Source organism: Actinomyces lilanjuaniae, assembly GCF_003606385.1.
GTDB lineage: Bacteria > Actinomycetota > Actinomycetes > Actinomycetales > Actinomycetaceae > Actinomyces > Actinomyces lilanjuaniae.
Map to the genome: position 1 here is coordinate 342,565 of NZ_CP032514.1, position 57,671 is coordinate 400,235.

The window sequence follows — 57,671 nt, forward strand, 5'->3', positions numbered from 1 at the left end:
TCCCTGGACACCTTCGTGCTGCGTGCGGTGGGGGCGGCCCAGCCTGACCACGAGGTCCCGCGTATCCCCAGCCCGCACGGGACCGAGGCCGCTGACGCCCCCGGTAGCCAGAGCGGTCAGGTGAGCGGGTCCGCAGCAGCCTGCGGAGCCGCCTCCACAGCGCCCCAGGGGACTCAGGCAGGCTGAGGCAGCGGATCGGGCCGTGGTGGTACCGGTGCGCAGCCGCTCTGGCAGACTGTCCCCGTGACCCTGAGCCGGAGTGTGTCCTGGAACAGTCTTGCTGACCGTCTTGTTGACCGTCTTGTCGACCACGCTGTCCCTGACGGCACCCCTGCCATGACCGTCCTGTGGGTGGCGCTGGTGGTGCTGGCTGTCGTCCTGACCTGGCCACCTGCCCGGCGCTGGGGCCGTACCCTGGTGACGATCGTCCACGAGGCAGGGCACGCGGGCGTGGGTGTCCTGGTCGGGCGGCGATTCCTGGGCTTCGTGGTGGACAGGGACCTATCGGGGCACGCGGTGACCAGCGGCCCGGTGCGGGGGCCCGGACGGGTGCTGACCACCTGGGCCGGGTACCCCGCCCCGGCGGTGCTGGGTGCGCTCGTGGCCCTGGCGGCGTTGCGCGGCTGGGCCGGGCCGGTCCTGGTGGCTGCAGTGGTGGTCATGGTGGTCCTGCTGGTGATGTCACGCTCCGTACGCACGGCTGGTCTCGTGATCCTGGTCGGGCTCCTGGCAGCGGCGCTGTGGTGGTGGGGAGGACCGTGGCGTGCGGGCGTCGTGGCGGGCACGGGGATGGCCATGCTCGTGGGGGCCTGGGACTCCCTGCGCGACGTCGCTGGCACCCGTGACCCGGGCCAGGACCACCGCACGCTGGCGCAGCTGACCCCGCTGCCCGCGGGGGCGTGGCTGGCGACGTGGTTCCTGGTGGACGCGGCGGCCACCGCGGCCGTCGTGCTTGCGGTGCGGGACCTGTGGCAGGTTCCGGCGCTGTGAGGCCAGCTGTGAGACCGGGGGAGGCCCTGAGGGTCTTCGCGGAGCCCTGCTGGGCAGTCAGAGGTGACGGCCTGTAGCGCCGAGCGGTCGGCGGCCTCCTGCAAGACCGTGAGGCGGCCCGCAGGGGCGCCGGGGTGTGTACCGAGCAGGTAACCCTGTGGCTCCTGGTGCGCCCGGCGGCGGGCGCTGCGGCTAGGATCACCGGGCTGTGGGACCCTGGCACGCCACCGGGCAGGGGCGGGCCGCCCCTGTCCCACCCGATCCCTGGCCCGACCTGGACGTGCAAAGGACGCACCATGATGATCTCTCGCCGCCGCCTCGGCAGGTACGCCGCGGCCCTCACCATGACCACGGCTGTTACCGCCGTGCTGGCAGCGTGCACGGGGGACGGTGAGGACTCCGGCACCGAGGCGGGCGAGGACGGCCTCACCCTTATGATCTCCTCCTCCGGCGAGGCGGAGACCTCCGCCGTGCGTGACGCCCTGACCTCCTTCACCGAGGACACCGGTGTGGCCGTGAGGCTCCTGCCAGCCACGGACCTGGACCAGGAGCTCTCCCAGAGCCTGGCCTCTGACTCCCCGGTCGACGTGTTCTACCTGGACCCCCACCAGCTGGTCTCCTACGCGGACGCAGGTGCCCTGCACGCCTACGGGGACCAGCTGCCCGCAGCCGGTGACTACTACCCGTCCCTGGTGGCCAACGCGACCTACCGGGGGGAGGTCTACGGCGCCCCGAGGGGCTTGTCCACCCTGGCACTGTTCCTTAACACCGAGCTGTGGGAGGCGGCGGGGCTGACACCGCAGGACTACCCTGCCACCTGGGCCGAGCTCGAGACGACGGCGGCCGCGCTCGCCGCTGGCGGCACGGCTGGCCTGGTCCTGACTCCCGACTACGCCACTGCGGACGCCTTCATGGCTCAGGCAGGCGGCGGGCTGGTGGACAGCTCCGACAGTGCCGAGGGGGTCACGGTGACCGCGGACTCACAGGCCTCCGTGGCGGGGCTGTCCCAGATGAAGGCCCTGGTGGACTCCGGCGCCGCAGTGCTGTCCTCCTCCCTGGACGAGGGCTCGGGTGGTGACGTCTTCGCCCAGGGGCAGGCCGGGATGACCATAGCGGGCTACGGGCTGGTAAGTGTGCTGGAGGCCGACTACCCGGAGCTCGGATTTACTGTCATCGAGCTGCCTGAGGGGAGCGCGGGTCGGGCGACGGTCCAGCAGGCGGCCTTCTACGGCGTGGCCGAGGGCTCGGCCAGGAAGGAGGACGCGCTGCGGCTGGTGGAGCACCTGACCTCGGCCGGTGTCCAGGTGGAGCTTGCCGCGACCCAGGGGCTGGTCCCCTCGGTGAGGTCAGCGGCCGACCAGTGGGCGGGTGAGGACCCGGTGTCCGTCGCCTTCGTTGCTGGTGCGGAGCACGCTGTCTACGCCCCGCTGGGTGACGGCGTGGCGGAGGTCCTGCAGGGCTTCGAGGACCAGCTGGCCTCGCTGGCGGACACTGAGCCCGAGGCCATTCTGGGGCCGCTCCAGGTCAACCTGGAGGCTGCGACCGCCTGAGGCACCCGCCGGGTCTGAGGGCGGCAGGAAGCAAGCGCCTGCCGCCCGGACGGTATGGCGTACAGGAGACAGCCGAAGGGCCTCCACCCACTGGGTGGAGGCCCTTGCCCGAGCGGGTGACGGGAATCGAACCCGCGCTGTCAGCTTGGGAAGCTGAAGTTCTACCATTGAACTACACCCGCGACAACGGTTCCGCCAGCACTGCTGCTGGCACCGTCGGTCATGGTCGACCATATCGGCGATGACGCGGATGCAGCATACCCTGCCAGCAGGTGGCTGCCAAGCTGGCGGGTGGGTGGGGCGTGTGAGGTTCTTGTCAGTGGCGTCCATGACCGCCCCCGGGGGCAGGCTCTTTCTGGCATCATGCGCTCCATGACATCGTCCAGTCCTTACGATATCGCCGGTCCCCAGCCTGACGACGCGGCCTGGTACCCGGGGTACCCAGGTGGCGGTAGTGCCGCTTCGGGGAGCAGTGGCGCTGCCGTCTCCGGCTCGTCTGCTGCCGACCCGGCCTCGGTCGTGGGGCCGGCGGTCTCCAGCGGTCCGGCAGCCGGGACTGGTAACGCCGCGGCCTGGCCAGCGGGCTATACGCAGGCGAGCACCCACCCCTATCCGCAGGATGGCGCGGCCTCTCCCGGTGGCTACCAGCAGCCCGGCTACTCCCAGTCCGGCGCCGCCTACCCGGGCGGTTATCCCCTGGCCGGGTACTACCAAGCCCCCGGCCAGGTTTCCGGGGGCGCCTACCCGGGTGCCTACCCGCAACCTGTCGTCCACGGCCCGCAGTACCTGGCCTACCCGGTGGGCAAGTCGAAGGTCGCCGCGGGTGTCCTCGGCATCCTCTTCGGGTGGCTGGGGGTCCACAACTTCTACCTCGGGTACGGGGGCAAGGGTGCTGGTCAGCTGTGCCTGACGATCTGTGGCCTCCTCACCCTGATCCTCGGCATCGGTTTCTTGATCATCATGGGGACGAGCATCTGGGGACTGATCGAGGGGATCATGATCCTGTCCTCCCCCTCTGGGACGCGGCCCTGGGGCATGGACGCCCAGGGAGTCCCCTGACTGAGTGAGGTGGGTGGCTGGCCAAGCGGGCAGAGGTCAGGCTCGTCGTGCCGTGGAGGTCGGCGCGGCGTGTGCCTGCCGACTGAAGGGGTGCATGAACCTTTCCCTGCAGGGTCCGCTGCTTTGTCGGGTCTGCGGTATTGACTGCCCTTACGGCGTGGTATAGCGTGTAAGAATGCTAGTTGGCTGCGGATTTGGGGATGCCCTGTCCGGGGCTTGAGCTGGCTGGCAGTCGTCGTGATCTTGTTGAGGGAGCATGGAGGTGGTCGGTACGTCGGTTCCAGTGTGTAGCGTGTGAGGCTGGAGTGCGAGTTGGAGGTTTGGAGCGCGGCTTGATGACGCGGTCCTGCTATTGGAGTGCGTCGGCGCAGGCCTGGGTGTGGCTCCTGCGCTCATGTACGAACTGACAACTCGGACTTCTGGAGATATGACATGATAACTTCACGTGGAGTTCCCGCGGCTAATGTGGTGCCTGTCATGGCGACCTTCGTTGCGGCTGCGACCCTGTTTACTGACACGCTTCTTCGGGAACTGGCTGTACCTGCGTTGTTCCTGTATCCCGCAGTGGTTCTATCGGCGGCCGTGCTGGCTCTGCTTGGCGGCGTAGCCCTGACCCGTCTGCCTGCGTTGCAGCCCGCCACCGCTGCCGCAGGTGACTCGGGTGTCGTGGATCCTGTCGTCGCAGGGGGCCGTCATGCGTGACGCAGCAGCTCTGGGGCGCGTAGTCGCCCAGATGGACGGTCAGAGCTACGGCGCATACAAGCGCCTTGCCGGCAGCTACCAGCTGGGTCCGTTCCATCTCGACATCGATCACGTCCAGGTGGACCCGTACGCGCCACCGTCGCGCATGAGGCTGTCCGCGTCCCCGGCGCAGACGCGCTTGCCTGCCCGGCTTGCACGCGACGCGCTGACACGAACTGCCGTGGCCGACTTCCTTCTGCGTCGGCTCGCGCAGGCTGCCCGTCGGCTGGCCCCGAGGCCGACCGGTACCGGAAGCAGCGGTATCGTCACCACGGGGGAGCCCGGTCAGGAGGTTCTGGAACGCACCAGCATCGTGGTCACCCCTGAGGGCGGCGGTGCCCGGGTCGAGGCCCGCCTTGAGGTGGGGCTGCCGGCCTCCGGCCGCAGGATCCGTGGTCGCGAGGCTGCGAGGCTCCTCACCGATGTGCTGCTTCAGCTGGCTGAGGAGACGCTGGTCTATACCAACCTCGGCCACCAGGCTCAGGACGCCATGGACGCTCACGTCGAGCTTGCGCACGATCAGGACTACATCCGCTCCTCGCTGCCCCAGCGAGGCCTGGTCGCGTTCGTCGGGGACGGGGCGGTGCTGCCGCGTCGTTCCGGTGACTCCGATCTTCCCCTGACTGGGGCCACCGTAGTCCCGTTCGCTAGTCCTCCCAGCCTGCGCACTGCCTTTGACCTGCCCAGCGGGCGACGTATCGAGGGTATGGGGATCCCCGAGGGGGTCACCGTCATCATCGGCGGTGGCTACCACGGTAAGTCCACCTTGCTGCGGGCGCTTGAGCGTGGTGTCTACCCCCACGTGGCCGGTGACGGGCGCGAGTGGGTTGTCACCCGTCCCGATGCTGTCACGGTGCGGGCTGAGGACGGACGTGCTGTTACGGGAGTCGATATCTCCCCGTTCATCTCTAACCTGCCCTCTGGCACTGACACGCGGTTCTTTAGCACCACTAACGCCAGCGGCTCCACCTCGCAGGCGGCCAACCTCGTTGAGGCCGTTGACGCCGGAGCCTCGGTGCTACTCATTGATGAGGACACCTCTGCTACGAACTTCATGATCCGTGACGAGCAGATGCGAGCCGTCATCCCGGTGGACCAGGAGCCCATCACACCGTTCGTCGAGCGTGTGCGCCCCCTGCTCACGGAGCGCGGTGTGTCCACCGTCCTTGTCGCTGGAGGGTCGGGAGCCTTTTTTGACGTCGCCGACCACGTGATCGCGGTCAACCACTACAGGCCCAGCGATGTCACACGAGAAGCCCGTGAGGTGGCCGGGGCCGCTTCTGGCTCCTCTCGTGCTGCAGCGGGTGCGGCTCTTCCCGCCCCGGGGGCCCGGCGGTCAGTCACCTTGGGACGCAGTGGTGGAAAGCCAGCCAAGGTCCGTGGCCGAGGCAGCATCCTCTACGGTGGCGACACCATTGACCTTGCTGCGGTTCCACAGCTGGTTGACGCGGCCCAGACCCAGGCTGTGGCCTGGGCGCTGGACCGTCTGCCGGGGCTGCTGGACCGGGCAGCCAGTCTGCCCGGGGGGACAAGCCGTCCAACAACCTTGTCCGAGGCTGTTGACGCCGTGTTGCGTCGTATTGATCGTGACGGGCTCGACTGGCTCTCACCCTACCGGGGACACCCGGGACACCTCACCCGCCCTCGCCGTCACGAGCTCCATGCGGCGGTCAACCGCTACCGCAGGCTAGACGCTAGGCAGTGAGATCTTGGGCAATGAGATCTAGATGAGGGCTACGGGACTACCCCGCTAAGGCGGGCGGTCGCGAGTGGGCCTGCCTGGGCGTTGCGGGGTAGGTCTGCGTAGGACGTGCCGACTCCCCGCCAGTGGCCGCTGTGCGTGCCACTGGCGGGGAGTCGGCGCATCTCAGTAAGGACCGTGGGCGGCTCCTGCCCGCCTGAGCGGTCAGCATGCCCGTCCCGGCACTGACTGGCCCCACCTGGCACAATCAGCCTCGTGCTTCTCTCCGACCGCGACATTCGCTGTGAGCTCGAGGCCGGGCGTGTCGTCCTGGACCCCTACGATCCGCAGATGCTCCAGGCGGCCTCGGTAGACGTGCGTCTGGACAGGTGGTTCCGTCTCTTCGACAACCACCGCTACCCGGTCATCGACCCCTCCCAGCCCCAGGACGACCTCACCCACCTGGTGGACGTCGGCCCTGATGAGCCCTTTGTGCTTCACCCCGGTGAGTTCGTCCTGGGGGCGACCTACGAGCGCCTCACCCTGCCGGACACGGTCGCCGCGCGCCTGGAGGGCAAGTCCAGCCTGGGCCGCCTGGGCCTGCTCACCCACTCCACGGCGGGCTTTATCGACCCCGGCTTCACCGGGCACGTGACCCTGGAGCTGTCCAACACCGCTACTATGCCGATCATGCTGTGGCCGGGAATGAAGGTAGGCCAGCTGTGCTTCTTCCGCCTGTCCAGCCCCGCCCAGGTACCCTACGGTAGCGCGGCCGCAGGATCGCGCTACCAGGGCCAGCGCGGCCCCACCGCCTCGCGGTCCCACCTGTCCTTCCACCGGCTGCGTATCGCCGACGCCGGGACATCTCCGCACGGCACGGCCGCTACCGCTGCGCCGGGTCGTGAGGGTCTCGGGGACAGTGGCGGCGCTCCGTCCCCGCACGCCACCTCCCCACCGAACCGACAACCCCCAGGAGCGCCCATGAGCGACCCCACCGACCTCGCCGTCTCCCTGCCCACCGACACCGGTACCTTCTCCGCCGGGTCCATGCTGCCTGTCGGCCGCCTGGACACCCACCACGTCCTCCTCCTGGCCGACGACGTCACCTCCGACGAGGTCGAGGCCCTGGCACTGTCCCAGGACGTCCAGGCGGGGTGGGTCGGCGTCTCCAGCCTCCAGCTGTTCCCCGGCGTGACGCTCCAGGGCCCCTGGGAGGTGGACGCGCAGATGCGAGGTCTCCTGGAGGCCCCGGAGTGGACCACCCAGCTGATGATCCTGGACTGCCCCCGGACCCGTGCCGGCGCCCAGCCCAGGGAATTGGCGGGGCTGGACCCGCTGTCGGACGCCTTCCCGGTGGCCCAGCCCACCGGGGTGGAGCTGGAGGCTCTGTCCCGCCTGCGCTCTATTGCCCGCCGCCTGGCGGGGGCGCTGCGCCTGGTGCCCGGTGCGCCCAACGGCAACCAGCCCGTCATCGTGGAGCCCAGCCCTGAGGTTTCCGTCTCCCTGACCGTCTACGCCCCGGTGTGGATGGGGCCGGAGGACCTCTCCGCCCTGCTGGGCGAGGTCGCGCCCGGTATGAGCCCCGCCCTGACCGCTCCGCACCCCACCGGCGCCGTCGGCCTGGACGCGGTTGACCCCGACAAGCTGGAGCGCCTCGTGGAGCGCATCGGGGCCGACGTCTTTGAGGAGGCCTGGCGCACCTCTGAGCGCGCCCGGGCGCAGGCCGAGGCGGAGGAGGCGCGTGTGGCCGCCTCTGGAGGCTACATCGAGGAGGTGCGCGACAGGTACGCGGTCGTCGCGCCGGTGGATCCCGAGCGTGAGGGCTGGGGGCGGATCGAGGTGCAGGTCGGTGCCACCGACGGCCTGCCGCTGGCTGTGCGTGGGGAGAGGTGGGCGCGCGGGGCGGTCCTGTCCTACGACCTGAGGTGGAAGCCCGTGGACGAGACGGAGGCCTACCTGGAGGTGGTCTCACGGGCGCGCCGCCGGGAGCGCCAGGCCGCGCGCGACCTGGTCGAGCAGCTGGCCACCGTCCTGGTGGGGGCTGTCTCCGGCGTGGCCGTTGACGACGACGGGTTCCTCGTATCCCTGGGACCGGAGGAGAGCCGCTAGACCCGAGCCAGTCCCGGATGCCTGTTCCTTCCTGGCTACCTCCACCTCCTCTGTCCCGGGAAGCAGGTGGGGGCGTCAGGATGTACGGCGCATAGTTCCGCAGTCATGGAGACCTGGTGGTATGTGGGTCACCGACGGCAGGTGCTGAAGATGCGCAGCGGCTTTGGGGGCTAGCGCAGGGCGCCGGGGCGTTGGCGGGTGACAAGCCGCTCGTCTGCGCCCTGGGCGCGCTCGTCGTCCCAGTGCCACCCGGTAAAGCGCCAGGCGTCCACCAGGGACCTGGTCCAGGCCACCGGCTCCTCACCGCGCGCGCGGCCTACGCTCATGTAGTGGCGCAGCAGACCCGCAGCGGCCCGGGCGTCGTCCAGCGCCGAGTGATGCCTGCCGATCTCCACCCCGGCCACCTCGCAGCAGGTGGTCAGACGGCGTGAGGGGGTCGCCATGAAGTGGCGTGACCACTCCATGGTGCACACGCGTGGGATGGGTGCTCCGGGGTCCAGGAGGCGACGGCGCCCCAGGGCCTGGGTGAGGAAGCCGACGTCGAAGCGAGCGTTGTGGGCAACGACCGCGCGTCCTGCCAGGTCGCGGGCCAGCCGGTCGGCGACCTCGTCGAGGCTGGGGGCGTCCAGGAGGTCCTGCGCTATCAGGCCGTGGATGTGAGTGGGTCCGACGTCCGTGCCACGGCCTGGGTTGATGAGCGTGGACCAGCTGGTCTGTGTACAGCCACTGGGATCAGTGAGGACGACGGCGACCTCCAGGATCGTGTCAGACACGGGGGACAAGCCGGTGGTCTCCAGGTCGATGACGGCGTAGCCGACCTGGGCGGCGGCTCGCAGCTCAGTCTCAGTCAGTGCATCGCTGGGTGCTCTGGACAGGGTGTTGGCTGACGGCGGTACGGGGGAGACCGGGGCGCAGAGGGACGCTGGTACGTGGGAGGCCGAGGTGCTGAGCGAGGGGGACGTGCTGCCCGCGCAAGGACGGTCGCCCCCCTGAGACGGAGGGTTGCCGGGAGAGGGAGCGGGGAGCCGCGGCCGCAGGGGTCCCCGGTCGTGGGGCGGGCGGTGGAAGAAGGGCATCACCGGGAGCCTACCGTCGTGACACCCTGACGTGCTCGTGGCCGGCCCGTCCTACCTCCTCGCTGCCCGGGCTCCGTCGCTGCCGCCGGGGTGCCTGGGTTCATCTAGGATGGCGGCAGTACCGGCAGGAGCGGTGGGACCGGGGCAGGACCGGAGGGAGAGTTCTCATGACTGCGAATGACGTCACTGACACTGTCGAGGGATCGGACGGCCCGGGGGCGGGCCCGCTGCTGCCCCTACGGACGCCCCTCCCCGGCCCTGTCCGCTCCCGAGACCACGCCAGTGTCTAGCGCCACGATCGCCACCCAGATGGCTCACCGCTCGATCCGTGCCTTCAGCGAGGAACCCGTGGGGAGGAGATCATGACCACCCTGCTGGACGTGGCCCGGCACGGTGCCACCTCCTCCTTCCAGCAGCAGACCACCATCATCCGGGTGAAGGATCCCGAGGTGCGTGAGGCGGTCCACGCAGCCTCGGGGCAGCCCTACGTCGGAGGCCATCGCGGTGAGCTCCTGGTCCTTGTGGTGGACCTGCACCGCAACGCCGTCATCCGGCAGCGCGCCGGGGTCTGCCTGGAGCCGCTGGAGCGTATGAGCCTGTTCCTCCAGGGGGTGGAGGACACGGTCATCGCGGCGCAGAACCTGGTAGTCGCCGCGGAGTCACTGGGGCTGGGGACCGTCTACCTGGGATCGCTGCGTGGTGGGCTGCGCGGGCTCATCCGGGCGCTGCACCTGCCTCTGCGGACCTTCCCACTGCTGGGCCTGCTGGTGGGGCACCCTGCACAGGTGCCCCAGTACAAGCCCCGGCTGCCGCGTGAGGTCACCGTGGGTACGGACCGCTACCCGGAGCCGGAAGACCACATGGAGGCGCTGGCCGTCTACGACGAGGTGGTGCGTGAGTACTACGACCTGCGCGACACCAGTGCCCGGGTGGACTCCTTCACCAGCCAGATCGCCCGGAACCTGGGCACGGGGGCGGCCTCGACGGCGCCGGTCCTCCAGGTGCTGCACGAGCAGCGGCTGGCCCTGGGCTGAGCCGTCTGGCCCCGGGCAGGACTCCGGGGAGGGGCCTCCTGCCGCCGACCTGCTCCTCGCTAGGTTCTGCGCTACGGCTGGGGTGACCTCCTGGGAGGAGAAGACGCGTCCCTACGGGGAGGCTGCGCCTTCTGGGAGACTGGCGCCGCGCCTGTAGGCCGTGGGCGTGGTGCCAGTCTCGGTGCGGAAGCGCCGGTTGAAGTTGGCGAGGTTGGTGTACCCGCTCATCGCGCTGACCCGGGACACCGGCAGGTCCGTGGACCGCAGCAGGTGGCAGGCCCGGGCGATCCGGCGCCGTCTCACGAGGTCGGAGAAGGTCAGCCCGGCTGTGGCGCGGAAGAACCGGGAGAAGGCGGAGGAGCTCATGGCGACCATGCGGGCCGCCTGGGTCATGCTCACCTCCCCGTCCAGGTTGTGCTCGATGTAGTCCAGGACCGTGTTGACCCGGTGCGTGGTCTCGTCGTCCAGGCTGGGTACATAGCCCTCGGCCACGATCGGGTGCCACTGGCCGGGCGGTGCCTGGAGGAAGATGTCGACCAGCTCCAGAAGAGAGGCCATCCGCCTCAGTCGGGACTGCTGCTCCATGCCCACCAGGACCCGCGCCGCGTGCTCGGCGCTGGGGCCGCTGAGGATGACACCACGCCGGGCACGGTGCGCCAGCTCCTGCACGCTGATCAGCTCGGGCATGTGGGTGGCCGCCTCGGCCAGCCGCTGCGGGTGGACCTGGCACAGGACGTCGCGGCTGGGCAGGACCTCCTGCGGTCCCAGGTCGGACAGCCAGTTGTGAGGCAGGTTCGGTCCCATGAGCGAGACGTGCCCGGCACGGAAGCTGATGGCCTGGTCCCCGGCCAGCAGCTGGCCGGATCCGCTGCGGATAAGGTGGAACTCGATCTCCGGGTGGTGGTGCCAGCGTGCCAGGGGACTGGGGTAGCCGTGCTGGAACCAGCGTACGGTTGACCCGAGGTCGGGGACGACCACCTCCAGATCCCCTACGCCCGCTCCGGCGTGCGAGGCCGGGGCGGTCAGGGAGGTGATGGCGGGCATGGCCGACTCGGCCCCTGCGCCGGGGTCGGAGCTGTTGCGCGGTGCGTGCGTCGTCGTCATGTGTGGGCCACATCGTGCAGGTTGTCGTGCGTGACGGCTGGTCTGGCGGGCGGGCAGCAGGTCTGGGCAGGGAGCAGCCGGGGTGGACAGGGCTGAGGGCGCCTGCTGGCGCAGGGGTGCCCGGCCTTCTCTGCCTGTGCCTTGGCCTGTCCCTGGCCTGTCCCTGCTCGGTCCTTCCTTCTGCCCTCCCTGCTGCCTTCCCCGCCCTCGTGAGATGTACCGTTTACTGACAGGGTAACCGTTTCCGCATAGGACGACCGGCATGCCGTCCTCTATGAGGATTCGGCGCACGGTGAGGACTGCATCCCCCTGTGAGGATTCGGCACGTCCCGTGAGGACGCCTCTGCCCGCCCGGTGCCAGTTGTCTCAGCCGACGGTGATCTGGAGCTTGACGTCGCCGGGACGTCCCTCGGCCACTCGGTCGAACACCTCCTTGGCGCGCTCCATCGGGAAGGTCTCGGTGATGAAGGGCGTCAGGTTGATCTTCCCGGCAGCGACCAGGTCGATCGCGCGCTGGTAGACGTTGGCGTAGCGGAAGACTGTCTCAATGGTGGTCTCGCGGGCCTGGACCTCGGTGACGTCGACACTGACGGGGTCTACGGGGATGCCCACCAGAACCGTGCGGTTGCCTGGTGCCCCCAGCTGCCACAGGTCCTCGTAGGCGGAGGGGTGCCCGGAGGCCTCGAAGACGACGTCGGCGCCCCAGCCCCCGGTACGCTCCTGGACGACGTCGAGCAGCCGCTGGGAGCGCAGGTCTACGGGAACCACCCCGGGAACCTGTGAGGCCATCTCCAGCTTGACCGGGGAGACGTCGGAGACGATGGCCGTGGAGGCGCCGCCTGCCAGGGCAGCCGCGGCGGTCAGCATGCCGACCGTGCCGCAGCCGGTGACCACGGCGACGTCGCCGGGGTGGATGGAGGCCTTGGTCGCGGCGTGCATCCCCACGGCCAGCGGCTCCAGGAGCGCGCCCTCGCCGAAGGAGACCTGGTCGGGCAGGTGGTAGGTGAAGGCGGCCGGGTGGATGACCTCCTCCACCAGGCAGCCGTCCACCGGGGGCGTGGCCCAGAAGGAGACCGCCGGGTCCACGTTGTACATGCCCGCGCGGGAGGCGCGCGAGCTCATGTCGGGCACACCGGGTTCCATGGCCACGCGGTCGCCGACGGCGAAGTCCGTGACGCCCTCGCCGACTTCGACAACGGTGCCAGAGGCCTCATGGCCCAGGATCATAGGAGCCTCGACCACGTAGCGGCCGATCCGGCCGTGGGTGTAGTAGTGGACGTCGGAGCCGCAGATGCCCACGGTGTGCGGGGCGATACGCAGCTGGCCGGGGCCGCAGACAAGGTTGCCTGGGACCTCGCGGACGCTGATCTCGTGCTGACGCTCCAGGACGACGGCCTTGAGGGCGGCGCGCGGCCCGGTCGTCGCCGAGGGTGCAGGTGTCTGGGTTGTCATCGTGGTCCTCCTCGTTGAGACGGTGATGAGCAGATGATGTGCAGTTGATGAGCCGGTGACGGGCGGGGGTGGCCGCGGCCGGGGCCGCCCCCGTGCGACCGGTACTCGTGGCAGCAGGGGGTTGCTCCCTCCGTCGGCCTGCGGCTGGACCCCCGCAGCCCGGGCGTGCGTGGACGCTCCGTGGCTAGGACAAGAGTGCCCAGACCGGGGGGAGGGTGACCAGGGGCGGCCATGCTGGCTCCTGGTACTTTCTTGCGCGGGTGGGCTCCCGGGCTGGGGGCCGCCGGGCTGGGTGTGCAGGCACTGCGGCCGCAGGGTGCGGAGGTGGTGGGGGCAGGCCTGCTGTGGCAGCCTCCGCGTCGGGAGCGTGCCACAATCCGGTCATGAATCCGGGCATGACCGACTCCTCCAGCCAAGCCCCCGGCCCTGCGCTAGGTCCGTGCTCCCCGGTCCTGACCGGCTCCGGGGCGCGGGCCGCCCTGCCTGCCCTGGACGCCCTCGGCTTTCCCTTCGCGCTGGTCCTCACCCAGGGCGGGCGTATCCTCGTCGAGGCGGGTGAGGTGGACACGGTCTTCCCCTTCGCCTCGGTGACCAAGCCGATCGTGGCGTGGTCGGCCCTGGTGGCGGCCGAGCGGGGCATGCTGGACCTGGACGCAGGCCTGGACCTGGCTGCCCTGGACGCCCTGGTCAGCGACGACCCCGTTGCCGCAGCAGCGGCTGCGGGCGGGCACGAGCCAGGCCAGGCCGGGACCGGTGGGGGAGGTCCCAAGCCCCTCCAGGGCGACTCTGCTCCGGCGAACCCCGCCCGCCTCGCCCCGACAGGCCTCGCCCCCACAGCCCGTCACCTGCTGGCCCACGCCTCGGGAGTCGCCCCGGACAGCGCGGACCTTCTGGCTGCCCCCGGCTCCCGGCGCATCTACTCCAACCGGGGCTACGAGCTCCTGGGGCGGGTGCTGGCGGAGGCCACCGCCATGCCGGTGTCGGCGTGGGTGGAGACCTCGGTGCTGGAGCCGCTGGGGATGGCCAGCGTCATGGTGGAGGGCTCCGCCGCGCACTCCGGTGAGGGAACCGCCCGGGACCTGGCGCTGTTCGCGGCCGAGCTGGCGGCGCCCCGGCTGATCTCTTCCGGGCTCGCGCGTGAGGCCTGCCAGCCGGCCTTCCCCGGGCTCGACGGCGTCCTGCCCGGGTATGGCCGCCAGTCGCCCAACGACTTCGGGCTGGGACTGGAGGTCCGGGGGCGCAAGCACCCGCACTGGACCGGTGCCGCGAACAGTCCGCAGACTTTCGGGCACTTCGGGCAGTCGGGATCCTTCCTCTGGGTGGACCCGGTGGCGGGTCGGCAGGCGGTGTTCCTGGGGAGCAAGCCGTTCGGGGCGGTGCACCAGGAGGTCTGGCCGAGGCTCAGTGACCAGGTGCTGGGGCTGACGGACGTGGCCTCGGTGCGGTTCTGACCGTGTTCCCAGGGGCCGTGTTCCCAAAGGTCGTGTTCTCGGGGACTCGGGGACTCGGGGACTCGGGCCTGGTTGGGGTCGACGCGACCGCTGACCCGTCCTAGGTGCGGTGGCTTGTATCCGGTACTGGGACGAGCCGCTGCCCGATGGTGTCTCATGCTGGTGCTACCTTCTGGTTCTGAGCACTTGACCGAGTAGCGCGCTTCCCGGGCCGCCCGGGCCGTGCGGGTACAGGCATCGCGGAAGCGTGAGGAGGGGAGGCCGTCGTGGTACGGAAGGGTCAGGACCGTCTGGCTGCGGGCCAGCAGGAGCCTGCGCCTACGCAGCCGCAGTCTTTCTCGGTGGCTGAGCTGCGGGGTGACCTCACGGGCGCTGCTGCCCAGGAGGCCCTCGCCCGGATGGGGCTGACCCCGCAGCTGCTGACCGGGGCGTGCGCAGCAGGCCTCCAAGCAGCCGTCAACCAGCACTCCTCCTACGAGCCCAGCACGGCCTTCGGCTACCAGCACTGGGCCAAGACCGTCGCAGCGCTGCGTGAGGCCCTGGCGGAGCAGGGGTGGGACAGCCGCGACATCCTCAACGCGCCGCGTTCGGTCAGCGGCGACGGTCGCTTCAGCATTGCCGCCATCAGGGGGACTGCCGCCACAGGGCAGGTCGGTGCCCGTCCCACCAACGCTCGTGCGCGGGGCCGGGTGTTCGTGGACGGCGTCGCCGTCAACGCCCAGTTTCTCGCGGGCTCTGAGGCAGGGGGCGGCAGCGCAGCAGACGTCTACGGCCAGCACTACCAGCCGGTGCTTGGCACCATGCTGGCCCTGGACGTCTCGGCCCGTTCGGCCGGTGACCTGGCCCGCTTGCCGCATACCTGGCTGCTGCTCTATTTCTGGGACCGCTCGGACAACGTGGTGCGCAGCGAGCTGTCGCTGCCGGTGGCCTGTGAGGACGGTGTCGTCACTCGGTGGCGTACCCGCATCATCTTGCCGCCTGAGGAGCTGGGCGGGCTGGCATCCGGGCAGGTCGGCGCGCTGCCCTCCGACGACGTCGACTTTGTCATCCAGGCGGTCTGAGGGTGGGTGTGCACCCCTGCCGGGTCCGCCTGGCCAGGCAGCGTGCGGGCCTGTCCAAGCAGGAACTGGCCCAGCGCACGGGCGTCAGCACGCGCACCGTCACCACCTGGGAGTCCGAGGGCGCGCCCCCGTCCCGGGCGGAGGGGCTGGCGGCCGCGACCATGGTGCCGGTGTCGTTCCTCCAGCGCCACCCGGTGGAGGAGGTGGCCGAGGAGGCCGTCTTCTTCCGGGCGCGCAGGAGGTCGCCTGCCCGGCTCAGGCACGTCGCCACTGCCCTGGGGGCTCTGGGTACGGACTTCTACGCGGAGGTGACCCAGCACTTCCGCCTGCCGGCGCTGGACCTGCCGGAGGGGGCTGCACTGGCGGCGCAGCCCGGGCCTTCCGCACCACTCTCGCTGACCGAAGCGCAGGAGGCAGCGCGCGAGCTGCGGACCGTCTGGGGCCTGGGGGAGCTACCCGCCCCCAACCTCGTCCAGCTGGCGGAGGCCCACGGTGTGAGGGTGCTGGGGCTCCCGCGCGCCCAGCGTGACGTGGACGCCTTCAGCTTCTGGGGCGCAGACGGGTGCCCCTACATCTTCCTGGCGCGTCACAAGACCGCTGAGCGCTCCCGGTTCGACCTGGCCCACGAGATCGGCCACCTGGTGCTCCACGGCGGGGTGACCCGCACGGACGAGCGCACCGACCGCGTCGTGGAGGCGGAGGCGCACGCCTTCGCCGGTGAGCTCCTCCTGCCTCGCGCTGCTGTGCGCGCCGTCCTGGGGCGCAGCCCGTCGTTGCATGCGGTGCTGGGGCTCAAGGAGAGGTTCGGGACCTCCGCGGTGGCGGCCGCCCGGGCCGCGTGGGACGCGGGCTGCCTGTCGGAGTGGGAGTACCGGCAGATGTCGGCGCAGCTGGCCTCGCGGGGCTTCTCCACCGGGGAGCCCGGGAGTCGGCTCGGCTACGAGCAGTCCCGGGTCTACCGCACCGTGCTTGACTGGCTGCGCCAGCGGGGCCAGTCGGTCCCGCAGTGGGCCAGGTCCATCGGGCAGCACCCTGACGACGTCGCCGCCTTCATGCTGGGCCAGGCCCTGTCCCTCGTCCCCGGCTGAGGCCGCCGGTGGTGCGCATGACCCCGTAGGCGGCACCTCGCCTACCCCTCCAGGTCCACGATGACAGGCACGTGGTCGCTGGCGCCCTTGCCCTTGCGCTCGTCGCGGTCGATGGCGGCACCGCCGACCCGGGAGGCCAGGGCGGGTGAGGCGTAGACGAAGTCGATACGCATCCCCTCGTTGCGGGGGAATCGCAGCTTCTGGTAGTCCCAGTAGGTGTAGTTGGTGACCCGCTCCCGCGTCACCTCGCTCAGGCCGACCGACTCGAAGGCGGCGAAGGCCTCCCGCTCCGGTGCCGACACGTGCGTGGCGCCGTCGAAGGCAGTGACGTCCCAGACGTCCTCGTCGCGCGGGGCGACGTTCCAGTCGCCCACCAGTGCCAGTGCCAGGCCTGGGTCTGCCTCCAGCCAGCCGACAGCGGCCTGGCGCAGCGCGGCCAGCCAGTCCAGCTTGTAGCGGTAGTGGGGGTGGTCCAGTTCACGGCCGTTGGGCACGTACAGGCTCCACAGCCGCAGCGGCGCGGTCCTGGTCGTCGTGCCCGGGCCGTCACCTGGGGAGCCGGTGGTGTCCCCTGCTGGCAGGGCGGCACTGTCCTCCTGCCCGCTGCTGGCTGGTGTCTGCATATCGCTGTTCTCTGCCAGCCCGCCGCCGACCGCCGCCTGCCCGCCGACCGTTACTCCCAGAGCCCGGGCCTCCACCACGGGCTCCTGGCCCTCCTGGCGGACCCAGCCCGGCTGGCCAGGGAACGAGGTCGCGACATCTGACAGCCCGACGCGGGAGGCTACCGCCACCCCGTTCCACTGGTCCAGGCCGTGGACCGCTACCTCGTACCCGGCAGCCTCAAGGGCCTGGTACGGGAACTGGTCAGGTCGGCACTTGATCTCCTGCATGGCCAGCACGTCGATGTCCTCGCGCTCCAGGAAGGCGGTGACTCGCTCGACCCGGGTGCGGACGGAGTTGACGTTCCAGGTAGCAAGACGCATACGGGCAGGGTACCGGTTGCCGACTCGATGCTGCGGTCGTGACTGGCGGCCTGAGCCTTCAGCACCTGATCGGGCACCGGAGCTGCCCGACGGTCGCTGCCCCGAGGCGCGCTAGCCTGGCCCCATGGGAACCGCACTTGTCACCGGCGCCACCAGCGGGCTCGGCCTAGAGTTTGCCTGGCAGCTCGCCCAGGCCCACCACGACCTGGTCCTCATCGCCCGTGACGAGCAGCGGCTGCGCCACCTTGCCGACGAGCTTCACCAGATCGCGGGTGTCGGCGCCCAGGTGCTGGCCGCCGACCTGGCAGTGCCTGAGGACTGCGCCCGGGTGGCGACACGCTTACGCCAAGGAGGACAGTCGGCTCCCAGCGGGCCTGGCGATGCCTCGGCCCCACATACCGCTGAGCAGGTGGCCTCCCGGCCCGTGGACCTGCTGGTCAACAACGCGGGTTTTGGCCTGGGGCAGTCCTTCGTCGGCGGGGACCTGGCCCGCGAGGAGCGGGCGCTGGACGTCATGGTCCGCGCGGTCCTCGTCCTGTCCCACGCGGCTGCCGAGGCCATGGCCGCACGCGGCCACGGAGCGATCCTCAACGTCTCCTCAATGACGGCGCGCACCGCCATGGGGACCTACGCCGCCCACAAGGCCTGGGTCCTCAGCTTTACCGAGGGCCTGGCCAGCGAGCTGGAGGGCACCGGTGTCACCGCCACGGCGCTGTGCCCCGGTCTGGTCCGTACCGGCTTCCACGCTGCCGCCGGGGTGGACGAGTCCACCTGGAGGGGGCCGGTGTGGCTGGACGCCGAGCGTGTGGCGGCTGAGGGCCTGGCGGCGGTGCGTCGAGGCCAGGTGATCTGCACCCCGAGCTTGCGCTACCGCAGTGCCAGCGCCCTGCTGCGCACCGCGCCCCGCTGGTTCGTGCGGCGGGTGGCGGGGACCTCCCGCTCCGCGTCTGCCGGCGCCGCGCCTCCTACGCAGCCAGCGGAATAGGCCGGCCACTCCCTAGCGTGTCTGCCGAGAACCTGGGACCGTTGTCCCATGGCTTCCATTACTCTCCAAGGAGACCCCGTCAGCACCGTCGGTGACCTTCCTGCCGTGGGCACCCAGGCCCCGGACTTTGAGCTGGTCGGTGCGGACCTGGGGCCTGTGTCCAGCCAGTCCCTCGCAGGACGCCGCGTGGTCCTCAACATCTTCCCCTCGGTGGACACGGGTGTGTGCGCTACCTCCGTCCGCCAGTTCAACGCGCTCGCCTCCGGGCTGGACAACACGACCGTCGTCTGCGTCTCGGCCGACCTCCCCTTCGCCGCCGCCCGCTTCTGCGGCGCCGAGGGTCTGGACAACGTGGTCACCGGATCCTCGTTCCGCTCCACCTTTGGCACGGACTACGGCGTGACTATGGCGGACGGCCCCATGGCTGGGCTGCTGTCGCGCTCCGTGGTGGTCCTGGACGCTGATGGCACAGTCCTTCACGCCCAGCAGGTGCCGGAGATCCGCACTGAGCCGGACTACGACGCCGCGGTCGCCGTCCTGGCCTGAACAAGGCTGCCTCGCCCGGGCAGGACCTGCCTGAGCGGGGCGGTACTGCGCGCTGCCTCCTGGTGCCGTTACGAGCCGAGTCGTGGCGGGTGGTAGCGGGCTGCGCCCGGTGCTGCCAGCGTCCTGGGCCGCAGCGGCTAGACTCCGGGGCGTGAGCACCAACGACTCCCACATCACCCGCCTGGCCGGGCTTGTCAACGAGCTGGCTGTGGTCCGAGGAAGGGTCACCCTGGCCTCCGGGCTTGAGTCGGACTTCTACGTGGACATGCGCCGCGCCACCCTCCACCACGAGGCGGCCCCGCTCATCGGGCACGTCATGCTGGACATGCTGGAGGAGGCGGGGCTGGGGCCGGAGGAGGTCGACGCCGTCGGCGGACTGACTATGGGGGCGGACCCGGTGGCAGCCGCCATGCTGCACGCGGCGGCGTCGCGCGGCCTGGACCTGGACGCCTTCGTAGTGCGCAAGGCTGCCAAGGACCACGGTATGCGGCGCCGGATCGAAGGGCCGCAGGTGGCTGGTCGACGCGTAGTGGTCCTGGAGGACACCTCCACCACCGGGGGCTCCCCGCTGGAGGCTGTCGAGGCTCTGCGTGAGGCTGACGCCGACGTTCAGGCCGTGGCCGTGGTGGTGGACCGCTCCACCGGGGCGCGCGAGCGCATCGAGGCTGCGGGCCTGCCCTACCACGCGGCCCTGGGTCTGGAGGACCTGGGGCTCGGATGAACCGGGCGGAGTCTTCATCGCCTACGGTGCCTGGTTGGACTCGTCGCTCGTGACCCGGTAGCCGCTTTGCCGTCCACGGGCAGGTCCGCAGGGCTCCCCGGTGATTCCCCAGTGGTGGTTCCCTCTGACGCGGGTCTTTCGATTATAGCAAGATCCGCGTAGACTGGACCTGTGAGCATGATCGGAACGCGGGTGAGGGAGGCGCTGCGCGGGAGTGGGCTGACGCAGGCCGCTCTGGCGCGGTCCGTCGGTCTCAGTGAGTCCGCTCTGTCGAAGTCTCTTGCAGGTACGCGCACCTTTGCGGCGCTGGAGTTGGCTGAGGTCGCTGAGCGCCTCGGCGTGTCCATGCACTGGCTGGTCACCGGTGAGGAGGATCCCTTCGAGGTGCGCGTGGTTGCCCGGCACAGCTACGACAACATGTCCAGGACCTACTCCTGCGACCCGCAAGATGACCAGAAGGCTCTAGAAGCTGTTGCGCTCCTCTACCGCCAGGCCTACGCTGCATGAGCCATGTCGCCGGTCGCGTGACACCGGACGGGGTGCGCCAGCTCCTGGGTGAGGGGTTTGTGCCGGACTTCGCGAACCGTGTTGAGGAGTGCCTGGGGGTCGACGTCGTCGTCATCCCGCTGTCAAATCCCGGGTACTCGCTCCGGCTGGGGGACTACGACGTCATCGTCCTGCGCGCAACCAACCAGTGGTTCCGCAGCAACTTCACCCTCGCTCACGAGTTGGGCCATATTGTCCTTGGTACCTCGCCTGCCCCGGGTGAGGCCGCTGCCCAGCACGCGGAGAACAGGGCAAACGCCTTCGCCGCTGAGCTGCTGATGCCGGCTGAGCATATGCGTGCTCTCGACTGGGCGGTCACCCCTGCCGTCCTCGCGCAGCGGGTCTGGGGGCTGGGCGTGTCCACCCAGGCCCTGCGCACCCGGTTGCGCTACCTGCGCCTCAATGTGCCAGAGCAAGGGGCGGCGGCCCTCCAGCTCACCACTCAGAAGCTCATCACGGAGCACCTTTCGCCAGCGGTGGCGTCTGCCCAGGACGTGACGGAGCGGATGGCCCTGAGTGCACGACGAAGGTTTCCCCTTAGGCTGCTGACTGACCTGCGCAGCGCGGTTGACTCCGGCCGTGCCTCCCAGGCGTCCCTGGCGTGGGCGCTCGGTACTCCGGTCGAGGAGGAGGATGCCAGCCCCGACGACCAGGCTGACAGCATGGGCGATGAGCTCTGTGCTGACCTTCTTGACGGGCTGGTCTGATCGTGACGGGTATCCCCTTCTTCTTCCCTGACAACACGGTTCTCATCAACATGGCGGTCCTGGGCAGGGTGGACCTGCTGGAGTGCTTCACAGAGGGCGGGGTCGTTGGTGCGCGTCCAGTGAGCACGAGTAGCGTCGCAGTCAGAGGATTCTTGAGCTCGGTGGGGCGGACCGGCAGGTTCGTGGTCACTGTGGACAGCCGATTCATCCTGACGAGGCCGACTATGTTGATATAAAGACGCTGCGGGACCGCATGCTCGGTCCCGACGACGGTCCTACCAGCCACTTCGGTGAGGCAGAGACGATCGTCGTCATCCGCAGGCGCCCGGAGCTCTATGGTTCTATATTTGTTACTGATGATCGAGGTGCCCGGTCCCATGCGGATGCGGAGAATGCTGTGGACCGGTGCCTCGGTACCGCAGAGCTGCTCGCCTACTTCGAGGCGGCGGGCTGGGTGACGCGCTCACAGGTGCACGACTACCTGGACACCTTGCGTGACAATGACAGGCACGTCCGCCCGTCGGATGCTGGGGGCTACGACCGGCTGGTGGAAAGGCTTCTACGCAAGAAGCGAGGGAGCGGGCGCTCGCCGTGAGTGTCCTGCCCGCGGTCAGGTACTTTGTGTGGCAGAACAGGAAAAGTGCCAGCGGCCATGACAGACTGCGGTAGCGTGCTGCCTCCCGCTCCCGAGCCCGACGTCCCAGCTGACACCCGTGAGGTCGGGGTGGGGCCGTGGCCGGGTGGCCCGCAGGCCTGGCCCGATGACCCCCGCTACGACCCTGTCCTGCTCGCCCAGGGGGACCGGCGCAACGTGGTGGACCGCTACCGCTACTGGAGCATGGAGGCGATCCGGGCCGACCTGGCTGGGCGCGCCCACCTGCTGCACGTCGCGATCGAGAACGTCAGCCAGGACCTCAATATCGGCTCCATCGTGCGCAGTGCCAACGCCTTCAACGTGGCCGGGGTCCACATTGTCGGGCGGCGGCGCTGGAACAGGCGCGGGGCCATGGTTACTGACCGCTATCTGGAGGTGCACCACCACGCCCAGCCGGACGACCTCCTGGCCTGGGCACACGAGGAAGGCTACGAGGTGGTCGGTATCGACAACGGCCCCGGGGCGGGGCTGCTGGAGCGGGCCGCCCTGCCCCGGCACTGCCTCATGGTGTTCGGCTCCGAGGGGGAGGGGATCAGCCCCGGGCTGCAGGAGAGCTGCTCCCGGCTGCTGCGCATCGGCCAGTACGGATCCACCCGCTCCATCAACGTGGCCGCGGCTGCGGCAGTTGCTATGCACGCCTGGGTCCTCCAGCACGCCGGGCCCGCACCGGACTAGGGCCACTGCGCGCTTTGCGCTTTGTCGCTACGGGTCGTCAGAGTGAAAGGTGAGCCCCAGGTCACTATCACACGGTGTTCCACCTGCTTCGCGTCAAGCGAATTCAGGTCCCGGGGGAGTGCAGGTCCTGGGGGGTGCAGGTCCCGGGGGCCAGGGCTCCCGTGGTCCTGCGGGGCCGACCTGGTCAGGTCGGCCCCGTCGCCGACTCCCACACGTCTCCCAGGGCCCCGAGGGGCCGGTGCTCACGCCTGGTCGGCCTCAATGACCCGGTGGTCGGGCGAGGCGTGGGTGACCTCGATCTTGCGAGGCTTGGCCTCCTCGGCCACCGGGATCGTCAGGGTCAGGACGCCGTCGGCGTACTCCGCGGAGATCCGGTCCAGGGCCAGCCCGTAGCCCAGCGTGAGCTGGCGGGCGAAGGTCCCGGAGGGACGCTCGTGGGCCAGCCACTGGATGTCCTTGGCCGTGTTGGCGGGACGCTCGGCACGGATGGTCAGGGTGCGCTCCTCGACGTCGACGTCAATCGTGGACGGGTCGACCCCGGGCAGGTCGATGCGGGCAACAAAGTGCTCGCCCTCGCGGTACAGGTCCAGGGGAAGGCCCACGGACGCGGGCGTACGGACCGGGCCGTTGGTCAGCCAGCGGTCCAGGTCACGGAAGGTGTCAAAGGGTGTTGGTGCCATGTCAGCCACCTCCAGTAGTCAGGGGCCCGGACGGTCCGGGCCTGGGGCGGGGCGGGCGGCGGTCGCCCGGGAGGCCCCATGTGGTTGTGCCTTATATTCTCGCGCGGTCGGTACGGTTGCGCTGACAGTTGTCGCCGTCAGCGAAGGTCTCGGTTCAAGGCCGCAGCTCGAGGCCCGGCGCAGGAACCTCAGCCTGCCGGGCAGCACGTAGACGGGTGGGGCGGCTCGGGGCGGCAGACGCCATCCCCGAGCTCACGCGCTGCACCTGGGACCATCATCTGCTACACCTCGACGCCAAGTCGTGGAAGAATCAGTCCTGTACCACTGACACATCACTCACCTCAAGGAGGCACCAGTGGCCATCGCGACCCCGGAGTCCTACGCAGACATGCTTGACCGCGCCAAGGCCGGCAAGTACGCGATCCCCGCGATCAACGTCACCTCGTCCCAGACCCTGTCCGCCGCCCTCAAGGGCTTCGCTGACGCCGAGTCTGACGGCATCGTCCAGATCTCCAACGGTGGTGCGGCCTACTGGTCCGGCTCCTCCCGGGCGGACCGCGTCAAGGGTTCTGTCGCCTTTGCCGCCTACGCCCGTGCGGTGGGTGACCTGTACCCCGTGACCATCGGCCTCCACACCGACCACTGCCCCAAGAAGATGCTGGAGCCCTGGATCCTCCCGCTGCTGGAGATGGAGGCCGAGCAGGTCAAGCGGGGTGAGGTGCCGATGTTCAACTCCCACATGTGGGACGGCTCGGCGGAGTCCCTGGACGACAACATCGAGATCGCCGTGGACATGCTGGCGCGCGCCAAGGCCGCCAACACCGTCCTGGAGATCGAGATCGGCGCCGTCGGCGGCGAGGAGGACGGCATCAAGGGGGAGGAGAACGCCAACCTCTACACCACCGCCGACGACGCCTGGCGCGCCATTGAGGCCCTGGGCCTGGGTGAGAACGGCCGCTACATCACCGCCCTGACCTTCGGCAACGTCCACGGCTCCTACAAGCCGGGCTTCGTCAAGCTCCGCCCCGAGATCCTGGGCGAGATCCAGGACGACGTCGCAGCACGGCTGGGCGAGCGCCTGTCCACCAAGGTGGGTGACACCAGCTCGCCCTTCGACCTGGTCATGCACGGCGGCTCCGGCTCCACCGATGAGGAGATCGCCACCGCGGTGCGCAACGGCGTCATCAAGATGAACGTGGACACCGACACCCAGTACGCCTACACCCGCCCCGTGGCGGACTGGATGCTCAAGAACTACGACGGCGTCCTCAAGATCGACGGCGAGGTCGGCAACAAGAAGACCTACGACCCGCGCGCCTGGGGCAAGGCCGCTGAGGAGGGCATGGCCGCCCGCGTGGTGGAGGCCTGCGAGCGCCTGGGCTCGGTGGGCTCGGCCAGGCGCTGAGCCTGATGACGCTGCTGCGGCGCCGGTGAGGCGCTGAGGCTCGGCCCCGGTACCCCTGTGGTGCCGGGGCCGACGTCGTGGTCTGGGTCCCTTGCCGGACCATTGTCGGCTGGGCGCGGACGGGTCAGGGCTGTCCTCCGGGTCTTCCTTCAGGGACACCTTTTTGATACGGTGAGGGCGCTCACGGTTCCCCGTAGTCGTGAGCGTCCGCGCCGTAGGAGCGCGGGTCCCTGTGCGTCCAAGGAGGGCGAGGCATGTTTGACCCGCAGGTGTTCGGCACCCAGAGGTGGCTGAACGAGACCTACTCCGGCGTCACGGGTGGGTGCCCCTGGAGCAGGACGGGCAGACGGGGTGGGCGACGATCTACGGGCTGCGCCGCGCCCTCCAGCACGAGCTGGGCGTTTCCCCGCTGTCGTCCGGCTTCGGCCCGGCGACGACGGCCGCATTCCAGGAGCGGGTGGGCCGGATCGACTCCCAGGCCACCGTGTCTGAGAACATCCTGCGTGTCCTCAGCGGTGCCCTGTGGTGCAAGGGCCGCACCGGCGTCATCCTGGACGACCTGGTCACGGTCACCTATGGCGCCATGGTCCCTTCCGTGTAGCGGGTGCGTGAGGACCTGGGCCTGGGCGGAGGCAGCTACGTGGACGTCAAGCTCATGGCCTCCCTGCTGTCCATGGACGCCTACGACGTGCTGGAGGACTACGGCGGGGTGCCCCAGGTGCGCCAGGTCCAGCAGTGGCTCAACGGGACCTATGCGGGGCGCCGGGACTTCGCCCTGGTGCCCTGCGACGGTGTCCACTCCCGCCAGGTGCAGACAGCCCTGCTGATGGCGCTCCAGTTCGAGATGGGGATGGCTGACGGGGAGGCCAACGGCAACTTCGGGGAGGGCACGCGCTCCGGCCTGAGGGGCTCGGCGCAGGTGAGGAGCGGCAGCACCGACGGGGCGACGCGGTTCGTCCGGCTCTTCCATGCGGCGATGATCCTCAACGGGTACGACGTGTCCCTGGCCTCCTCCTTCGGTGCGGGCACGGAGGCGGTGGTCCGGGTGTTCCAGTCCTTCATGGAGATCCCGGAGACGGGCGCGGGCGACTACACCACCTGGTGCAGCCTGCTGGTGTCCAGCGGTGACACCAGCGTGGCCACCAAGGGTTTTGACACCAGCGCCCAGCTGCTGGGCGGCCGGGCGCAGGGCGCGGCAGACCGCGGCTACACCCACGCGGGCAGGTATACTGTGGGGTCGGGCAAGTTCATCACCGGGCCCGAGCTGGACGCGCTGCGCAGCGCGGGTCTGAGGCTGGTGCCGATTCACCAGCGCTGGAACAACGACGTCTCCCACATGACCTACGAGGAGGGGCGCACCCAGGGGCAGGAGGCCCTGGAGCGCGGACGCGTGCTGGGGCTGCCCGCAGACAGCATCATCTACTTCACCGTGGACTTCGACCCGGTCGGCGACGCCGTGGTGGGGCCGGTCATGGACTTCTTCCGGGGTGTCAACGAGGTGATGGGGGAGGTGGACTCCTACCGGTTCCGGGTGGGGGTCTACGCCACGCGCAACGTGTGCCGCCTGGTCATGGCCCAGGACTACGCGGTGGCCGCCTACGTCCTGGGGATGTCCACCGGGTTCTCCGGGAACATGGGCTTCCCCATGCCGCAGGGGTGGCACTACAACCAGATCGTGGAGGTCAGTGAGGACCTGGGGGGTAGGGCCACCCCGGTGGACCACGTGGTGGTGTCCCGGCGGGCGGAGGCGGTTGACCTGGCGGGGGTGGTCTCCCCGCCGCTGGAGGTGGACGGTGCTGCGACTGAGACCGGCTTCCACGTCCTGTTCGAGTGGTTCGTGCGGGCCGAGGTGGTCTGCGAGCTGGCGCTGACCCAGGCACGGACCCCGGACCTGACGGACCTGAGGCGGTACCTGCCCATGGTGGGCTCCTTCGTCCTGGGGTGGCTGCGCAAGCCGGACTACTGGTACGCCGCCGCCAGCGGCATGTGGATGGTCTACACCCCTGACACCGACGACGACGCGGGGCTGGCTGCTGCCAGGATCCTGTGCGAGGGGAGGCTGACCTCCGTCATGGGCTCCAGGCCGGCCGTCACCACGGACGTCGCCCACTGGGCGGCTGCGGCCATGGGGTATGTGACCTGGCCTGGCTCCTCCGATCCCACCACCTACGGGCTGGGGGACCTGGGCGGGTGGATGCTTGACCTCTACCAGCTCTTCGGTCAGTGGCAAGACGATGATAACGGAGAGGACCAGGAGACCTGGATGCGGGCCAGGCTCGCGGTGGAGGGGGTGGACTCCGGCTTCGGGGTGGCGGACCTGGTGGCTGACGCCGACGCCTGGCTGACGGTGGTGGGCCTGGCCGAGCCCAGCCCGGCACGGACGTCGGACACCTTGCGCACCCAGCTCGCCATGTCGCAGCAGGAGCGTCTGCGGGCCTTCTACTCCGGGCGCTTCGACAGCTCGCCGCAGAACGTGGTCAGCATGTTCTCCGCCATGGTGGACGGGATAGACGCTGGTGGGGTCAATTTTCCTTTGACAGGCGATCGGTTGAGGGGAGGTGCCGGGGCTGAAACGGTGCCGACTGCGGAGCAGGCTCGGATCTGCGGCGAGCTCTTTGCCCAGGCGCTGGAGAGGCTGACGGCGTGAGCGCCCTGGTGCACCGACCTGGAGGGGTGGTGGCGTGATGCCTGTGGGGCGGTGGCTGGCGCGGTTCCTGGGGAGGGCGGCCCGTGACCTGCTGGTGGTGGCCTCGCTGGTGGTTCCGACCTGCGCCGTGCTCTGGCTGTGGGGTCACTTTGCTGGGTTCGACTATGTTATGGCTATTAGCTCAGAGGAGTGGCGGAGTCGCAGGGACGCGTCGCAGTCCTTGTGGACGCCTGGGTGGCTGTGGTGGACTGTCTTCTTTGGTGCTGGTTTTGGTCTGAGCGCGGGGGCGGTGCGTCACCAGGGGCGTGATGCGTGGGCGATTACGGTGGCCTGCTGGTCGCTGCTGTTCGGGGCTGCGCTGATGCACTTTGGCGAGAATCTTCAGTTTGCGCTGCCGGACCACGATCCGTGCCTGTACGAGGGGTGCTGGCCGCTGTACTGGCAGGCGGTGGTGGTGTCTGCTCCGATGGCTGTGACCCTGGTGGTGGTGATAGTGCTGGGGTGGTGGGCTGGTCGTGTGGGGGTGTGGGTGCGTCGGGTGGTCCCCGGATTGGTGTTCGTGGGTCTGATGTTTCTGCTGGCCCTGGTGTGGGAGCCGTGGGTGCTGCCCTTCCTCCAGGGGCCCCCGCCCTGGCAGGGGGCCGCCCCGTGAGGTCTCCTGCGGCGTGGCGGCTGGCGCAGCTGCTGAGGACGGCGGCCCACGACCTGCTGGTCGTGGCCTCAGCGGTAGCACCATGGTGCGTGGCCTGCTGGGTGGGTCTTGTCAACGCCAGGTTCGGGTACGTGTTCTCTGACTGGCCGGTGGAGACACGGCATCTGATGGGAACTCATAACAGGCTGTGGACGCCTGGGTGGCTGGGCTGGACGGTGCTGTTTGGTGTGGGTCTTGGTCTGAGTGCCGGAGCCGTCCGATATCGTGTCCGCGACTGGTGGGCCATTGTGGTGGCTTGCTCGACTGCCTTCTGGTGGGCGGCGTGCGCCTATGTCTCTCAGGGTATCCAGTTCATGCATCCCGAGAACCGGGACTGTACCTACGAGGGGTGCTGGCCGCTGTACTGGCAGGCGGTGGTGGTGGGGATGCCGATGCTGGTGGCCCTGGTGGTCGTGGTGCTGCTGGGGTGGTGGGCTGGTCGTGTGGGGGTGTGGGTGCGTCGGGTGGTCCCGGGGGTGGTGTTCGTGGGTCTGATGCTTCTGCTGGCCCTGGTGTGGCAGCCGTGGGTGCTGCCCTTCCTCCAGGGTCCCCCGCCCTGGCAAGGGGCTGCCCCGTGAGGTCTTCTGCGGTGCCTTCTACGGCCTCCTTGGTCCAGCAGGCCGGTTGGTCCCTGACACACCGGCCTGGAGGGGCGGTGGTGTGATGCCTGTGGTGGAGCGGCTGACGAGACTCCTGCGGGCGGCGGTCCGTGACCTGGTGGTCGTGGCCTCCGTGGTCGTTCCTGGCTGTGCGGCAGTGTGGATCGCGTTTGCTCAAGCAGATTTTGGGTTCGTGTACTCGGGCTGGAGCGCTGCCTCCCGTTACCGGCTAGGGCTCAGCAACGACTTGTGGGACTGGGACTGGCTGGGGTGGATCGCCCTCTATGGTGCTGGTTTTGGTCTGAGCGCGGGTGTGCTGTGGCGTGGAGGCCGCGACTGGTGGGCCATTGTGGTGGCCTGCTGGACCCTGGTGTCTGGAGGTGCGCTGGTATGGGTTGGCCAGGGGATCCAGTTCGTGGGTCCTGACAGCCAGGACTGCACGTACTCGGGCTGCTGGCCGTTGTACTGGCAGGGACTGATCCTGTCCACTCCGGCGATCGTGGCCCTGGTGGTGGTGATAGTGCTGGGGTGGTGGGCTGGTCGTGTGGGGGTGTGGGTGCGTCGGGTGGTCCCCGCACTGGTGTTCATCACCTTGATGCTTCTGCTGGCCCTGGTGTGGCAGCCGTGGGTGCTGCCCTTCCTCCAGGGTCCCCCGCCCTGGCAGGGGGCTGTCCCGTGAGGTCTTCTGCGGCGTGGCGGCTGGCGCAGCTGCTGAGGACGGCGGCCCACGACCTGCTGGTCGTGGCCTCAGCAGTAGTGCCGATGTGTGCCGTGTTCTGGGTGACAGCCGCGCACGCAGGCTTTGACTACATCGGGTCGTCATGGTCCGAGTCCACCCGGACGGCGGGGGACCCGATGCGGGCGCTGTGGCGCTGGGACTGGCTGGGATGGACTCTCCTCTACGGTGCTGGTTTTGGTCTGAGCGCGGGGGCGGTGCGTCACCAGGGGCGTGATGCGTGGGCGATTGCGGTGGCCTGCTGGACCGGTGTGCTTGGTGCGGGGCTTGTCGTCTTTACTCAGAATTTTCAGTTTGCGCTGCCGGACCATGCTCCGTGCTTGTACGAGGGGTGCTGGCCGCTGTACTGGCAGGCGGTGGTGGTGTCTGCTCCGATGGCTGTGACCCTGGTGGTGGTGATACTTCTGGGGTGGTGGGCTGAGCGCGTGGTGGTGTGGGTGCGTCGGGTAGTTCCCGCACTGGTGTTCATCACCTTGATGCTTCTGCTGGCCCTGGTGTGGCAGCCGTGGGTGCTGCCCTTCCTCCAGGGACCACCGCCCTGGCAGAGCCTGGCGGCAACGACGGGCGCGGTCGTCTGCGGGATGGGGTAGCAGTCGCAGGACCAGGACAGGCAAGACAGGGGCGGGGCGCGACAGGACAGCGAGAGACAGCACGAGGCAGCACAAGACCACCAGGCAGCATCAGACACGACGACCCGGTACCAGGCGATATGACAGGCACAGGAACCAGGACCTTAGAGAGGTCTCGGAGAAGAGGCTCCGGAGAAGAGACCCTGGAGATAAGGACCACAGGACATGACGACATCAGACTACTGTGACAGTGTTCCAACCACCCGCACCACCCGGACGGTGGGGCGCCGCAGCGTCCTGATCGCCGTGGCCGTCACCACCGGTACGGCCTGCCTGGGCCTGCTCCAGGCGGCCCCGGCACGGGCGGCGGACCCGGAGGTCACCATTGAGGCGGGCGGCGATCTCGTCGAGGTGGCCACCGCTAACGGTGCGGTCGTGCAGGTGCCGACTGTCCTCGGCGGCCTCCTAAGCGTCGGGTCGGCGCCGCTGCCCGAGGGTACTGAGGTCCGCGTGACCTGGGACCCCCGGCTGTACGAGGCCAACCCCGCTCCGGTCCTCACCGTGGACGGAGAGGCCCTGGAGTGCTCCTACAGCAACGCTCCCTCCGGCACGGCCCCCTCTACGCCCTCCTCAGCTCCTGCCCAGGCCACGGTCGTCCTCGGGGAGGCGCTGCCCCAGGGCCGCTCCTACCTGCTGTGCCTGGGATCCACGAGGAGCCTCACTTATCCGCAGGACACCGTGGAGGCGCCGGAGGGGACCAGCATCACCGTCTCCCTACCAGCGGGCCCGGCCCAGGCGCAGCAGGAGGCGCACGCCTCTGGCACACAGACCACCGAGCTGTGGGGAGCTAGCGTGGGCGCAGGGTGGCAGATGCTGACCTGGGGGGAGGGCTACCACGTGTGGTACCCCGGCAGCGTTACCCTGCGCTCCGCAGGTCCCGCCCCGGTCCCTGCGGGCAGCCGCCTCACGGTGCAGGCCGACGCCCAGGTCCTGGCCAGCCTGGTCCTGGGGCAGGGCGCTGACGCCGTTACCGCAGTTACCGTGGGCACGGTCCTGTCGGCCACCTACACCACCCCGGAGCTGACCGAGGGGCAGATGCTCACCCTGCCCGTCACCGTGGAGGCCCGCGACCTCGACGGTCCGCTGGACCACCTTGAGCCGACCGTGGTCACTGTCAGCAGTCCTGAGGCGGCCAGGACCCAGCGCTCCACGGGTTGGGAGTCTGTCAGCCGTGCTGACGACGCCTACGATGAGGCCACCCGCCTGCGCTACGGTGTGGGCTGAGCCGAGTGGCCGGGGCGACCGGCGACAGGTACCGCAGGGCGTGGCTCTACATGACCTGGAGCGCGGCCGCTAGGTTTCGGAAGTAGGGCTGTCTGCTCCAGGCAGTGCGGTCACCGATGACGTAGAGGCGACGCTTAGCCCTACTTGCTGCGACGTTGACCAGGTTCACCGACGAAGCCGCCCAGCGCCGTGCCCCCTCCTTGTCTCGTGCGCCGCCAAGGACGAGGAAGACCACGGCGGCCTCACGGCCCTGGGCGGTGTGGATGGTACCTGCACGCATGCCTTGGAACTCCGGGCGCCGGCTGAGGTGACGCAGCTCACCGGCAACTTCCTTAAACGGCGAGATCGCGATCACCTCTGTCGGCGGAACCCTGTTGGCGGCCAAGTATCTCAGCGCCCTTTCGAGGCGTTCGATCTGACTTGGCTGCAGGTGCTGCTTGTCCTCGGTCGCTGGCTCGTCCGCCCACGAGCTGGGCCAGATACGCGGGTGCCCGGCGCTGTCGGTGCCGAACAGGTCCTCGGGATCGGTCACGTCTCGGGTCAGCCCATTGACCATGAGGCCGTTGTAGGCGATCTGGTTGCACAGGGAGAACATCGGCTCGTCGCAACGCCGGTGCACGCGCAGAGGCGTGCTGACCCACACTGGTTCTCCAGCCTGATCAAGGGTCGTCCCCAGACGGCAGACCCGGTCCGCCAGAGTCTGGACTGATGCCCGGGGCGGCAGCCACTCCTGGTCGACCCCATAGGTCCGGGCGAGGGCGGCCGCTGCCTTTGTGGGGATTGTCACCACGGGCTCCAGCTGGAGAGGGTCCCCGACGGCGACGACACGCCTGGCGTGCCAGGCTGCTCCGACGGCGTACTGCGGGCACGCCTGGCCTGCCTCGTCAATCAGCAGCCAGCCGATCCCCTCCCGGCCGACCCCCTCCAGCATGCGCGACGCCGAGGCGAAGGTCGTGGAGACAAGTGGGACGACGAGGAAGAACAGCTGCCAGGAGGCCCGGACTGCCTCGGGGGCCAGGTCCTTGGGAGCAACCCCACCGACTACGTCTATTGCTGCCCGCAGCCCTCTCAGCATCGTCTGGGCCGCGTTGGCTGCAAAGTCCTGGTGCAGGTCCATCGCGGCGAGGAACAGCTCGGAACGGGCGACGTCCAGCTCGACGTCAAGCCATGGTGCCTGTAGTTCGCGCTTCTCCTGGGAGATGCGTGAAGGGTGGGACGAGCCCAGGCTCTCGACATCGTCCCGGCAGACCCGTCTGAGCTGCTCCAGCTCAGCGATGAGCGAGGAGAGCCGGTGCTCGGCATCCGTTCGTTCTCGTTGCCTGAGGTCGCAGGCCTCCCAGGATGATCGGGTCTGCGCCTCAGCCTGTGCCAGGGCATCCTCTGCTGTACGCACCTGCTGGGTGAGCGCAGCGAGCTCCAGGCGCCAGTGCCTGGTCGCCCGGCCCAGGGAGAAGACGGTCTCGACGAGGCCCGGCCTGAGCGCGGCGTGCTGCTCGTAGCGCTGCGTCGCACGGGTCAGGTCCAGCCTGGCATCCCCTTCTGCTGCTCTTCGTGCTGCCAGGGCCTGGGCGGCCTGGTCGGCTCTGGCGCCAGCGGCACTGGCAGCGCGCTCAGCCTGGGGTACGGCTCGTTCCAGGGCTGGTACCCGTGCCAGGCGGGCCTGAGCCTCGACCCGCTGACGTACCAGGATCTCGACTCGCCTGGCCGCGTCATGAAAGCGTCGGCGTGCCTGGGGCCACGGACGGAAAGGCTGCCTGCCCTCCGCCCACGCCGCGAGGCGCGTCCGCATTCCTGGCAGCGGCACCTCGTCGTCTCCGCTATCTCCCGCGGTATGCTGCCTGTCAGCATCAAACCAGAAGGAGGAGCGGAAGCTGTCCCGGTACGAGGCCCGACCCAGGCGGGCGGCAACCAGGCCCCACGCCGCGACACGCTCCCCGGAGGGTCCCTCCTCGGCCTTGGCCCTGGTGAGGACCTCGGAGGCCAGGTCTGCGAAGTAGTCGGCCCGGTCCCGCCACCTCCTACCAATTGCTTCCTGGGCGGGGACCTCAACGGTCACGTTCGCCACGGCGTTGTTGTTCGCCGAGGCCACGACCATCTCAAACCCTGTCAGATCAGCGCGGAGGTGGGGCACCATGCGTGGGTAGGAGTCCCCGGTAGTCCACCGCGATGAGCGCCCGGTGAAAGCGTCTTGCACCCGTTCCAGGCGGGCCAGGCGCCTGGCCCGCTCGACGACATTGCCCGCCACGACGTCACGTAGCAGCGTCGTCTTGCCCGTTCCCGGAGGCCCGTTGATGCCGATGAGGCCCGACGACGGCGCCAGGTCGTCCAGGGCGTGGTTGACAGCGAACTGCTGGCTCAAGGCAAGGTGGTGCTCGGGTGGCGAGGGCCATCGCCCCAGGGGAAGGCGCTGCGGAGCCACGCCCTCGTCAACGGTTTCGGGGCTGCGGACCACGTCCACACGCGCGGAGGTGTCCAGACTGCCTCCCGGGGTCAGGTACTGGTGGAGAGCAGCGCCGACGTCGCCGGAGGCAAAGCGCTGCTGCGCGCGGGCCAGGTCCTCCAGGAAGAAGCTGTTGAGAAAGTCTGTGTCAGCTGGTTCCTGGGCGCGCTTGGGGGAACGGGCCACGGAGTGGACGCGTACCTGCCAGGTCACCAGGGGGCTGTGGCCCGCTAGTCCTGCGGCTGCGTAGGCGGTACGCATGATCCTCACCAGCATGGTCTCGTCAACCTGCGGCTCGCCGGCGTCGGGGCCGCGTTCCTCGTCAACGAGGTCGCCGATTCGTTCCTTGAAGGCCAGGTTGTCCGTCTCAAACCCGTGAAGCTCTGGAGGTGCGCCCTCTGCGATCCCCTGCAGCCGCCCGATAGCCCACAGTGCGGAGGAGAGGACGGCTGACCCGGGAACGAGGCACCCGCTGGCGTCGACAACGATTCCGGCGCAGGCGCTGCGCCCAGACGGGTGCTTGTCGTAGGCCTCGTCGTCCCGGGCGAAGAACCGGTGCAGCGTCTCGTAGGTCTGCTCCTGGTCGTAGGTGCCGAGGTATACGGTGTGGCGCCACTCCAGAGAGGTACCGTGGTACGTCACCGGCTCAAGCGTGTGCCAGGGGAGCCTTTTACCAGACGGCTCCCAGTCGGTGACACGGGAGGTCTGCGTTGTCTTCTTGTCAGGAGTCTGCGTGCTTTTCCTGACAGGGGGCTTGTCAGGGAGCTTCTGCGGGCTGAACAGCTCTATGAGCCGCCAGGTCTTCAGGACCCGTATCTGCTCGTCGGAGGTTCGACGGGTAGTCATGGCTCTTATCCTCCACCCGGAGGACGGTTCTGGTCTCGCGAATGGGAGAAATCGTCTTACGGGCCTCCGCACCCCTCGGGTAGTCTGGTCTGCGGCGTGCGTAGCGTAGCCGTACATGGCGCCGTGCTGTCCCATGCTGTCCGGGCACCGCACGTGTCTGCCCTGTCGCCGCGCCGCACGTCGTCACCGCATCACCACAGCAGGAGAGGCCATGCCAGCCGTTGTCGTCGTCGGGACCCAGTGGGGGGACGAGGGAAAGGGCAAGGCGACTGACCAGCTCGGTCAGGACGTCGACTACGTCGTCAAGTTCAACGGCGGCAACAACGCCGGCCACACGGTGGTCATCGACGGGGAGAGCTTCGCCTTCCACCTCCTGCCCGCAGGTGTCCTCACCCCCGGCGTCACCCCTGTCATCGGTAACGGAGTCGTGGTGGACCTGGAGGTGCTGTTCAACGAGATCGAGGAGATCACCTCCCGGGGCAAGGACGCCTCCAGCCTGCTCGTCAGCGCTGACGCCCACATCATCCCCTCCTACAACCGGGTCCTGGACCGCACCACCGAGCGCTTCCTGGGAGCGCGCCAGCTGGGCACCACCGGGCGGGGCATCGGCCCCACCTACGCCGACAAGATGAACCGGGTGGGCATCCGCGTCCAGGACCTGTTCGACCCCTCGATCCTGCGTCAGAAGGTCCACTCCGCCCTGGACCAGAAGAACAGCCTGCTGCTCAAGGTCTTCAACCGGGCTGCCATCGACCCCGACGCCGTGGCCGACGACTTGCTCTCCTACGCCGAGCGCATCCGCCCCATGGTGGTGGACTGCTCCCTGGTGCTCAACCGGGCTCTTGACGAGGGCAGGACGGTCCTGTTCGAGGCCGGCCAGGCCACCATGCTTGACATCGACCACGGAACCTACCCGTTTGTCACCTCCTCCAGCCCCACGGCCGGGGGCGCGTGCACCGGCACCGGTGTGGGCCCCACCCGGATCGACTCCGTGGTGGGCGTGGTCAAGGCCTACACCACCCGCGTGGGCGAGGGACCCTTCCCCACCGAGCTGCACGACGCCGTGGGCGAGCGCCTGCGCGCCGAGGGCGGGGAGTACGGGGTCACCACGGGCCGCCCGCGCCGCTGCGGCTGGCACGACGCCGTCGTCACCCGCTACGCCGCCCGGGTCAACGGCCTGACCGACCTGGTCATGACCAAACTCGACGTCCTCACCGGCCATGAGACGATCCCCGTGTGCGTGGCCTATGACATCGACGGCCAGGTCACCTCGGAGATGCCGCTGACCCAGACCGGCTTCCACCACGCGGTGCCTGTTTACGAGGAGCTGCCCGGGTGGAGCGAGGACATCACCGGGGTGCGCCGCTTTGCCGACCTGCCCCGCGCCGCCCAGGACTACGTGCTGCGCATTGAGGAGCTGGCCGGGTGCCGGGTCTCCGCCGTCGGCGTGGGGCCGGGGCGGGAGGCCACGATCTCCCGCCACCGCCTCATTGGCTGAGCTGGGCGGCGTAGAGACGCGCGTAGGCGCCCCCGCGCTCCAGCAGCTCGGCGTGGCCGCCCTGCTCCACGATGTCGCCGTGCTCCATGACCAGGATTGTGTCCGCGTCGCGGATCGTGGACAGGCGGTGGGCGATGATGAAGCTGGTCCGGCCCTGGCGCAGGGCGTTCATGGCCTGCTGGACCAGCAGCTCGGTGCGTGTGTCCACCGAGCTGGTGGCCTCGTCCAGGATGAGGACGGAGGGGTCGGCCACGAAGGCGCGCGCGATCGTCAGCAGCTGGCGCTCCCCGGCGGAGATGTTGGCCGCGTCCTCCTCCAGGACCGTGTCGTAGCCCTGCGGCAGGGCACGGATGATGTGGTCGGCGTAGCAGGCCCGGGCGGCGGCCTCCACCTGCTCGTCGGTGGCGTCGGGGCGGCCGTAGCGGATGTTGTCCCGCACGGTCCCCTCGAACAGCCACGGGTCCTGTAGGACCATGCCGGTACGACGGCGCACCTCCTGGCGGGTCATGGCGGCGGTGTCCTGCCCGTCCAGGAGGATGCGGCCGCCGTCCACCTCGTAGAAGCGCATGAGCAGGTTGACCAGCGTGGTCTTGCCCGCCCCGGTGGGGCCGACGATCGCCACGGTCTGCCCCGGCTCCACCTGCAGGGACAGGTCGCGGATGAGCTCGGTGTCGGGAGAGTAGGAGAAGCGCACGTGCTCCATGACGATGGTGCCGCTGCGGCCCGCCTCGCCGTTCTCCCCGGCCCGCGTCACGCTGCCAGCGGTCTTAGCTGTCTGGGCGGCGGGGCGGTCAGGGCGCTCCTCCTCGGCGTCGAGCAGGTTGAAGACTCGCTCTGCGGAGGCGGTGCCCGACTGGACGGCCGTGGCCATGCCCCCCAGCTCGCCCAGGGGCTGGGAGAACTGCTGGGAGTACTGGATGAAGGCCTGGACATCACCCAGCCGCAGGCTGCCCGAGGCCACCATGAACCCGCCGACCACGGCCACGGCCACGTAGGACAGGTTAGAGATGAACAGCATGAGCGGCATCATGATCCCGGAGAGGAACTGAGCGCGCAGGGCTGAGCGGTAGAGCTCCTCGTTCTCCTGGGCGAAGGCATCGCGCACGGAGTCGGTGCGCCCGTAGACGCGCACCAGGGCGTGGCCGGAGAAGGACTCCTCCACGCGTGTGTTGAGGCGCCCGGTGCGAGCCCACTGGTGGGTGAAGGCCTTCTGGGAGCGCGGGCCGATGACGCCGAAGACCGCCCCCATGAGCGGGACCATGATCATGGCCACCAGCGCCAGCCGCCAGGAGATGGACAGCATCATCGCCAGGACGCCTACGACAGTGAGGATCGAGGTCACCGCCCCGGACAGGGACTGCTGGAGGGTGTTGGTGATGTTGTCGACGTCGTTGGTGACCCGGCTGAGGAGCTCCCCGCGCTGGACGCGGTCGAAGTGGCTCAGGGGCAGGTGGTGGATCTTGTGCTCCACCTGGGCGCGCAGCCGGTACATGGAGGTGATAGTGATGCGGTTGAGCAGGAAGCCCTGCAACCACATGAGGAAGGCAGAGCCGACGTAGAGCGCCAGCACCAGCAGCAGGATCTGGCCCAGCCGGGAGAAGTCGATCCCCGCTCCGGGAGTGACCTCCATGGTCTCCACCATGGCGGCCAGGTCGTCCATGCCCCGCTCCCGCAAGGTGGCCACGGCCTGCTCCCGGGTGGAGCCTTCCGGCATTATCAGGGAGACCACGCCCTCGAAGATGACGTTGGTGGCCTCGCCCAGGACCCTGGGGGCGGCCACCGACAGCACGACCGCCACGACGCTGGTGGTCACGACAACCACCAGCGTGCCCTTGTAAGCGGTGAGCAGGCCCAGCATCCGGGTGAAGGAGGGCCAGAAGGCCTGGGCGCGGCCCGGGGGCGGGCCTGCGGACCAGTCGTCGGAGGAGGCCTGGGTCTGGGCGGCCAGCTCGACCTCCTGCTCGCCCAGGTCAGCCTCCTGCGGGCTGGAGGGTACAGAGGGCTCAGTGGCGCTGTGGGGGGTGGTCATGCGGCTGCCTCCTGTCCCAGCTGGGAGGTGACGATCTCACGATAGATCTCCGAGCTGTCCAGCAGCTCGGCGTGCGTGCCCCGGGCTACCAGGCGCCCCGAGTCCAGGACCAGGATCTGGTCGGCGTCGGTGACGGTGGAGACCCGCTGGGCCACGACGATCTTGGTGACCCCGAGGGTGGCCGGCCCCAGGGCCGCCCGCAGCCGGGCGTCGGTGGCCACGTCCAGGGCGGAGAAGGAGTCGTCGAAGAGAAGAACTCCCGGACGGCGCACCAGGGCGCGGGCGATGGCCAGGCGCTGGCGCTGGCCTCCGGAGACGTTGGTGCCGCCCTGGGCGATCGGGGCCTCAAGGCCGCCCTCCATGTTCTCGACGAATTCCTTGGCCTGGGCGACCTCCAGGGCCGCCCACAGCTCCTCGTCGGTGGCCTCCTCCCGGCCCAGGCGCAGGTTGGAGGCGACGGTCCCCGCGAATAGGAAGGCCTTCTGAGGCACCAGGCCCAGCTGGCGCCACAGGGCCTCCGGGTCGGCCTGGCGCACATCCACCCCGCCGATGAGCACCTGGCCCTGGGAGACGTCGGCCAGGCGTGTCAGCAGGGACACGACGGTGGACTTACCCGAGCCGGTGGAGCCGACCACCGCCGTCGTCGTCCCCGGCTGCGCGGTGAAGCTGACGTCCTCCAGGACGCTCTCCTCGGCGTCGGGGTAGCGGAAGAAGACGCCTCGCATCTCTACTGTCCCCGGTGAGGGGAAGGAGGTGGCGGCACCGGGGGCGACCGTCAGGGTGGGGTCGGTGCCCAGGACGTCGCTGATGCGCTCGGCGCACACGGCGGCCCGCGGGATCATGACGCTCATGAAGCCCGCCATCATGATGCCGGTGAGGATCTGCATGAGGTAGGCCATGAAGGCCACCAGGGTGCCGACCTCGACCTGCCCCTGCTCCACCTGGCGGCCGCCGAACCAGATGACCGCGGTGACTGAGACGTCCAGGACCAGCATGACCAGGGGGAACAGGGTGACGAACAGGCGCCCGACCCGCTCACCCACCCAGGCGATGTCGTGGTTGGCGGACTCGAACCGCCGCCTCTCCGCCTCCTCACGCACAAAGGCCCGGATGACCCGGATGCCGGTGAGCTGCTCGCGCAGGACCCGGTTGATGGCGTCCAGGCGCTCCTGGTAGGAGCGGAACAGAGGGATCATCTGGCGCACGATGAGGACGGCGATCACCAGCAGCACCGACACGCTCACCGCGATGATCCACGACAGCGACGGTGCCCGGCTGACCGCCATGACGACGCCGCCCACCGCCATGACCGGAGCCGTCACCAGCATGGTGCAGCTCATGAGGACCAGCATCTGCACCTGCTGGACGTCGTTTGTGTTACGGGTGATGAGGGAGCCCGCCCCGAAGGCGGAGACCTCCCGCTCCGAGAAGCTGCTCACCCGCTCGAATATCCTGCCCCGCAGGTCGCGGCCCATCCCCATGGCGGAGCGGGCCGCCAGCCAGGTGGCCGCCACCGAGCAGGCGCCCTGCGCCAGGCTGACCGCCAGCATGAGGGCGCCGACGCGCCAGATGTAGGCGGTGTCGCCCGTGGCCACCCCCCGGTCGATGATGTCGGCGTTGAGGGTGGGCAGGAACAGGGTGGCCATGACCTGGGCGAACTGGAGTACCAGGACGCCCGCGAGCAGAGGCGTGTAGGGGCGCAGGAAGGTACGTAGGAGTCGAAGAAGCATCAGTGTCCTCAGATGGTCCCCGGGCGGGTCCTCAGATGGTGGTGTAGAAGGTCCTCGGGCGGTGTTGTGACAGGCATTAAAGAGGTTCGTGGGGGTGGACTCGTGGAAGGTTCCGGATACGTAGTCGTTGCAGGCGGGGCTGGGTCCCCGAGGCGCCGGGCGCCCCGGTTCGGTCTCGCCCGGCACGGAGGAGCCTATCGCCCTGACGCCGCGTCAGGGCAAGAGGGGAGGCGGGGCCGGGAGCGAGCAGGGGTGAGGGGGAGCGAAGGAGCGGCCTCGGCAGGGTGGGGGTGGACAGGGTGGCCCCGGCTCTTACGTACTCTAAGAATGTGAGAGTGAGAGTGCGCCTCGCGTGACCGCCTGGTGCTCTGCTGCTTCAGGGGCGGGTTGCTCGGCACGTGCCGGTCTGCGGCTTGCGGCCACGCCTTCCGTCGGCGTGAAGGCGACAGCCTGATCCCACCGTACTCTTACGTACTCTAAGAATGTTAGAGTTAGAGCATGTTCCCTGTGGCGGTTGATCAGGCACTCAGCCTGTCGGCAGATGATGCGGCCTCCCGGCTGCTGGCACTGCCCGAGGACCAGTGGTTTGAGCGCAAGTCTGGCGCGGTCAGGCCTCAGGACCTTGCCGCACCCCTGGTTGCTATGGCTAATGCCGAGGGAGGCGTCGTGGTCGCTGGTCTTCACGGCGGGCAGGTTGTCCCGGTGAGCGACAAGGCGGCAAACGCGCTGCGGCAGGAGCTGGAGTAGGATCGAGGGGTCGCAAGCTTCGACGGTACTCCTGCGCCGGGTATCACCGAGGCGGATCTCGATGGCGCACGGCTGTCTGCCTTCCAAGAGGCTCTGGGGTCCTCCTCGCCCGAGTTGGCGCTTCGTGCTCGTGACCTGTTGACCCGCGACGGCGCCGTTTCCGTTGCCGCATATCTGTTGCTGGCGGATCGCCCTCAGATGCTCTACCCCAGTGCCCACGTCCGGGTCCTCAGGTACAACCGTAATGAGCGTGGCGTGGGGCGTGCGCTCACGGTCGAGGAGGAGGCCGATGTGCGGTGCGAGGGCGCGGTCTCGGACCAGATAGCACGGGCTGCGGAGGCGATTGAGGCACTGGCGCCTCGGCGTCGTGCCCTGACCGACTCGGGACGTTTCGAGCCGACCACTATCATTCCCAGGGACGCGTGGTTGGAGGGGCTGGTCAACGCCGTCGTGCACCGGTCCTACAGCATCGGTGGGGACCACGTACGTGTTGAGATCTTCCCCAACCGTATCGAGATCACCAGCCCGGGAAGGTTCCCGGGTCTCGCGGACCCAGCCGACCCGGAGTCGATCAGCCGCCACGCGCGTAATCCGCGTATTGCACGGGTCTGTGCGGACCTGGGGATCACACAGGAGCTGGGAGAGGGGATCAGGCGTATCTTTGCCGAGATGCGGCGGGTGGGACTGTCTGAGCCCGTCTACCAGCAGGCGCCCGAGGCGGTGCGGTTGACGCTGCTGGCCAGTAGCACGGTTCCCGAGAGCGTTGCTCATCAGGTGGGACCGAGCGCGATGAGGATCCTTGACGCGCTCCGGCTAGCACAGCGGCCGCTGGGGACTGGGCAGGTGGTTGAGCTGGTCGGGATGGCCCGGCCGACGGTGCTGCGCCATCTTGCTGCGCTTCGCGACGCAGGGCTGGTGGTGTGGGAAGGAGAGAGCCCACGAGACCCGCGGGCGACCTGGAGGGTGGTCTAGGTGCAGGAGACCATGAAGGTGGTGGCACGGGCTTGGGGGCAGGTGGCTGGTTGCTGCGGGTGGCGCGGGCGGTCATGGTCGTGGCGGCGATGAGGATGGCGACCCAGACCAGGAGGACGCTCAGGGGGAGCAGGACTAGCCTCTCATTGGTGAGGACCACCAGGTAGAGGGCGACGGTCAGCACGGAGGCCAGCTCTGGTGCCCGGCACACATCTCGGTGATGGAAGGTGGCAGGGTGGGGAGTCTGGAGAGCTGCACGGGTGGCAGGGTAGAGCCGTCGTGGTTGGCGCTTCGACGCGAGTCGTCCGTGTCAGAGCCCTGTGGCAGCCTGGATGTGGGAGGCGCCGCTAGCTTCTCCCGTCACTAGGCCAGTCGCAGAGAGAATCGAGGGAGCCATGAGTGAAGAGTCCGACACTGGGGGCGCGCAGACCTTACCAAGGGGTGAGGCCACTGGAGAAGGTCGGAAGTGCATGGAAAAAGTAGGCGGTGATGACGGAGAACGGGGTGTGGACGATTGTCCGGATGGATCGACTGGATCGCCGGGTGAGACTCAGGGCTGTGGTGACAAGACGGAGGGTCTTGGGTCAGATGAGAGCCTGGTGGAGGGAAGGCGGAGGAATCGTAATCGCTGGTACGAGCGACGGATTGTCTGGGTGTACGGCGATAGTCATGTGGTACTGGTTACACTGGGGGCCATGGTGGTGGTGCTGTTGATGGCGTTTGTGGCTTTTAGGTCCCCCTCGGAGTCTCTCCCGGACTCCCTGCTTGCTGAGATGGCGCTCAAAAGAACTGCCGCCAAACAGTGCATGGCGAGCGAAATGCGGGCAGGTGGCGAAGGGTTTGAGTCTTGTCCCTTCGGGGTGGACGGAAGTGTGGCTGCCGGGAGGTCGATAGTTTTGGAACTATTTACTGTGGAGTGCGGTATAATGGCCGTCCTCGGGGTATGGAGTCGCAATGCTGTCAGGCGTGGCGCTCGAAGTGGCGTGGTGGCGGCCGAGACCTTCGGGTCGCTAGGAGGTGCGGCGTTGTTCTGGGTGCCCGTGTGCATAATCTGGTTACTTATTTTTTACGCATGTTTTGTATGGTCTCCGAGCCTCGCCGCTTTGGAGGAGGACCTCCCTTTGGTGGTGACTTTGGCCGCACCTATGTGGGCTGCCGCAGTCGCTTCGGTCTTTCTCCCGCTATGGCTTTACTGGCATGTCGTGGACTATGGCATTGCGGATATTTGGACTCGTCGACGCGAGGTGCAAAATAAGTATGCAGAAATGTGTCGTCTCTTGATGCCGAAAAAGGGGAAGTGTGCCCTGGGGCCGGAAGTAGAGAGGAGGCAGCGTGTGTGCGACTACATTTTACGAGTGGGGTGCTCCAAAGCGCCTGCGGAGAGAGTGTATCTCAGGTGGGCAATGGTTTTCCTGTCCATTTTTCTGACGGCGTTCGCCGGGGCGGGGGAGTTCTGGGGGCTCGGAGCGGTTCCTCCTGCAGCCATGATTAGCGCTTTCTATGCGTGTACTGTGATTTTGGCTCTGAGTTCCCCTGAGGGGGCTAGGTGTTGGACTAGGCCTTCCTGTATTGCGGTTGCCTGCGTTGGGTATGCGTTTATGTTCATTTTCTTGTGGGTGTACGTAGCCTACTACGGGGGCGTTATCGTGGTCTACGATGGGGTTCTGAGGCTGGACTCTGATATCCGAGTCTTAGTCTCTGCCATAATCTGTGAAGCAGTTTTGCTTGGGTTATTGACGTGGCTCTGGGTGTTGGCGGTGTGGGGGCGCGAAGCAGCGAGGCATCCTGTTTCTGTCGTCCGGGCCCGCAGGGCGATGCGGTGCAGCGACGAGCTGGTGTGGCTGCGCAAGCAGGAGAATGAGCTTACGATCCGGAGAATGCGAGAATCGCTTCGGGAGACTCTCTTTTATGGGGTGGGCGCCTAGAGCAAACGGCCGCCGAGCCTACCTCGCTTTAACGCGTCCCACCAACCCCCTCCAGCAGCGGACTCGCCTGGCCGCTCCAGGAGATGGCGAGTTGGTCGCGGGCTCGGGTGGCGGCCACGTACAGCAGCGAGCGCTCGCGCAGCAGTGCGTCGTCGTGGTCGGCCTGGGAGTACTGCTGGTCCCGGACCGAGCGGGGGATGGCGTCGGTGGAGACGTCAAACAGCAGCACCTTGCGGAACTCCAAGCCCTTGGCCCGGTGCATGGTCATGACCACCGGCTTCCCCCGACCCACCGCCTCACGGTCCACGGGACGCACCTCCACGCCCCGCTGCGCCAGTCCGGTGACCACGTTGTCGCGCTGGTAGCGGTCACGCACGAGCACGGCGATGGTCTCGGCTGCCTCGGTCCCGCTCTTCTGGTCCTCCTCCAGCCACAGGCGTAGCAGCGTGGCTGCCTCGTCGAGCTCGGCGACGTGGTCGGTGGCGCGCAGCAGCAGCGGTTCGGGTCCGGACCTGGGGGACACATAGTGGTGCTGCTCCGCCTGGCCCTCCAGATCCTCATACGTGCCCTGGTCCAGAATCCTGAAGGCTAGGTCAAGGTTCTGGCGTGTGGTGCGGTAGTTGCGGGTCAGCCGTCGCGACCGCCCCCGCACCTGGATGCCGTAGTGGCTGAGCGTGATCTTCTTGCCGTAGATCCGCTGGTGGGAGTCCTCCGCCAGGAACAGGTCATCAGGGCCGGGCTCGACCAGGGCCCGTAGCAGCTGGAGGTGGGCCGGGGCCAGGTCTTGAGCCTCGTCAACGAGCACGTGTTGGTACGGGCGGGGCACCCCCCGGGCCGCCTGGGTGTCCAACCAGGCGGCGGCCAGAGCTAGCAGCTCGGCGAAGGAGGCGACGCCGAGCTCGGCACTGCGGTCCCGATACTTCTCGATCACGGTCCATACGGCCGCCCGCTTGCGCCGGTCCAGCGCCACACCACGGCCCGGCCGCCGAATGCGCAGGTACTGCTGGAGCGTGGTCACACGCTGCGGCAGTACCACCAGTTCGTACTCCGACTCCAAGAAGTCCGGAGAATGCAGGTTCTCCGGCAGGTCATCGCCGGTGAGGGTCAGGACGTCGTCCCAAAGGTTCTTCCGGGTCACGGTCAGCACGTTCGTGCGACGCGTGCCGAGCACCTGCGCGGCGGTGTCGGCGATGGCGTCCCCGGCCTGCTGGAGGACTGCCCGGGCCACCTTGTCCAGACCGCTGACCATCAGCCCGGGCTGCCCTACCCCTTCGGTGAAGTTGAGTGACGGATCGAGTTCGGCCACCTGACGGCGCAGGTCGTCAGCCAGGTTGCGTGTGTAGGTGGTCAGTAGGATGTGCGGCTCCTGCCCGGCTGCGGCGGCACGCCTGGCCAGCTTGACGGTACGGTGCACGGCGACGACGGTCTTACCCGTCCCGGCACCGCCAGAGATACGCATCGCTCCGTTCGGGCGACTGTCCACCAGTGCTCGCTGCTGGGGGTGGAGGAAGACCTGCCACTGGGCAAAGGTGAGGCCGTCGATGGCGCGGCGCAGGTCCTCGTCGTTCTCGATCCAGGTGAAGGAGGAGCGGGCGGCGCGCGTGCGCAGCCCCTCAATGAGCTCGGGGTCGGAGGGCTCAGCGGCCACGTGCTCCGGACGGCGCAGCTCGAAGTCCTCGCGGACCTCGTCGATCGTGGAGCCCGTAGCCAGGCTGAGGAGCGCCTCCCCCTGCCAGGGGACTTCCGCGGTGGCGGCCAGGTCCAGCAGCTGGGATTCGCGGGTGGCGGCCAGCGCCGCGGCGGCGAGCGTGACGCCGATGCCGAGCTCATCGCGCAGCACCTCGATGCTGAGGCCTTGCGGCCAGGTAGGGGAGGCATCCCGGCTTGCGACGCCGACGGCGTCCGGCAGTGCCGTCGGCACGACAAGATCCGGGGCAGGCGCAGTGGCGCTCCCCGTTCCTGTGGCGGCCCCGGCTCCCGTTGCCCGACCGGCCTGCACCGCCTCCGGCTGCGCAGGCGATTCCGACGCTGCGGTGGAAGCGGCGTCCCGGCGCGCCTGTGCGTTAGCGGCTTGGAGGCGGGCGGCCTCGCGCGCGATCTCCGCGGCCTCGCGCTGGGCGGCGTCCAGTCTGGCCTGGGCATCGCGCCGCGCCTGCTCCACCGCCTCGGTGCCCTGCTCGATGGCGTCGTGAATCTGGGTGACCTCGGTGGTGCCGTTGGAGGGGTTGACGCGGACGGTGACGGACTCGGCGAGCTGGATCGCCTCGTCGTGCGCCCAGATGCCGTGGAACACATAGATGGGCTCCCCGCCGCCGTCGAGCTCGAAGAGCACTGCGCGGTAGAAGTTGGTCACCCGGGCGGTGCGCACACGCTTGTCCCGGGCGCCCCGGATCGGTTCCACGTGGAGCCCGGCGCTGGTACTGGCGGTCGCTAACTTGTTCAGGAACGGGCCAACCTTCGCCTGGAGCGAGGGGTCCCGGGTGGTGGCGTCCTTGATCTTGGAGCTGGGCCACACGATTGCTGGCATGTCAGTGTCCTTGTCCTCTCGGGTCCACGCGGGAGTCTCCCAGGTTTCCTCAGTATTTTCTCAGGGGTGCGGTGCCAGAAGGCTGGAGATCTCTGCGGTGGTGGCTGCGGGATCGTCCCCGGCGACGACGACCTTCCAGCCAGCCTCCTGCAATACTGCCACGTCCCCTTCAAGGGGCTCGACGAGGACGGCGACCTGCTGCGCCCTCCACGACAGCTCGGTCATGACGCCACCGGCGATCTCCTGGCCCTCACCGTCACGGGCAATGCCGGCCCGGGCCAGGTGGGGTAGCAGGGCTATCACCTGCTCCGCGGCGAATCTGGTGTCCACAGCGTCCCAGCCGAGCTCATGGATGTCTTCAGCGGAGACCCCGCTGCCGCGGACGGCGGCCTCGGCGTCGGCCCGGTCCTGGAGCTCAGTCCGGGCCAGGGAGGTGGTGGTGATGGTGACGGGCGCCTGCGACAGGGCGAGCACGTTGCTCAGCCGCAGCCAGGTGCGCCAGGAGTCGGCATGCACGGGGGAGGCCAGGGCCTCCTCGGAGTCGTCGAGTACGAGCACCATGCCGGTGGTGGAGGTGTCGGTGAGCTGTACTGCCAGGGATAGATGATCGGCTACAAACACCGAGCAGGAGGTCTGGGCGGAGGTCGTGGTCGGCTCGGGGAGTTGTCCGTCGGGGCTCAGCGCCCGCAGCGCCTCCCACAGGGGGTCGTTGTTCGGACTGGTGGCGGGCGCATACCGCATGGCAGCGCCCCCGGCCAGGGGTCGATGACGGGTGGTGCCGAGGATGAGCGGGCTCCAGATGGAGTCGGCCAGGGCACTGAGGGCCGTGCCGGTGGGACCCTGGCCGTCGGCGTCGTCCAGCAGCATGGTCACCAGCAGCTCCATGGGGCCGCCGCGCCAGGCGGCCAGGGCTTGCTCGGTGACGGCGCCAGCGCGGGTGGGACGTGGCATCCCGGTACGCAGCTGGGCGACGGCGGGATCGTCGAGCCAGCCGGGGTCCCAGGCGTTGGTCAGGTCCTCAAAGCCCAGGGAGATGACCCGGTATCCGTGGGCACGCAGACGTGCCCGCTTGGCGGCGTCGTCGGCGAGCCGGTTGTGGGACAGGCTGGCGTGGTAGCTGCGGCCGTCGGTGAACACGGCGATGGGAGAACGTCCCGCTGGCCGCGTGCAGGTGAAGTCGGGCCGGGTGCCGTGGGCGTCGAGCTGGGGCAGGACGCGCCAGCGCCCGCCGTCTAGGCTTACCGCGGGCGCGCCGGAGGGGGCGCTGACGGTGCGCACGTCCATCGCCTTGCGCAGGCGCGCGGCCAGCACGGTGCGGAAGCTCGTCTCCAGGGGACTCTCACCGGTCCCGGCGCGGACGGCCTGGTCGATAGCCTCCCAGGTGGGCGCGCGCGGGTCCAGCTCCGCGAAGAGCTCCTCCTCGTCCATACCCAGCAGCTGCCGCAGCGCGTGAAGCGCGGCCACACGGGTCACCCCGGCGGATATCGCATGAGGTTGCAGGCAACGGTGACACATGGCGGCGTCCTCGCCGCGGCACGGGCACTCCTCCAGGTGCCGCCCGGTGGCCACGAGCATCTCCCAGATCCTCTCGGGCCCGTCGAAGTCGGTGAGGTAGCCGGTGCCGCCGGGAACCGCGTCGTGCAGCAGCAGGGCGGGCCGGGTCTCGCCCGCCTCCCCGTCGGCCACGGGGTAGGGGACGCAGGTGATCTCCAGGTGGTCGGGGGCGCCGCCGGTCAGCAGCTCCAGGCCGAGCAGAATCGCTGAGGCCAGGGAGGTCAGGCCCTCCTGGTAGCCGCCGAGCCCCACGGGGAGCACCAGGGCGATGGCCTCGGTGCTCAGCTCCCGCATCAGGTCTACCTGGAGCACGTGCTCCTTGGGGTCGGTGCGGTGCTCGCACCAGGGCCGGTGCTCGGAGGGGCTGGAGGCGCCGGTGTCCGTGTCGAGCTTGCCGCAGGCTTCGCACAGCCGGAAGTCGCGGGAGGAGACCGGCAGGGAGGCGACCTGGTCCACCGCCTGCCCGGCCAGGGCCCGCCCGGTGTTGAGCCAGCGCAGGGCCAGGCCCCGGTAGCGGACCAGGCCGAAGCCGGAGGCGCTCACGCTCCACTGGCGCTCGACCCGATCCGGGTTGAAGTCGGCCAGGGGCAGCACCTCGAAGCCGGTGCGGACACGGTCCTCGCTGCCGTCCCCGATGCGGGCGTCATCCTTGGAGACAACGGCGAAGACCCGATTCAGGTGCAGCACCCTGCGGGCGCGCCCCACGTCGGCGATGGCGGTGTCATGGCAGCGGGGGCACTGCGCCGGGGCTGCGGGCACCTCCGCCTGCGGGGGCCGGACGTCCACGTAGCCGCAGGCCTGGCAGCACAGCCACCACTGCGCCTGCCCGCTCAATCCAGACACGTCCACACCCTGGATACCCATCTCCATGCCATGGGTGTAGAAGGTGGCGCCGGGCGCGAACTCGCTCAGGGCGTGGATGGAGGGCCGGTCGATGTCGTAGGGCTCGGAGTGGAACTCGTCGGTCTCCGGGTTGCGCCAGGACACCCGGGCGGACAGGTGCACCATGTCATCGATCAGGGCGTAGTTGGGCAGTACCCCGTGTCGTTCCAGGGCGGAGACCCAGTGCTCCTGCTCCAGGTCCAGCAGGCGGGCCTCGATGGCGCGCCGGGTGCCCTCGGCGGCGCGTAGTGCCCGCCGGTCCTCCTCGGTGGGGTTAGGGCGCTGAGTGGCGGCCTCCAACTCGGGCAGGGCGTCGTCGATCTGCTTGCGCTGGTGCCGCAGCTCCTCGGCCTCGCCGCGGTGCTCGGTCACAGCCCGATGCAGCATCTGCCGGGGGTCGGCGCCGTCGTCGTGCTGGATCCAGGCCTCCAGGCGCATCAGTGCCGGGGTCCGGTCGGCGAATGTGGCGGCGAAGGCACGCGCCAGGATCGCCCCGTCACGGGTGACCCGCTCGCATACGGCGTTGATGAAGGAGTCGCTATTGGGGCTCAGGGCGGTGCGGGCGTTGCCGGTGCTGTGCCCGCCGGAGGGAACGGCAGGGTGGTTCTCCCGGCTGAGCACGTCGATGACGTAGGCGATGAACTGGCGGCGCAGGATCTCCTCCGCCCCCAGGTAGGTGGACGGCGGTCTGACCGATCCGTCCAGCAGGTTGTCGGGGTCCTTGAGCAGGGGCAGCTGGTTGCGCCTGCCGGGCACGTACGCCAGTGCCAGGGCGGAGCCGTTGCGCCTGCCCGCGCGCCCGACCCGCTGCACGTAGGAGGCAACTGTGTCCGGCAGGGAGGCGAGCATGACGGTGGACAGGTCCCCAATGTCGATGCCCATCTCCAGGGTGGGGGTGGCTACCAGCACGTTGGGGTCGCCGGGCCGCTGTACGGGGCGCTTGAAGCCGGTCTCCACAGCGGCTCGCTCCTCGGAGCCCAGCAGTGAGGTGTGCTCGTGGGCGTCCACGCGCCGCACATGCGCCCCGGCGTACATGTCCCGGTAGAAGCTTTCCGCCTGGTGCGCTCGGGCCTGAAGGGTACCGGGGCAGTCGGCGGTCAGGCAGTGGGCGCCGTCGAGCTGGTCCACGGTGGCAACGGCGGTCGGCAGCTGGCTGCGGCAGGTGTTGCACACCAGGAGCAGCTCCTCCCCAGTGGCGTCGTGCAGCGGGGAGACGATGACGCGTTCGGCGGGGATGCCGTAGACGGTGCCGCCGGTGTCGGTTGGGGTGGCGGAAACGATCTCCGCCTTGGCCAGGCCGGCCAGCAGGGCGCGGGCCAGCCGGGCGGCGTGCGTGGGGGTGACGTGCAGGCACTTGCGGGTCCAGGTGGCGTACCAGGAGCGTGGGGAGCCGACGGGCACGAAGGCGGAGCGGCGCGTGTCCAGGCTGCCGCCGACCTGGGGGAAGGCGGGCGCGGTGCGGCCGGCGGGGAAGGCCGGCTGCCCCTGGCGCCGGTTGCGCTTGTACCAGATCCACAGGCGTTTGCCGTCGTCGTGCTTGTAACGGGTCAGCCACTCGTGGTCGATGGCGCCGTCGCGGCGCATGTGCTCCAGCGTGCCGCGCACCCAGGCGAGCAGGTCCTTGTCACCGACGTCGTCGAATCCGGGCAGGGCCAGTTGCTCGCCGCCGTCCTCACCGAGGGCCGCGCGGGCCAGGCGGGTCAGGGCGCCGGCGCGTCCAGCAGACACGTGCACGGTGACGGAACCAGTGGCCTCCAGGGTGCGCCCGTAGGTGGACTGGAGGCCGACCTCCAGGGCGATGTCGAACAGGAGCCGACGCCGCACGTAGTCCTGGGCGGTGCGCCGCCTGCGGGCGGTGGCCTCGGGGTCCCAGTAGGGCTTGAAGCGCTCGTGCTCGGCCAGGGCGGAGGGCACCAGACGGTAGCGGTCGAAGGCGCTGGCTCTGGCGGCGTCGAGGGCGGCGTCCACCCAGGCATTGATTGGCATATCCGCCCGCAGGGCACCGCGCAGGGCGGAGCGCAGGCTCATGGTGTGGGAGCGCTGGTCCACGAACCCGGCCCGGTGGGCGGCGTCCTGCACGGAGTCGGTGAAGATCAGGGCACGCTTCTCGGAGTCGTCGAGGGCGTCGTCGCCGAACAGCGTGGTCAGGGAGACCGACAGGAGCGTGGCCACGGCGGAGCCGAGGAAGCGGATGGAGTCGGTGGCGCCGCAGGAGGGGCACACGTCGTGGGCGGAGGCGTCGGCGACGGCGCGCTCGTCCCCGGTGAGGGTGAGCACGGGGAGGAAGCGGCCCTCCCGGGTTTCCAGGTCGGCGTCCTGCGGCGGGCGGGTGAGTAGCTCGCGGCCGTCCACGGAGTACCAGCGCAGGCCGGGGTGGCGGATCTCGGGGCTGAGGTCGCCGGTGTCGAGGCGGGCGCGGTAGTCAGCCTCCTCACCGGGGGCGTGCAGGAGGGCGCGGAAGCGCGTGTCCCCCAGCAGGTGGTCGCGGCGGATGGTGGACTGGTCGTGCTTCTCTCCCTGCCCGGTGGGGGCCAGGACGATGCCCCAGCCGGAGCGGCCACAGGAGCGGCAGTACACGGCGGGGCGGGCCGGCGCGTCCTCTTCGGCGGGTGCGGGGGCGTCATCGGACCAGCTGAAGGCGGGGCGGGCGTCCAGGGCCCGGTCCACACGGGTGACCTCCCTGATCCACATGGTGACCTCGACACCGACGGCGCTGCGGTCCGGCGTGCCGTCCAGTCCGGCGCGAATGGCGGACAGCGCCGCGAGGATGGTGGCCAGGGCCAGGCGGACGGTCTCCGGATCGGGGGCGGGGCTGAACAGACGGTAGGCGAGGTTGCTCAGGGCGGTGGCGTGCTCAGCGGCGCGGACCAGTTCCACCACATCGGGGTGGGAGTGCAGGGCGGCCGCGAGGACCGGGGTGTCGGGGAGTGCCTCGATTGGATCGGCCGGGGCAGCCAGGTCGGTCGGATCGGCAGGGGCCGCCAGGGGTGAGGCGGGGGCGGCGCCTGGGCTGTCGGAATCTGGAGTGTCGGTGGAGCCGGGGCGTCGGTACAGGACGGCGACGGTGCCGGCGAGGAGCTCGGCGGGGACGGTGGCGCCCGCACGAGCGAGGTCGGCGAGCGCCTGGAGGGCCGGCCCGGTGAGGTTGCGCAGGCGGATCGGGTCGCCGAGTGCACCGGCGGGGACGGCGGCGCGGCGGGAGGCGGCCCACTGCTCCAGGTCGGCACGGGTCTCCAGGACTACCGCGTCGGCGGGCATGTCCACCCCGAACACGTCGCGGGCGAAGGCGAGCATGCGGGACGGGTCGCCGCCGTCGCCGAGGGTGGCGGAGGTGGCCACGGGGCAGACGGGGCCGAGCGGGGAGGCGTCGAAGGCCTGGCGGCGCGGGTCGTCGCCGGGCAGCAGGTCGCGCAGGGCCAGGCCGAGGCGCCGCAGCAGCATGGCCACGTCGGTGCCCTGGGCGCCGTCGTAGGTGTGGAACTCGTCCAGCACCAGGTAGGTGAGGGAGGCGGCGGAAGCCCGCCACAGCTCGCGGTCCTCGGGGCGCAGCAGGAGCTGGTCAAGCATCTTGTAGTTGGTCAGCAGGATGTCCGGTGGGGACTGGCGCAGCTGGTGGCGGTTGGTGATCAGGGAGGCGGCGGTGACGCGGGTATGGTCCTGGGCGGTGTCGCCGGTGTAGAGGCCGGCGGTGACGTCGGCCAGGGCCGGGTCGGAGGCGAGCAGGCGGGCGAGGCGGGCGGCCTGGTCGGCGGCCAGGGCGTTCATCGGGTAGAGGATGAGGGCCTTGATGCCGGTGATGCCCTGGGCGCGGGCGCGCAGCACGTGGTCAAGGACGGGGTGGAGGAAGGCCTCGGTCTTGCCGGAGCCGGTTCCGGTGGTGACGACGGTCGGCTCGGGGCGGTGACCGTCCTTGGTGGTCAGGCGACGGTAGGCGTCTTCCTGGTGCTGGTAGGGGGCGAGCCCGGGGTCCCAGTCGAGGGCGTCGGAGCGAGCGCTCGCGGGCAGGTAGGGCAGGCGCAGCCGCACGTAGGGGCCGACGAAGATGCCCTGCTCGGGGTCCTGGAGGAAGTCGGCGAGGGCCCGCTGCGGCTCCGTGTCCGTGAGTGCGAAGGTGGTGGAGAGGTAGTCGACGATGGATCGGCGGATGCGTTCGGCCTGGAGGCTGGGCAGGAGAAAGGTCATGGGGTGGGTCCGGTCAGGCACGCGGGTAGGTGTTGTTGGGTAAGAGGTGCGGGTCTGCTCCCAGGGTGGTGCGCGCCAGGCAGGCTGGTGGCGTGCGGGCGCCAGCGGTCACGGGAGATACGGTTCACAGGGGTGAGGGTACCGTAGGGGTGGGTATAGGGGCGTTGACAAGGGCAGGGACCAGCGTTGATGTGCAATGTGTACATTTTGAGCGTTATCGCCCATAATGAGCATCATGACCGAGATCAGTGTCTCCGCTGCGCGCAGCAGGCTCGCCGACGTCATTGACGACGCCCGCGTGCACCATGCACCCGTCTTCCTCACCCGCCGGGGCCGCCGTCTTGCGGCGGTCATCGATGTGGAGGACCTTGAGCGCCTGACCGAGGCCGCGGAGGACCTTGAGGACATCAAGGCGGCCGAAGCGGCTCGTGCGGAGGTCGCCGAGCACGGCACCATTCCCTGGGATGAGGTTAAGGCGGACCTCGGGCTGGCATGACGTACCGGATCGAGTTCAGCCCCGCGGCCGCGCGCCAGCTGCGCAAACTGGATGGCCGAGCACGTCTCCGGGTTCAGGCGGTGGTTGAGCTCCTGGCGCAGGAACCTCGCCCCTCTGGGGCCAAGAAGCTGGTCGGAGGGCGGGGCGAGTGGCGCGTGCGCACCGGCGACTATCGGATTGTTTACGAGGTCCACGATGGTGTGCTGCTGGTGCTGGTCCTCGCCGTCGGGCACCGCCGCGAGGTCTATCGCCGCACGTAGCGGAGGCGGACCCGCATGAAGAGTTTGGGCTCGCTGTAACGGCTCTTCGGGGGTTGGGACTGCGACGGTGAGTGTTGGCATGTCCGTCGGTACGCGGGTGTGTGCAGGGTCGGGTGGCCCGCAGGTGTGGTTGGGTCGCAAGGCGAGGCCGACGGTGTGTTCGTGCCGGGCGCCGGGGTCGATTACTACGCCGGTTAGGGCTCTACTACGCCGGTTCGGTGTTTGCTGAAGGGCTCTGGACCCTTCAGCAGAGGTCTAACTGGCGTACTAGACGCCGAAGAGGCGTACCCAACGGCGAACCGGCGTAGTAGATCGCACGGTCTCGGGGAGGGGGAACCGACGCCCACACCGCCACACGCACACGTTGCAGTGTTGTAAACCGCCAGAGGTGGTATATTTTCTGGTATGAATTCCGGCCAGTTCCCCACCCCCACTGCGCCCGATATCGACCTGTCCTCCGTGGTGCAGGAGGCTGACGAGGAGGAGGGCATCTCGTGACGGTTTCCCTGGCGGATGCCGTACTTGTACTGCGTACCGCCTCCGGTATGACTCAGACCGAGCTCGCCCAGAAGGTGGGAATCGCCCAGGGGGCGCTGTCACGCTACGAGAACGGCCTTCGTGAACCGGACGACGACATGCTCGGACGCCTCGCCGGTGCTCTCGGCGTGACCGCCGCCTTCATGCGCCATGGCTTCAGGATGCGCGGCGGTATCGCCGCCGATGCTCACATGCGACGGCAGCGCTCAGCCAAGCCCACGGATTGGAAGCGGGTAGAGGCCGACGTCAACGCTCTGCGCATGCATTCCACGTACCTGCTTGAGCGCGTGCCCATCAATCCCACCAACCAGGTCATCCAGACGGACCCCAGCGATACCGATCCCGAGGAGGTCGCCCGCCGTCAGCGAGCCACATGGGCCATGCCCATCGGCCCGGTGCGTGACCTAACCGCGTGGATCGAGTCAGCGGGCGTGCTCGTTGTTGACCAGGACTTCTCGACACCACGCATAGACGGCATGTCCCAGTGGGCCGGCGACCACGCCATCATCCTTGTCAACTCTCGGATGCCGACTGACCGGCGTCGTCTGACTCTGGCTCATGAGCTCGGCCATCTTGTAATGCACTCCCAGCACCAGGACGAAGACGTCGAGACACAAGCGACTGCCTTTGCCGCCGAGTTTCTGATGCCTGAGCATGTCATACGGCCCCAGTTGCGTGCGCTCACCCTCGGTAGGCTTCTTGACCTCAAGCAGGAGTGGGGCGTGTCCATGCAGGCTCTCATGGAGCGGGCGCACGCCCTCGGCGCAGTCAGTCCACGGGAGCGCCAGGACTTCTATAAGCGACTCTCGCCTCGCGGGTGGCGCAAGCAGGAGCCAGGCAGCGACACGTTACCGCCAGAGCCGCCCCGCCTGGCAGCGAGCGTCGGGAAGGCCCTTGCGGATGCCGGGCTCACCGACGCGGAAATCCGTGAACTCGTCGGTGTTGCGCCTGGCAGGCCCTCGCCCTTCATCCCCGAGGCGCGCGGCCTGCACCTGGTCGCATGACCGGTTGGCACTGCAGGCCCGGAAGACTGGCGTACAACCGCCTGGGCCGGTGCCTGTTGCCGGGCTCTTCGGTCAACGTTGTTACTATCCCGGGTGAGACCGACCCTCGCGCCGGCACGCCATGGCCGCGCGTGAGGCCGGCCGCTCGCGGCAGGCGATCGGCGATGTGCTCGGCGTGGCCTGCGAATAAGCGAACAAACGGTTCCACGCCGTCCGGCTTCTGCCAGCATTGCGGGCAGCGTAGGTGGGCTACCGGCCCTGGGCGCACTTCCCACAGATGAGTACCATAGCAGTACAACAGGCTCACAAGCGGAGGGGAACGGTGGAACTCGACACGCGAATTCAGGTCCGTACCAACAGCCAGCTCAAAGAGCAGGCCACGAGGACTCTTGATCGCGGTGGGCATCGACATGCCCACCGCGATCAACATGTTCCTCAACCAGATCGTCCACGACCAGAGGCTGCCCTTCCAGCCGAGTCTCACCCCCTACGCCGATGCGATCCGCGAGGCCGAGGCGGAACCGGCTATCAAAGTTCGAGACGTCGACGAGTTGATGGACCTCATCGACCGTGTGTGAACGTGAGATCACAGCCATCTGGAGAGTCCTTCCTGCCATCGCCCCCTTGGTGGCCCCTTGTTCTGACGCAAACCGCACACACATTTGGACGCATAATATGAAGGCGACGGCTTATGTGGCCCCCATCGCATCGGATTATCGCGACGCAGCCGTATAGGCGCATCGAAACCTCGAGAAAATCGCAAACCAGTCGCCGACGCTGCTGAGCTGCGGCGCCCAGATGGGCGGTTCGTTTTGTTCCTTGACTCAGCAGTAGGCAGTGCATATGCTGCGAGCATGGACAAAACCGAGCATCCTTCCGTTCCCAGTGTTCCAGCCGTTGCCAACAGTGAGAATGACCTCGAGTGGTTCGAGGCCGGTGTGCATGGGATGTTAGAGCAGCTTGGACTTCCGACACAGAAACTTCTGGCGCCTGTCGCTGAGCGTGCGGCGGTGATCCGGAATATGCCGGGCGTACTAAACGACCTTGATGATGACCGTATGGGCGAATCCTACTATGTTTCAAAGATGATTGCCGCCGCAACGGTTGGCCTATTTGATGCCGCGCTGAACTACTTGTGGGACGAACTCGTCAGCGAACTTCGAGCGCGCGTAATTAGATTCGATTTAAACTACTTCTTTGATATTGCTTCAAAGACCAACAACGATATGCGCAAAGACCTTAACTCGGAAAAGGACCTCGCGAAGATCAATGACGCGCAACTGCTTCGCGCCGTACGCGATATTGGATTAATATCTGATCTAGGGTACAAGCGGTTGGACCACATTCGATACATGCGCAATCATGCTAGTGCCGCGCATCCAAGCCATAATGATCTCACTGGTCTTGAGCTTGTTTCGTTCCTGAATACTTGCGTTCGAGAGGTTATTAATACTCCACCAGATACGGTCGCTGCGGACGTCAAACGGCTGCTGTCTAACATTAGGAACTCGCCTCTTGAGCAGGCTGCTGTGGATAGTGCTTCAGCCTTTTTTGACCGATTACCTCCCGAGCGAGCCGACAATTTGGCCAACGGTCTCTTTGGTCTCTACACATCATCGAAGCGCACTCCGACAATTGCCGATAATGTCCGTCTCTTATGGCCAAATCTGTGGCCTTTTGTCGGTGAAGCCACACGCAATAGTTACGGGCTGCGTCATGCCCGAGCCGCAGCTAGTGCTGAGACTGACTTTGCCGCGGCTTCCCGTGAACTTATAGACCTGGTTGATGGTACTGCGTATCTGACGCCGGAGGTCCGGGCTGTCGAGTTGAGCGAGGCTCTGGAGGTACTCAGCAACGTGCATCAAGGCATGAACAACTTCTATAACGAACCAGCGCCCGCTCGAAGGGTCTTGACCCTCGTGGGTGAACAGGGTGACGTTCCTGAAAGTGTTCGCGAAAGCTACGTGCGCACGATCGTAGAGTGTTACTTGGGTAACGGATATGGCGTAAGCAATGCGGCCCTACCGTCATATGAAAAGATGGTTGCACGTTTCTCGTCGAAAGATGCGGGATATGCGATGCGCCTGTGCATGGAGCCTTTCTACAGTTCGCTGCTCGGCACGCATAGCGGTGGTTCACAGTGGATACTCTTGCTCGATGCACTCGAACCCAAGCTCATCAGCGCCACTGACCGGAACCTAATGGCCGGCATTCGGGCTTTTGCTGGTACCGCTGATCAACTCCGACTAGACGCGGGCATCAAGAAGCTGGCGGCGACCGAAGCGAGAGCATACTGGTGATCAATGTGACGTGTTAGAGGGTTATTTGCGACGTAAGAGTCAGGAATAATGGCTGTGACTATTCCCGTATGGCAGTGCGAGAGAGTTCGGAGGATTCACCGTGACGTATAGTGTTATGAGTACTCCTTCTGGGTCGCAATTCCTTTCGTGTGGTTAGCTACGCGGGATGGTTATGGCGATTCGCTGTCGCGAGCAGTCGGCGCGAGCGTAGCGTGGATGCGGCGGAAGTCGGACTCGCGGTCGCGGGTGCGGAAGGGGAGTTCGTAAACGTAGGCTACACCGGAGCCGGGATGGGTGTGAGTGCGCTCTGACTCAGGCATGTCTGTGTCGTGGTCCGGGCGCTTGCGCTTCTCCCAGGCTTGGCGCACCCGCGTGGGCACCTGACGCCCATTGGCGTCATAGACGTAGGCGCCCGTACCCCGGCCATGGTCATAGTCATAGAGCACAGCGAACTGCGTGCGGTAGATCGTGCACAGATCCTCGATCGGCACCCCAAGCATCACCGCGACCATCACGTCGACCTCCGCCTGCGCGTTGCGGCGGTCCTCCGCGCGCCGCAACGGCGTGTCCGGAGTCCACACCGGCCCGATCGGGCGCTCGTCGTAACGCTCCAAGATCGGCGAGTCATCCAAGAAGGCATCATCCCAGCACTCGGCCCACAGGCCCGCGTAGGCATCCGTCAGGCAGTTGAGGCGGAGGGTCCGGAACGCGATAGCTGGTGCTAGCGTGTGCGCTGGTTCCAGCGTGAAGAGTTGAGAAAGATCGGTCGGATGGATGTGCCCTCTTCCTGACGAGCGAACTACAAAGTCAGCAAGCAGAGACGATAGCCCGGCCTGTGTCAGTGGGAGTGATCTTGACGACTGCGTTGGTGCGCCCGCAGAAGTGACCGTGTGGACATGAGCTGAACCTGGAGGTAC

At 68.5% G+C, this 57,671-nt stretch carries 46 protein-coding genes, 1 tRNA gene and 2 pseudogenes (2 of these 49 only partly in view); 37 read left to right on the forward strand and 12 right to left on the reverse strand.

Annotated features, from left to right (window positions below):
- The 3 genes from D5R93_RS01550 to D5R93_RS01560 all read left to right on the forward strand — a co-directional run.
- Positions 1–186: the 3' end of a TetR/AcrR family transcriptional regulator gene (locus tag D5R93_RS01550; RefSeq protein WP_119836258.1), read on the forward strand. It extends 552 nt beyond the left edge of the window; 186 of the gene's 738 nt are visible here — the last part of the coding sequence; the start codon falls outside the window, past its left edge; the stop codon is at positions 184–186.
- 57 nt (positions 187–243) lie between these two features.
- Positions 244–990, forward strand: coding sequence for a M50 family metallopeptidase (locus D5R93_RS01555; protein WP_423243310.1), 747 nt, complete (start codon positions 244–246; stop codon positions 988–990).
- 296 nt (positions 991–1,286) lie between these two features.
- Positions 1,287–2,540 carry a sugar ABC transporter substrate-binding protein gene (locus tag D5R93_RS01560; protein ID WP_120203388.1) on the forward strand — a complete coding sequence of 418 codons (1,254 nt, stop codon included), beginning with the start codon at positions 1,287–1,289 and terminating at the stop codon, positions 2,538–2,540.
- A 111-nt stretch (positions 2,541–2,651) separates the two neighbouring features.
- Here the strand turns inward: D5R93_RS01560 and D5R93_RS01565 are convergent.
- Positions 2,652–2,722 (reverse strand) — tRNA-Gly (locus D5R93_RS01565).
- 190 nt (positions 2,723–2,912) lie between these two features.
- Here D5R93_RS01565 and D5R93_RS01570 point away from each other — a divergent pair.
- The 5 genes and pseudogenes from D5R93_RS01570 (at position 2,913) to D5R93_RS14900 (ending at position 8,130) form a co-directional block, all read left to right on the forward strand.
- On the forward strand, positions 2,913–3,599 hold the full coding sequence (locus D5R93_RS01570) for a TM2 domain-containing protein (protein WP_120205711.1): 687 nt from the start codon (positions 2,913–2,915) through the stop codon (positions 3,597–3,599).
- A 477-nt stretch (positions 3,600–4,076) separates the two neighbouring features.
- Positions 4,077–4,301: a hypothetical protein gene (locus D5R93_RS13030; RefSeq protein ID WP_162933762.1), complete on the forward strand. Its 225-nt coding sequence runs from the start codon at positions 4,077–4,079 to the stop codon at positions 4,299–4,301.
- Complete coding sequence (locus D5R93_RS01575; RefSeq protein WP_119836421.1) at positions 4,294–6,045, forward strand: ABC-ATPase domain-containing protein; 1,752 nt, start codon at positions 4,294–4,296, stop codon at positions 6,043–6,045. The genes D5R93_RS13030 and D5R93_RS01575 overlap by 8 nt, the downstream gene beginning before the upstream one ends.
- A gap of 252 nt (positions 6,046–6,297) precedes the next feature.
- Positions 6,298–6,891: pseudogene (gene dcd / locus D5R93_RS01580) on the forward strand (dCTP deaminase); the annotation flags it as partial.
- Positions 6,892–7,002: 111 nt separating this feature from the next.
- A complete protein-coding gene (locus tag D5R93_RS14900; RefSeq protein ID WP_120205713.1) occupies positions 7,003–8,130 on the forward strand; it encodes a hypothetical protein in 1,128 nt (375 codons plus the stop codon).
- A 170-nt stretch (positions 8,131–8,300) separates the two neighbouring features.
- Here the strand turns inward: D5R93_RS14900 and D5R93_RS01590 are convergent, their stop codons facing one another.
- Positions 8,301–9,206, reverse strand: a complete 906-nt coding sequence (locus D5R93_RS01590) for a 3'-5' exonuclease (protein ID WP_120203390.1) — start codon at positions 9,204–9,206, stop codon at positions 8,301–8,303.
- Positions 9,207–9,488: 282 nt separating this feature from the next.
- Between D5R93_RS01590 and D5R93_RS01595 the strand changes: the two are divergent.
- A pseudogene (locus tag D5R93_RS01595) lies at positions 9,489–10,240 on the forward strand (nitroreductase family protein).
- 111 nt (positions 10,241–10,351) lie between these two features.
- Here the strand turns inward: D5R93_RS01595 and D5R93_RS01600 are convergent.
- Positions 10,352–11,344, reverse strand: a complete 993-nt coding sequence (locus D5R93_RS01600) for a helix-turn-helix domain-containing protein (RefSeq protein WP_205570074.1) — start codon at positions 11,342–11,344, stop codon at positions 10,352–10,354.
- 366 nt (positions 11,345–11,710) lie between these two features.
- A complete protein-coding gene (locus tag D5R93_RS01605) occupies positions 11,711–12,796 on the reverse strand; it encodes an NAD(P)-dependent alcohol dehydrogenase (RefSeq protein WP_119836264.1) in 1,086 nt (361 codons plus the stop codon).
- 383 nt (positions 12,797–13,179) lie between these two features.
- On the opposite strand from D5R93_RS01605, the gene D5R93_RS01610 reads away from it, so the two are divergent.
- The 3 genes from D5R93_RS01610 (at position 13,180) to D5R93_RS01620 (ending at position 16,396) form a co-directional block, all read left to right on the forward strand.
- Positions 13,180–14,247, forward strand: coding sequence for a serine hydrolase domain-containing protein (locus tag D5R93_RS01610; RefSeq protein WP_243106875.1), 1,068 nt, complete (start codon positions 13,180–13,182; stop codon positions 14,245–14,247).
- A 341-nt stretch (positions 14,248–14,588) separates the two neighbouring features.
- Positions 14,589–15,308, forward strand: a complete 720-nt coding sequence (locus D5R93_RS01615; protein ID WP_162933763.1) for a hypothetical protein — start codon at positions 14,589–14,591, stop codon at positions 15,306–15,308.
- Positions 15,309–15,310: 2 nt separating this feature from the next.
- Entirely contained in the window at positions 15,311–16,396 is a 1,086-nt protein-coding gene (locus D5R93_RS01620; protein ID WP_120203392.1) for an XRE family transcriptional regulator, read from the forward strand.
- A 41-nt stretch (positions 16,397–16,437) separates the two neighbouring features.
- On the opposite strand, the gene D5R93_RS01625 is transcribed toward D5R93_RS01620, so the two are convergent.
- On the reverse strand, positions 16,438–17,379 hold the full coding sequence (locus tag D5R93_RS01625) for an exodeoxyribonuclease III (protein ID WP_119836268.1): 942 nt from the start codon (positions 17,377–17,379) through the stop codon (positions 16,438–16,440).
- A 124-nt stretch (positions 17,380–17,503) separates the two neighbouring features.
- On the opposite strand from D5R93_RS01625, the gene D5R93_RS01630 reads away from it, so the two are divergent.
- The 8 genes from D5R93_RS01630 to D5R93_RS01665 all read left to right on the forward strand — a co-directional run bounded on the left by D5R93_RS01630 (position 17,504) and on the right by D5R93_RS01665 (position 22,214).
- On the forward strand, positions 17,504–18,364 hold the full coding sequence (locus D5R93_RS01630; RefSeq protein ID WP_119836269.1) for an SDR family NAD(P)-dependent oxidoreductase: 861 nt from the start codon (positions 17,504–17,506) through the stop codon (positions 18,362–18,364).
- A gap of 48 nt (positions 18,365–18,412) precedes the next feature.
- Complete coding sequence (gene tpx, locus D5R93_RS01635) at positions 18,413–18,910, forward strand: thiol peroxidase (RefSeq protein ID WP_119836270.1); 498 nt, start codon at positions 18,413–18,415, stop codon at positions 18,908–18,910.
- A 151-nt stretch (positions 18,911–19,061) separates the two neighbouring features.
- On the forward strand, positions 19,062–19,631 hold the full coding sequence (gene pyrE / locus D5R93_RS01640) for an orotate phosphoribosyltransferase (RefSeq protein ID WP_119836271.1): 570 nt from the start codon (positions 19,062–19,064) through the stop codon (positions 19,629–19,631).
- A gap of 177 nt (positions 19,632–19,808) precedes the next feature.
- On the forward strand, positions 19,809–20,138 hold the full coding sequence (locus D5R93_RS01645) for a helix-turn-helix domain-containing protein (RefSeq protein WP_120203395.1): 330 nt from the start codon (positions 19,809–19,811) through the stop codon (positions 20,136–20,138).
- Positions 20,135–20,884 carry an ImmA/IrrE family metallo-endopeptidase gene (locus D5R93_RS01650; RefSeq protein WP_120203397.1) on the forward strand — a complete coding sequence of 250 codons (750 nt, stop codon included), beginning with the start codon at positions 20,135–20,137 and terminating at the stop codon, positions 20,882–20,884. Before D5R93_RS01645 ends, D5R93_RS01650 begins: the two co-directional genes overlap by 4 nt.
- Before the next feature lie 2 nt (positions 20,885–20,886).
- On the forward strand, positions 20,887–21,120 hold the full coding sequence (locus D5R93_RS01655; protein WP_120203400.1) for a hypothetical protein: 234 nt from the start codon (positions 20,887–20,889) through the stop codon (positions 21,118–21,120).
- A gap of 17 nt (positions 21,121–21,137) precedes the next feature.
- On the forward strand, positions 21,138–21,479 hold the full coding sequence (locus tag D5R93_RS01660) for a hypothetical protein (RefSeq protein ID WP_120203402.1): 342 nt from the start codon (positions 21,138–21,140) through the stop codon (positions 21,477–21,479).
- 57 nt (positions 21,480–21,536) lie between these two features.
- Positions 21,537–22,214, forward strand: coding sequence for a TrmH family RNA methyltransferase (locus tag D5R93_RS01665; protein ID WP_119836275.1), 678 nt, complete (start codon positions 21,537–21,539; stop codon positions 22,212–22,214).
- 242 nt (positions 22,215–22,456) lie between these two features.
- Here the strand turns inward: D5R93_RS01665 and D5R93_RS01670 are convergent, their stop codons facing one another.
- Positions 22,457–22,894: an Hsp20/alpha crystallin family protein gene (locus D5R93_RS01670; protein WP_119836276.1), complete on the reverse strand. Its 438-nt coding sequence runs from the start codon at positions 22,892–22,894 to the stop codon at positions 22,457–22,459.
- A gap of 355 nt (positions 22,895–23,249) precedes the next feature.
- Between D5R93_RS01670 and fbaA the strand changes: the two genes are divergently transcribed.
- The 8 genes from fbaA to D5R93_RS01710 all read left to right on the forward strand — a co-directional run bounded on the left by fbaA (position 23,250) and on the right by D5R93_RS01710 (position 30,825).
- Entirely contained in the window at positions 23,250–24,299 is a 1,050-nt protein-coding gene (gene fbaA, locus D5R93_RS01675) for a class II fructose-bisphosphate aldolase (protein ID WP_119836277.1), read from the forward strand.
- A 286-nt stretch (positions 24,300–24,585) separates the two neighbouring features.
- A complete protein-coding gene (locus D5R93_RS01680) occupies positions 24,586–24,900 on the forward strand; it encodes a hypothetical protein (protein ID WP_162933765.1) in 315 nt (104 codons plus the stop codon).
- 3 nt (positions 24,901–24,903) lie between these two features.
- Complete coding sequence (locus D5R93_RS14435; RefSeq protein WP_120203407.1) at positions 24,904–26,946, forward strand: glycoside hydrolase domain-containing protein; 2,043 nt, start codon at positions 24,904–24,906, stop codon at positions 26,944–26,946.
- A gap of 37 nt (positions 26,947–26,983) precedes the next feature.
- Positions 26,984–27,598: a hypothetical protein gene (locus D5R93_RS01690; RefSeq protein ID WP_120203410.1), complete on the forward strand. Its 615-nt coding sequence runs from the start codon at positions 26,984–26,986 to the stop codon at positions 27,596–27,598.
- The gene (locus tag D5R93_RS13035; protein ID WP_162933766.1) at positions 27,595–28,215 is read left to right on the forward strand and encodes a hypothetical protein; all 621 of its coding nucleotides are present in this window, start codon (positions 27,595–27,597) and stop codon (positions 28,213–28,215) included. The genes D5R93_RS01690 and D5R93_RS13035 overlap by 4 nt, the downstream gene beginning before the upstream one ends.
- Before the next feature lie 82 nt (positions 28,216–28,297).
- Positions 28,298–28,915, forward strand: coding sequence for a hypothetical protein (locus tag D5R93_RS01700; protein WP_162933767.1), 618 nt, complete (start codon positions 28,298–28,300; stop codon positions 28,913–28,915).
- On the forward strand, positions 28,912–29,562 hold the full coding sequence (locus D5R93_RS01705) for a hypothetical protein (protein ID WP_162933768.1): 651 nt from the start codon (positions 28,912–28,914) through the stop codon (positions 29,560–29,562). Before D5R93_RS01700 ends, D5R93_RS01705 begins: the two co-directional genes overlap by 4 nt.
- Positions 29,563–29,766: 204 nt before the next feature.
- The gene (locus tag D5R93_RS01710) at positions 29,767–30,825 is read left to right on the forward strand and encodes a hypothetical protein (RefSeq protein WP_120203419.1); all 1,059 of its coding nucleotides are present in this window, start codon (positions 29,767–29,769) and stop codon (positions 30,823–30,825) included.
- Positions 30,826–30,871: 46 nt separating this feature from the next.
- On the opposite strand, the gene D5R93_RS01715 is transcribed toward D5R93_RS01710, so the two are convergent.
- Positions 30,872–34,111 (reverse strand): DEAD/DEAH box helicase, encoded by a 3,240-nt coding sequence (locus D5R93_RS01715; RefSeq protein WP_120203421.1) that lies wholly within the window; start codon positions 34,109–34,111, stop codon positions 30,872–30,874.
- Positions 34,112–34,322: 211 nt separating this feature from the next.
- Here D5R93_RS01715 and D5R93_RS01720 point away from each other — a divergent pair, with 211 nt between their 5' ends.
- Positions 34,323–35,609, forward strand: a complete 1,287-nt coding sequence (locus D5R93_RS01720) for an adenylosuccinate synthase (RefSeq protein WP_119836284.1) — start codon at positions 34,323–34,325, stop codon at positions 35,607–35,609.
- Here D5R93_RS01720 and D5R93_RS01725 read toward each other — a convergent pair.
- Positions 35,599–37,638, reverse strand: a complete 2,040-nt coding sequence (locus D5R93_RS01725; protein WP_120203424.1) for an ABC transporter ATP-binding protein — start codon at positions 37,636–37,638, stop codon at positions 35,599–35,601. The two genes, D5R93_RS01720 and D5R93_RS01725, sit on opposite strands and share 11 nt — an antisense overlap.
- The gene (locus tag D5R93_RS01730; protein WP_119836286.1) at positions 37,635–39,368 is read right to left on the reverse strand and encodes an ABC transporter ATP-binding protein; all 1,734 of its coding nucleotides are present in this window, start codon (positions 39,366–39,368) and stop codon (positions 37,635–37,637) included. The genes D5R93_RS01725 and D5R93_RS01730 overlap by 4 nt, the downstream gene beginning before the upstream one ends.
- A 498-nt stretch (positions 39,369–39,866) precedes the next feature.
- On the opposite strand from D5R93_RS01730, the gene D5R93_RS13755 reads away from it, so the two are divergent.
- From D5R93_RS13755 to D5R93_RS13040, 3 genes are all read left to right on the forward strand, one after another.
- Positions 39,867–40,115 (forward strand): AlbA family DNA-binding domain-containing protein, encoded by a 249-nt coding sequence (locus D5R93_RS13755; RefSeq protein ID WP_243106876.1) that lies wholly within the window; start codon positions 39,867–39,869, stop codon positions 40,113–40,115.
- A 198-nt stretch (positions 40,116–40,313) separates the two neighbouring features.
- Complete coding sequence (locus D5R93_RS13760; protein ID WP_243106877.1) at positions 40,314–41,087, forward strand: ATP-binding protein; 774 nt, start codon at positions 40,314–40,316, stop codon at positions 41,085–41,087.
- 695 nt (positions 41,088–41,782) lie between these two features.
- Positions 41,783–43,012, forward strand: coding sequence for a hypothetical protein (locus D5R93_RS13040; protein ID WP_162933769.1), 1,230 nt, complete (start codon positions 41,783–41,785; stop codon positions 43,010–43,012).
- A 28-nt stretch (positions 43,013–43,040) separates the two neighbouring features.
- On the opposite strand, the gene D5R93_RS01745 is transcribed toward D5R93_RS13040, so the two are convergent.
- Positions 43,041–45,539: a UvrD-helicase domain-containing protein gene (locus D5R93_RS01745; RefSeq protein ID WP_120203429.1), complete on the reverse strand. Its 2,499-nt coding sequence runs from the start codon at positions 45,537–45,539 to the stop codon at positions 43,041–43,043.
- A 60-nt stretch (positions 45,540–45,599) separates the two neighbouring features.
- Complete coding sequence (locus tag D5R93_RS01750; protein ID WP_243106878.1) at positions 45,600–52,178, reverse strand: DEAD/DEAH box helicase; 6,579 nt, start codon at positions 52,176–52,178, stop codon at positions 45,600–45,602.
- Positions 52,179–52,392: 214 nt separating this feature from the next.
- Here D5R93_RS01750 and D5R93_RS01755 point away from each other — a divergent pair, with 214 nt between their 5' ends.
- The 5 genes from D5R93_RS01755 (at position 52,393) to D5R93_RS13045 (ending at position 56,754) form a co-directional block, all read left to right on the forward strand.
- Positions 52,393–52,653 (forward strand): type II toxin-antitoxin system Phd/YefM family antitoxin, encoded by a 261-nt coding sequence (locus D5R93_RS01755; RefSeq protein WP_243106879.1) that lies wholly within the window; start codon positions 52,393–52,395, stop codon positions 52,651–52,653.
- Positions 52,650–52,913, forward strand: coding sequence for a type II toxin-antitoxin system RelE family toxin (locus tag D5R93_RS01760; RefSeq protein WP_120203436.1), 264 nt, complete (start codon positions 52,650–52,652; stop codon positions 52,911–52,913). Before D5R93_RS01755 ends, D5R93_RS01760 begins: the two co-directional genes overlap by 4 nt.
- Positions 52,914–53,407: 494 nt before the next feature.
- Complete coding sequence (locus D5R93_RS01765) at positions 53,408–54,454, forward strand: helix-turn-helix domain-containing protein (RefSeq protein ID WP_205570075.1); 1,047 nt, start codon at positions 53,408–53,410, stop codon at positions 54,452–54,454.
- Positions 54,455–54,843: 389 nt separating this feature from the next.
- The gene (locus tag D5R93_RS13465; protein ID WP_205570076.1) at positions 54,844–55,032 is read left to right on the forward strand and encodes a type II toxin-antitoxin system RelB/DinJ family antitoxin; all 189 of its coding nucleotides are present in this window, start codon (positions 54,844–54,846) and stop codon (positions 55,030–55,032) included.
- Between the two features lie 276 nt (positions 55,033–55,308).
- Positions 55,309–56,754, forward strand: a complete 1,446-nt coding sequence (locus tag D5R93_RS13045) for a hypothetical protein (protein ID WP_162933770.1) — start codon at positions 55,309–55,311, stop codon at positions 56,752–56,754.
- A gap of 170 nt (positions 56,755–56,924) precedes the next feature.
- Here the strand turns inward: D5R93_RS13045 and D5R93_RS13765 are convergent, their stop codons facing one another.
- Positions 56,925–57,671, reverse strand: partial view of a serine/threonine-protein kinase gene (locus D5R93_RS13765; protein ID WP_243106880.1) — the 3' end only. Its footprint extends 4,167 nt past the window's final position; only the last 747 of its 4,914 coding nucleotides appear in the window; the start codon falls outside the window, past its right edge — the gene reads right to left on this strand; its stop codon occupies positions 56,925–56,927.

Excerpts from the sequence above, each read along its gene's own strand:
- D5R93_RS01560 (WP_120203388.1), top strand. The coding sequence starts at position 1,287 with ATGATGATCTCTCGCCGCCGCCTCGGCAGGTACGCCGCGGCCCTCACC.
- D5R93_RS01570 (WP_120205711.1), top strand. The coding sequence starts at position 2,913 with ATGACATCGTCCAGTCCTTACGATATCGCCGGTCCCCAGCCTGACGAC.
- D5R93_RS13030 (WP_162933762.1), top strand. The coding sequence starts at position 4,077 with ATGGCGACCTTCGTTGCGGCTGCGACCCTGTTTACTGACACGCTTCTT.
- D5R93_RS01575 (WP_119836421.1), top strand. The coding sequence starts at position 4,294 with ATGCGTGACGCAGCAGCTCTGGGGCGCGTAGTCGCCCAGATGGACGGT.
- D5R93_RS14900 (WP_120205713.1), top strand. The coding sequence starts at position 7,003 with ATGAGCGACCCCACCGACCTCGCCGTCTCCCTGCCCACCGACACCGGT.
- D5R93_RS01590 (WP_120203390.1), bottom strand. The coding sequence starts at position 9,206 with ATGCCCTTCTTCCACCGCCCGCCCCACGACCGGGGACCCCTGCGGCCG.
- D5R93_RS01600 (WP_205570074.1), bottom strand. The coding sequence starts at position 11,344 with ATGACGACGACGCACGCACCGCGCAACAGCTCCGACCCCGGCGCAGGG.
- D5R93_RS01605 (WP_119836264.1), bottom strand. The coding sequence starts at position 12,796 with ATGACAACCCAGACACCTGCACCCTCGGCGACGACCGGGCCGCGCGCC.
- D5R93_RS01610 (WP_243106875.1), top strand. The coding sequence starts at position 13,180 with ATGAATCCGGGCATGACCGACTCCTCCAGCCAAGCCCCCGGCCCTGCG.
- D5R93_RS01625 (WP_119836268.1), bottom strand. The coding sequence starts at position 17,379 with ATGCGTCTTGCTACCTGGAACGTCAACTCCGTCCGCACCCGGGTCGAG.
- D5R93_RS01630 (WP_119836269.1), top strand. The coding sequence starts at position 17,504 with ATGGGAACCGCACTTGTCACCGGCGCCACCAGCGGGCTCGGCCTAGAG.
- tpx (WP_119836270.1), top strand. The coding sequence starts at position 18,413 with ATGGCTTCCATTACTCTCCAAGGAGACCCCGTCAGCACCGTCGGTGAC.
- D5R93_RS01645 (WP_120203395.1), top strand. The coding sequence starts at position 19,809 with ATGATCGGAACGCGGGTGAGGGAGGCGCTGCGCGGGAGTGGGCTGACG.
- D5R93_RS01650 (WP_120203397.1), top strand. The coding sequence starts at position 20,135 with ATGAGCCATGTCGCCGGTCGCGTGACACCGGACGGGGTGCGCCAGCTC.
- D5R93_RS01660 (WP_120203402.1), top strand. The coding sequence starts at position 21,138 with ATGCTCGGTCCCGACGACGGTCCTACCAGCCACTTCGGTGAGGCAGAG.
- D5R93_RS01665 (WP_119836275.1), top strand. The coding sequence starts at position 21,537 with ATGACAGACTGCGGTAGCGTGCTGCCTCCCGCTCCCGAGCCCGACGTC.
- D5R93_RS01670 (WP_119836276.1), bottom strand. The coding sequence starts at position 22,894 with ATGGCACCAACACCCTTTGACACCTTCCGTGACCTGGACCGCTGGCTG.
- D5R93_RS01690 (WP_120203410.1), top strand. The coding sequence starts at position 26,984 with ATGCCTGTGGGGCGGTGGCTGGCGCGGTTCCTGGGGAGGGCGGCCCGT.
- D5R93_RS01710 (WP_120203419.1), top strand. The coding sequence starts at position 29,767 with ATGACGACATCAGACTACTGTGACAGTGTTCCAACCACCCGCACCACC.
- D5R93_RS01715 (WP_120203421.1), bottom strand. The coding sequence starts at position 34,111 with ATGACTACCCGTCGAACCTCCGACGAGCAGATACGGGTCCTGAAGACC.
- D5R93_RS01720 (WP_119836284.1), top strand. The coding sequence starts at position 34,323 with ATGCCAGCCGTTGTCGTCGTCGGGACCCAGTGGGGGGACGAGGGAAAG.
- D5R93_RS01725 (WP_120203424.1), bottom strand. The coding sequence starts at position 37,638 with ATGACCACCCCCCACAGCGCCACTGAGCCCTCTGTACCCTCCAGCCCG.
- D5R93_RS01730 (WP_119836286.1), bottom strand. The coding sequence starts at position 39,368 with ATGCTTCTTCGACTCCTACGTACCTTCCTGCGCCCCTACACGCCTCTG.
- D5R93_RS13755 (WP_243106876.1), top strand. The coding sequence starts at position 39,867 with ATGTTCCCTGTGGCGGTTGATCAGGCACTCAGCCTGTCGGCAGATGAT.
- D5R93_RS13760 (WP_243106877.1), top strand. The coding sequence starts at position 40,314 with ATGCTCTACCCCAGTGCCCACGTCCGGGTCCTCAGGTACAACCGTAAT.
- D5R93_RS13040 (WP_162933769.1), top strand. The coding sequence starts at position 41,783 with ATGGTGGTGGTGCTGTTGATGGCGTTTGTGGCTTTTAGGTCCCCCTCG.
- D5R93_RS01745 (WP_120203429.1), bottom strand. The coding sequence starts at position 45,539 with ATGCCAGCAATCGTGTGGCCCAGCTCCAAGATCAAGGACGCCACCACC.
- D5R93_RS01755 (WP_243106879.1), top strand. The coding sequence starts at position 52,393 with ATGACCGAGATCAGTGTCTCCGCTGCGCGCAGCAGGCTCGCCGACGTC.
- D5R93_RS01760 (WP_120203436.1), top strand. The coding sequence starts at position 52,650 with ATGACGTACCGGATCGAGTTCAGCCCCGCGGCCGCGCGCCAGCTGCGC.
- D5R93_RS13045 (WP_162933770.1), top strand. The coding sequence starts at position 55,309 with ATGGACAAAACCGAGCATCCTTCCGTTCCCAGTGTTCCAGCCGTTGCC.